57 protein-coding genes and 1 pseudogene (1 of these 58 running past the window's edge) are annotated in these 57,671 nt (G+C 42.0%); 27 read left to right on the forward strand and 31 right to left on the reverse strand.

Features of this window, described 5'->3' with window-relative positions:
* Together Q0X72_RS00260 and Q0X72_RS00265 are read left to right on the forward strand one after the other, a co-directional pair.
* A partial coding sequence (locus Q0X72_RS00260; protein WP_297760291.1) for an alginate lyase family protein occupies positions 1 to 551 on the forward strand: 551 nt, incomplete at its 5' end.
* Between the two features lie 196 nt (positions 552 to 747).
* Positions 748 to 1,215: a hypothetical protein gene (locus tag Q0X72_RS00265; protein WP_297760294.1), complete on the forward strand. Its 468-nt coding sequence runs from the start codon at positions 748 to 750 to the stop codon at positions 1,213 to 1,215.
* Positions 1,216 to 1,217: 2 nt separating this feature from the next.
* Here Q0X72_RS00265 and Q0X72_RS00270 read toward each other — a convergent pair whose 3' ends face one another.
* Positions 1,218 to 2,087 (reverse strand): DUF808 domain-containing protein, encoded by an 870-nt coding sequence (locus Q0X72_RS00270; RefSeq protein ID WP_297760297.1) that lies wholly within the window; start codon positions 2,085 to 2,087, stop codon positions 1,218 to 1,220.
* A gap of 321 nt (positions 2,088 to 2,408) precedes the next feature.
* Between Q0X72_RS00270 and Q0X72_RS00275 the strand changes: the two genes are divergently transcribed.
* Entirely contained in the window at positions 2,409 to 2,831 is a 423-nt protein-coding gene (locus Q0X72_RS00275; RefSeq protein ID WP_297760300.1) for a hypothetical protein, read from the forward strand.
* Positions 2,832 to 2,881: 50 nt separating this feature from the next.
* Here the strand turns inward: Q0X72_RS00275 and Q0X72_RS00280 are convergent, their stop codons facing one another.
* The 8 genes from Q0X72_RS00280 to Q0X72_RS00315 form a co-directional block, all read right to left on the reverse strand.
* A complete protein-coding gene (locus tag Q0X72_RS00280) occupies positions 2,882 to 3,442 on the reverse strand; it encodes a hypothetical protein (RefSeq protein WP_297760303.1) in 561 nt (186 codons plus the stop codon).
* Between the two features lie 84 nt (positions 3,443 to 3,526).
* On the reverse strand, positions 3,527 to 3,949 hold the full coding sequence (locus tag Q0X72_RS00285) for a VOC family protein (RefSeq protein ID WP_297760306.1): 423 nt from the start codon (positions 3,947 to 3,949) through the stop codon (positions 3,527 to 3,529).
* Between the two features lie 658 nt (positions 3,950 to 4,607).
* Positions 4,608 to 5,012, reverse strand: a complete 405-nt coding sequence (mscL, locus tag Q0X72_RS00290; protein WP_297760309.1) for a large conductance mechanosensitive channel protein MscL — start codon at positions 5,010 to 5,012, stop codon at positions 4,608 to 4,610.
* 71 nt (positions 5,013 to 5,083) lie between these two features.
* Entirely contained in the window at positions 5,084 to 6,010 is a 927-nt protein-coding gene (locus Q0X72_RS00295) for a DUF3078 domain-containing protein (protein ID WP_297760312.1), read from the reverse strand.
* A gap of 40 nt (positions 6,011 to 6,050) precedes the next feature.
* On the reverse strand, positions 6,051 to 6,380 hold the full coding sequence (locus tag Q0X72_RS00300) for a YegP family protein (RefSeq protein ID WP_297760315.1): 330 nt from the start codon (positions 6,378 to 6,380) through the stop codon (positions 6,051 to 6,053).
* Between the two features lie 89 nt (positions 6,381 to 6,469).
* On the reverse strand, positions 6,470 to 7,288 hold the full coding sequence (locus Q0X72_RS00305; protein ID WP_297760319.1) for a mechanosensitive ion channel domain-containing protein: 819 nt from the start codon (positions 7,286 to 7,288) through the stop codon (positions 6,470 to 6,472).
* 29 nt (positions 7,289 to 7,317) lie between these two features.
* Positions 7,318 to 7,506, reverse strand: a complete 189-nt coding sequence (locus Q0X72_RS00310; protein WP_297760322.1) for a hypothetical protein — start codon at positions 7,504 to 7,506, stop codon at positions 7,318 to 7,320.
* Complete coding sequence (locus Q0X72_RS00315) at positions 7,506 to 8,135, reverse strand: sigma-70 family RNA polymerase sigma factor (protein WP_297760325.1); 630 nt, start codon at positions 8,133 to 8,135, stop codon at positions 7,506 to 7,508. The genes Q0X72_RS00310 and Q0X72_RS00315 overlap by 1 nt, the downstream gene beginning before the upstream one ends.
* A 622-nt stretch (positions 8,136 to 8,757) precedes the next feature.
* Here Q0X72_RS00315 and Q0X72_RS00320 point away from each other — a divergent pair.
* Positions 8,758 to 11,310, forward strand: coding sequence for an adenosylcobalamin-dependent ribonucleoside-diphosphate reductase (locus Q0X72_RS00320; RefSeq protein ID WP_297760328.1), 2,553 nt, complete (start codon positions 8,758 to 8,760; stop codon positions 11,308 to 11,310).
* A 97-nt stretch (positions 11,311 to 11,407) separates the two neighbouring features.
* Here Q0X72_RS00320 and Q0X72_RS00325 read toward each other — a convergent pair whose 3' ends face one another.
* Positions 11,408 to 13,933: a DUF2339 domain-containing protein gene (locus Q0X72_RS00325; RefSeq protein WP_297760331.1), complete on the reverse strand. Its 2,526-nt coding sequence runs from the start codon at positions 13,931 to 13,933 to the stop codon at positions 11,408 to 11,410.
* A gap of 279 nt (positions 13,934 to 14,212) precedes the next feature.
* On the opposite strand from Q0X72_RS00325, the gene Q0X72_RS00330 reads away from it, so the two are divergent.
* Both Q0X72_RS00330 and Q0X72_RS00335 read left to right on the forward strand, forming a co-directional pair.
* Positions 14,213 to 14,725 (forward strand): nuclear transport factor 2 family protein, encoded by a 513-nt coding sequence (locus tag Q0X72_RS00330; RefSeq protein ID WP_297760334.1) that lies wholly within the window; start codon positions 14,213 to 14,215, stop codon positions 14,723 to 14,725.
* Between the two features lie 131 nt (positions 14,726 to 14,856).
* Positions 14,857 to 17,652 (forward strand): prolyl oligopeptidase family serine peptidase, encoded by a 2,796-nt coding sequence (locus Q0X72_RS00335; RefSeq protein ID WP_297760337.1) that lies wholly within the window; start codon positions 14,857 to 14,859, stop codon positions 17,650 to 17,652.
* Between the two features lie 96 nt (positions 17,653 to 17,748).
* Here the strand turns inward: Q0X72_RS00335 and Q0X72_RS00340 are convergent, their stop codons facing one another.
* The gene (locus tag Q0X72_RS00340; RefSeq protein WP_297760340.1) at positions 17,749 to 17,877 is read right to left on the reverse strand and encodes a hypothetical protein; all 129 of its coding nucleotides are present in this window, start codon (positions 17,875 to 17,877) and stop codon (positions 17,749 to 17,751) included.
* Positions 17,878 to 18,139: 262 nt separating this feature from the next.
* Between Q0X72_RS00340 and Q0X72_RS00345 the strand changes: the two genes are divergently transcribed.
* Positions 18,140 to 18,649 (forward strand): heme-binding domain-containing protein, encoded by a 510-nt coding sequence (locus Q0X72_RS00345; RefSeq protein WP_297760343.1) that lies wholly within the window; start codon positions 18,140 to 18,142, stop codon positions 18,647 to 18,649.
* Between the two features lie 8 nt (positions 18,650 to 18,657).
* Here the strand turns inward: Q0X72_RS00345 and Q0X72_RS00350 are convergent, their stop codons facing one another.
* The 3 genes from Q0X72_RS00350 to Q0X72_RS00360 form a co-directional block, all read right to left on the reverse strand.
* A complete protein-coding gene (locus Q0X72_RS00350) occupies positions 18,658 to 19,080 on the reverse strand; it encodes a DoxX family protein (RefSeq protein ID WP_297760346.1) in 423 nt (140 codons plus the stop codon).
* 73 nt (positions 19,081 to 19,153) lie between these two features.
* Positions 19,154 to 19,669, reverse strand: a complete 516-nt coding sequence (locus tag Q0X72_RS00355) for a peptide-methionine (S)-S-oxide reductase (RefSeq protein ID WP_297760349.1) — start codon at positions 19,667 to 19,669, stop codon at positions 19,154 to 19,156.
* Positions 19,670 to 19,787: 118 nt separating this feature from the next.
* A complete protein-coding gene (locus Q0X72_RS00360) occupies positions 19,788 to 19,964 on the reverse strand; it encodes a hypothetical protein (RefSeq protein WP_297760351.1) in 177 nt (58 codons plus the stop codon).
* Between the two features lie 196 nt (positions 19,965 to 20,160).
* Between Q0X72_RS00360 and Q0X72_RS00365 the strand changes: the two genes are divergently transcribed.
* Positions 20,161 to 21,225, forward strand: coding sequence for a hypothetical protein (locus tag Q0X72_RS00365; RefSeq protein ID WP_297760354.1), 1,065 nt, complete (start codon positions 20,161 to 20,163; stop codon positions 21,223 to 21,225).
* Here Q0X72_RS00365 and Q0X72_RS00370 read toward each other — a convergent pair.
* Both Q0X72_RS00370 and Q0X72_RS00375 read right to left on the reverse strand, forming a co-directional pair.
* Entirely contained in the window at positions 21,211 to 22,674 is a 1,464-nt protein-coding gene (locus Q0X72_RS00370; RefSeq protein ID WP_297760357.1) for a transporter substrate-binding domain-containing protein, read from the reverse strand. The two genes, Q0X72_RS00365 and Q0X72_RS00370, sit on opposite strands and share 15 nt — an antisense overlap.
* 77 nt (positions 22,675 to 22,751) lie before the next feature.
* Entirely contained in the window at positions 22,752 to 23,489 is a 738-nt protein-coding gene (locus Q0X72_RS00375) for a sulfite exporter TauE/SafE family protein (RefSeq protein WP_297760359.1), read from the reverse strand.
* 93 nt (positions 23,490 to 23,582) lie between these two features.
* Between Q0X72_RS00375 and Q0X72_RS00380 the strand changes: the two genes are divergently transcribed.
* Together Q0X72_RS00380 and Q0X72_RS00385 are read left to right on the forward strand one after the other, a co-directional pair.
* Positions 23,583 to 25,394: a sodium:solute symporter family protein gene (locus Q0X72_RS00380; protein ID WP_297760362.1), complete on the forward strand. Its 1,812-nt coding sequence runs from the start codon at positions 23,583 to 23,585 to the stop codon at positions 25,392 to 25,394.
* A 6-nt stretch (positions 25,395 to 25,400) separates the two neighbouring features.
* Positions 25,401 to 26,489: a heparan-alpha-glucosaminide N-acetyltransferase domain-containing protein gene (locus Q0X72_RS00385; protein WP_297760365.1), complete on the forward strand. Its 1,089-nt coding sequence runs from the start codon at positions 25,401 to 25,403 to the stop codon at positions 26,487 to 26,489.
* A 17-nt stretch (positions 26,490 to 26,506) separates the two neighbouring features.
* Here the strand turns inward: Q0X72_RS00385 and Q0X72_RS00390 are convergent, their stop codons facing one another.
* Positions 26,507 to 27,340 (reverse strand): alpha/beta hydrolase-fold protein, encoded by an 834-nt coding sequence (locus Q0X72_RS00390; protein ID WP_297760368.1) that lies wholly within the window; start codon positions 27,338 to 27,340, stop codon positions 26,507 to 26,509.
* 124 nt (positions 27,341 to 27,464) lie between these two features.
* On the opposite strand from Q0X72_RS00390, the gene Q0X72_RS00395 reads away from it, so the two are divergent.
* From Q0X72_RS00395 to Q0X72_RS00415, 5 genes and pseudogenes are all read left to right on the forward strand, one after another.
* Positions 27,465 to 28,175: an alpha/beta hydrolase-fold protein gene (locus Q0X72_RS00395; protein WP_297760371.1), complete on the forward strand. Its 711-nt coding sequence runs from the start codon at positions 27,465 to 27,467 to the stop codon at positions 28,173 to 28,175.
* 19 nt (positions 28,176 to 28,194) lie between these two features.
* A pseudogene (locus Q0X72_RS00400) lies at positions 28,195 to 29,142 on the forward strand (RimK family alpha-L-glutamate ligase); the annotation flags it as partial.
* 296 nt (positions 29,143 to 29,438) lie between these two features.
* Positions 29,439 to 30,536: a carboxylate-amine ligase gene (locus tag Q0X72_RS00405; protein WP_297760378.1), complete on the forward strand. Its 1,098-nt coding sequence runs from the start codon at positions 29,439 to 29,441 to the stop codon at positions 30,534 to 30,536.
* 66 nt (positions 30,537 to 30,602) lie between these two features.
* The gene (locus Q0X72_RS00410) at positions 30,603 to 31,439 is read left to right on the forward strand and encodes a GMP synthase (protein WP_297760381.1); all 837 of its coding nucleotides are present in this window, start codon (positions 30,603 to 30,605) and stop codon (positions 31,437 to 31,439) included.
* On the forward strand, positions 31,436 to 32,632 hold the full coding sequence (locus Q0X72_RS00415; protein WP_297760383.1) for a hypothetical protein: 1,197 nt from the start codon (positions 31,436 to 31,438) through the stop codon (positions 32,630 to 32,632). The genes Q0X72_RS00410 and Q0X72_RS00415 overlap by 4 nt, the downstream gene beginning before the upstream one ends.
* 21 nt (positions 32,633 to 32,653) lie before the next feature.
* Here the strand turns inward: Q0X72_RS00415 and Q0X72_RS00420 are convergent, their stop codons facing one another.
* Entirely contained in the window at positions 32,654 to 33,244 is a 591-nt protein-coding gene (locus Q0X72_RS00420; protein ID WP_297760386.1) for a riboflavin synthase, read from the reverse strand.
* Between the two features lie 175 nt (positions 33,245 to 33,419).
* Between Q0X72_RS00420 and pdxA the strand changes: the two genes are divergently transcribed.
* From pdxA to Q0X72_RS00460, 8 genes are all read left to right on the forward strand, one after another.
* A complete protein-coding gene (pdxA, locus tag Q0X72_RS00425; RefSeq protein WP_297760483.1) occupies positions 33,420 to 34,475 on the forward strand; it encodes a 4-hydroxythreonine-4-phosphate dehydrogenase PdxA in 1,056 nt (351 codons plus the stop codon).
* Between the two features lie 108 nt (positions 34,476 to 34,583).
* Positions 34,584 to 35,117, forward strand: coding sequence for a DUF177 domain-containing protein (locus tag Q0X72_RS00430; RefSeq protein ID WP_297760389.1), 534 nt, complete (start codon positions 34,584 to 34,586; stop codon positions 35,115 to 35,117).
* An 8-nt stretch (positions 35,118 to 35,125) separates the two neighbouring features.
* Positions 35,126 to 35,323 (forward strand): 50S ribosomal protein L32, encoded by a 198-nt coding sequence (rpmF, locus tag Q0X72_RS00435; RefSeq protein ID WP_297760391.1) that lies wholly within the window; start codon positions 35,126 to 35,128, stop codon positions 35,321 to 35,323.
* Between the two features lie 167 nt (positions 35,324 to 35,490).
* A complete protein-coding gene (locus Q0X72_RS00440; protein WP_297760395.1) occupies positions 35,491 to 36,483 on the forward strand; it encodes a beta-ketoacyl-ACP synthase III in 993 nt (330 codons plus the stop codon).
* Positions 36,484 to 36,509: 26 nt separating this feature from the next.
* Positions 36,510 to 36,977 carry an acetyl-CoA carboxylase biotin carboxyl carrier protein gene (gene accB, locus Q0X72_RS00445; RefSeq protein WP_297760398.1) on the forward strand — a complete coding sequence of 156 codons (468 nt, stop codon included), beginning with the start codon at positions 36,510 to 36,512 and terminating at the stop codon, positions 36,975 to 36,977.
* A gap of 81 nt (positions 36,978 to 37,058) precedes the next feature.
* A complete protein-coding gene (accC, locus tag Q0X72_RS00450; RefSeq protein ID WP_297760401.1) occupies positions 37,059 to 38,414 on the forward strand; it encodes an acetyl-CoA carboxylase biotin carboxylase subunit in 1,356 nt (451 codons plus the stop codon).
* Positions 38,415 to 38,451: 37 nt separating this feature from the next.
* Entirely contained in the window at positions 38,452 to 39,564 is a 1,113-nt protein-coding gene (locus Q0X72_RS00455) for an FAD-binding oxidoreductase (RefSeq protein WP_297760404.1), read from the forward strand.
* Between the two features lie 90 nt (positions 39,565 to 39,654).
* The gene (locus tag Q0X72_RS00460) at positions 39,655 to 40,989 is read left to right on the forward strand and encodes a GntP family permease (RefSeq protein WP_297760407.1); all 1,335 of its coding nucleotides are present in this window, start codon (positions 39,655 to 39,657) and stop codon (positions 40,987 to 40,989) included.
* Here Q0X72_RS00460 and Q0X72_RS00465 read toward each other — a convergent pair.
* From Q0X72_RS00465 to Q0X72_RS00490, 6 genes are all read right to left on the reverse strand, one after another.
* Complete coding sequence (locus Q0X72_RS00465; protein WP_297760410.1) at positions 40,986 to 41,966, reverse strand: ABC transporter ATP-binding protein; 981 nt, start codon at positions 41,964 to 41,966, stop codon at positions 40,986 to 40,988. The two genes, Q0X72_RS00460 and Q0X72_RS00465, sit on opposite strands and share 4 nt — an antisense overlap.
* A 74-nt stretch (positions 41,967 to 42,040) precedes the next feature.
* Positions 42,041 to 44,197, reverse strand: coding sequence for a prolyl oligopeptidase family serine peptidase (locus Q0X72_RS00470; protein ID WP_297760413.1), 2,157 nt, complete (start codon positions 44,195 to 44,197; stop codon positions 42,041 to 42,043).
* 93 nt (positions 44,198 to 44,290) lie between these two features.
* Positions 44,291 to 45,280 (reverse strand): aspartate-semialdehyde dehydrogenase, encoded by a 990-nt coding sequence (locus tag Q0X72_RS00475; protein WP_297760416.1) that lies wholly within the window; start codon positions 45,278 to 45,280, stop codon positions 44,291 to 44,293.
* 194 nt (positions 45,281 to 45,474) lie between these two features.
* Positions 45,475 to 45,879 (reverse strand): large conductance mechanosensitive channel protein MscL, encoded by a 405-nt coding sequence (gene mscL / locus Q0X72_RS00480; RefSeq protein WP_297760420.1) that lies wholly within the window; start codon positions 45,877 to 45,879, stop codon positions 45,475 to 45,477.
* Between the two features lie 97 nt (positions 45,880 to 45,976).
* The gene (alr, locus tag Q0X72_RS00485) at positions 45,977 to 47,080 is read right to left on the reverse strand and encodes an alanine racemase (protein ID WP_297760423.1); all 1,104 of its coding nucleotides are present in this window, start codon (positions 47,078 to 47,080) and stop codon (positions 45,977 to 45,979) included.
* 52 nt (positions 47,081 to 47,132) lie between these two features.
* Complete coding sequence (locus Q0X72_RS00490) at positions 47,133 to 47,795, reverse strand: thymidine kinase (RefSeq protein WP_297760425.1); 663 nt, start codon at positions 47,793 to 47,795, stop codon at positions 47,133 to 47,135.
* Positions 47,796 to 47,897: 102 nt separating this feature from the next.
* On the opposite strand from Q0X72_RS00490, the gene Q0X72_RS00495 reads away from it, so the two are divergent.
* Positions 47,898 to 48,584, forward strand: coding sequence for a hypothetical protein (locus tag Q0X72_RS00495; protein ID WP_297760428.1), 687 nt, complete (start codon positions 47,898 to 47,900; stop codon positions 48,582 to 48,584).
* A gap of 85 nt (positions 48,585 to 48,669) precedes the next feature.
* Positions 48,670 to 49,341 (forward strand): 16S rRNA (cytidine(1402)-2'-O)-methyltransferase, encoded by a 672-nt coding sequence (gene rsmI / locus Q0X72_RS00500; RefSeq protein ID WP_297760431.1) that lies wholly within the window; start codon positions 48,670 to 48,672, stop codon positions 49,339 to 49,341.
* Between the two features lie 108 nt (positions 49,342 to 49,449).
* On the opposite strand, the gene Q0X72_RS00505 is transcribed toward rsmI, so the two are convergent.
* Positions 49,450 to 50,040 (reverse strand): carboxymuconolactone decarboxylase family protein, encoded by a 591-nt coding sequence (locus tag Q0X72_RS00505; protein WP_297760434.1) that lies wholly within the window; start codon positions 50,038 to 50,040, stop codon positions 49,450 to 49,452.
* Between the two features lie 60 nt (positions 50,041 to 50,100).
* On the opposite strand from Q0X72_RS00505, the gene Q0X72_RS00510 reads away from it, so the two are divergent.
* Positions 50,101 to 50,523, forward strand: coding sequence for an OsmC family protein (locus Q0X72_RS00510; protein ID WP_297760437.1), 423 nt, complete (start codon positions 50,101 to 50,103; stop codon positions 50,521 to 50,523).
* 107 nt (positions 50,524 to 50,630) lie between these two features.
* Positions 50,631 to 52,325: a single-stranded-DNA-specific exonuclease RecJ gene (gene recJ, locus Q0X72_RS00515; protein WP_297760487.1), complete on the forward strand. Its 1,695-nt coding sequence runs from the start codon at positions 50,631 to 50,633 to the stop codon at positions 52,323 to 52,325.
* Here the strand turns inward: recJ and Q0X72_RS00520 are convergent.
* The 6 genes from Q0X72_RS00520 to Q0X72_RS00545 form a co-directional block, all read right to left on the reverse strand.
* Complete coding sequence (locus Q0X72_RS00520) at positions 52,322 to 53,089, reverse strand: UDP-2,3-diacylglucosamine diphosphatase (protein WP_297760440.1); 768 nt, start codon at positions 53,087 to 53,089, stop codon at positions 52,322 to 52,324. The genes recJ and Q0X72_RS00520 overlap by 4 nt on opposite strands.
* 33 nt (positions 53,090 to 53,122) lie before the next feature.
* Positions 53,123 to 53,575, reverse strand: coding sequence for a 6-carboxytetrahydropterin synthase (locus tag Q0X72_RS00525; RefSeq protein ID WP_297760443.1), 453 nt, complete (start codon positions 53,573 to 53,575; stop codon positions 53,123 to 53,125).
* Positions 53,576 to 53,672: 97 nt separating this feature from the next.
* Positions 53,673 to 54,788, reverse strand: coding sequence for an acyltransferase family protein (locus Q0X72_RS00530; protein ID WP_297760446.1), 1,116 nt, complete (start codon positions 54,786 to 54,788; stop codon positions 53,673 to 53,675).
* Positions 54,789 to 54,884: 96 nt separating this feature from the next.
* Positions 54,885 to 55,739, reverse strand: coding sequence for a LytTR family DNA-binding domain-containing protein (locus Q0X72_RS00535; protein WP_297760449.1), 855 nt, complete (start codon positions 55,737 to 55,739; stop codon positions 54,885 to 54,887).
* Positions 55,740 to 55,784: 45 nt separating this feature from the next.
* On the reverse strand, positions 55,785 to 56,552 hold the full coding sequence (locus tag Q0X72_RS00540; RefSeq protein WP_297760453.1) for an enoyl-CoA hydratase/isomerase family protein: 768 nt from the start codon (positions 56,550 to 56,552) through the stop codon (positions 55,785 to 55,787).
* A gap of 21 nt (positions 56,553 to 56,573) precedes the next feature.
* Positions 56,574 to 57,671: the 3' portion of an MATE family efflux transporter gene (locus Q0X72_RS00545; RefSeq protein WP_297760456.1), read on the reverse strand. Its footprint extends 237 nt past the window's final position; 1,098 of the gene's 1,335 nt are visible here — the last part of the coding sequence; its start codon lies off the right edge, out of view — the gene reads right to left on this strand; its stop codon occupies positions 56,574 to 56,576.

Genomic DNA, 57,671 nt, shown 5'->3' on the forward strand with positions numbered 1-57,671 from the left:
GCCAATTCGCAACTTGGATGGTGGAAAGCCCTACAGGTATCGAAGAGTCTATGCAACCGAACAACCATGGTTCCTGGTATAACGCTCAACTCATTCTTTATGCGCTCTATGGCGAAAACTTCGATCTGGCGCGCAAACAACTTGACGACATGCCTACTCGCATATTTTCCCAGGTCTTCATCGATGGACGCCAACCCCAGGAGCTCATCCGCACTCGGTCGCTAAACTACAGCATTTTCAATGCCCGGGCTCTAATTACTGTGGCCCGTCTTGGTCGCCATCTCAACTACGACCTCTTTGCTTATCGCAGTCTAGAAGGCCGGAGCATAAGGCTTGCAGTAGACTATATGACACCATTTATATTGGGCGAGAAAGAATGGCCTATTATGCAACTTCGGCCCCACAGTAATGAAAGCGCTGCAGAGCTATATTGGAATGCAGCAAAAGGTTTTCAGGATCGCGAATACGCCAATCTGCTACGCAAACTGCCAGAATCCCCTCTTCCATCGTCCATCGTGCAATTACTCGATCCACTGCCTGAAGGCTGGTAAACCCAGCCTGCCCTTCCGTGATTCTCCTCTAAGCGGGTGCGGGTCAATAATCAGATCTCCTTAGAAACCTTACTATCCCTATTTAGAGGTTCACCGCAATCGGGATATATGATTAATTGCTGATTATTTTGAATATCCTATAAATAATTAATACTTTAAAAGTGTGTTTTAATCATATAATAGACATTGGTCTGTGATGAGAAATAAAGACAACTTTGATCGGCTAAAGGCGAAATCGCATATAACATTGATGCTCCTCTTTGTAATAGGAACATGCTGCAGTATGAGGCTTAATGCGCAAACGAATCCATCTATTGATGAATTGCATAATTACTTTAACAACCAGCAGTTACTCCTCACATATAGGGAAGGTGAGGTTTTGTATGGGACCTATTATTTTATAGAAGTTCATTATTGCCCCAATGGGTATTATGGTTTATACGGAAATACGGTAAAGCGAACGGTATTGGGTAATGAGCAAAAATCTAACTGGCAAGAATACGGTACCTGGAAGATCATCAACCAAAACAATATTAACGGTATCTTATATATTCCCACCAATGGCAACCAACAGTTTTATCCCCTCTATAAATTGGCCAATGGAGATCTTTTTATTAATGAAGGGGTAACCATTGTGAATCAAGGATCGGCAATTTGTCAATAAGCCTATAAACTGGCAACTAACTTCCTGCCTCCCTTATACACCAGCAGCACCAGAAAGCCGGTTAGAAGTCCGACAACAAATTCATAGATGAGATCCGGGAGCCATGGAAAGGGGTTGTGCAAAAAAGACAGGTTATGGGCAAAGATGCCGCCCGAGACCAGCAGCAGTGCTATAGTACCAATAACGGCCAGTGATTTGATCACCCAGGGCAGGGCATTCACAAAAAACCGCCCTATGATATCAGAAATACTGTTGTCTTCACCGTTTAATTTTATTAGTCGGGTTCCAAACTCATCCATTCTTACGATCAATGCCACAATACCATACACCCCTACCGTAGCCAGCAGCGCTATAAAGGTCACTACCAGGATCTGAGTGGTTAAGGGCTTGTTGAGAACAGTTCCTAATGCGATGATCACAATTTCGATAGACAAGATAAAATCGGTGAGGATGGCCGACTTTATCTTGGCCTTTTCCATTATAAGGATGTCCTTTTTCTCGATCGGCTTGAGATCGGCAGGAATGCGGGCATGTTCATGTGGCACAAAGAATTCGTAGATCTTTTCGGCCCCTTCATAAGCGAGATACAGGCCGCCAAGTACCAGGATGACGATCACTGCCCAGGGTAAAAAGGCACTTAAAAGAAAGGCAATGGGCAGGATGATTATTTTATTGAGCAGCGAGCCTTTGGTGATGGCCCAAAGCACCGGAAGTTCTCGTTTGGAGGCAAAGCCGGAAGCTTTTTCTGCGTTTACGGCCAGATCATCTCCTAAAATTCCCGCCGTTTTTTCGGTGGCAACTTTGCTCATGGAGGCAACATCATCTAGCAGCGTAGCTACATCATCTAAAATTGCAAAAAATCCTGAGGCCATCTTTTTGTTTAAAGGTCAAAGATAATTCAGGATCTTTAATTAGCTAAATGCATGGAATAAAAGGTGGTAAATGTCAGGTCGAGCGGAGTCGAAGGGATTATTTTTTCGGGGTTTCTATTTACGGTTTCCTCAGTGATTAATAGATTTTAACATGTATGCTGAAATTTCGGTCCAGTTCTCTGTTTTATATTGATAATCAAATAGTTACTAATATATTTTGCATCATAAAATTGCATTGCGTAAGAAAATGAGCATGAGAAGTGTCATATTTTAGGTGAAATTTCGTTTCATATATATATTCTTGGTATTAATAGAACATATATGAAAAAAATTGCATTGTTACTTTTTCTTTTGATCATTAGTTGTGGCAAAGACGATATAGAGACATCCAACATTACATGGGAGGTGAATGGACAAGGATTATCTACTAGAATACAAGGCGGGGGATATGGGAATGAATATCAGGTATTTTTACCCTGGACCTCTAGTTTTAAAACGGCAGAAACGGATAATTTAGGATTATTCGTAAGGCTAAATGATTCTACCCTGGCAAATGATGGCCTGGAAAGCATCATTTTAAAAATAGATGGGGAAGTTATCGTTGAAAAAACGAATTGGATCCATTCTGCCTCTGTTACACCCGGAATGATATTACCAGATGATACGGGTTTATGGTCTTATATAGACGGAGTAGAGGGAAAAAGTTATTCCGCACTTCCTCCAACGTCATACGCTTCAGAGTAGACAAGTTCTTTGTTGAGGTAGATGTAAGGTAAAATGGATAGTAATAATATTCAATTCAAATTCATCTCATGAATCGAAGAGCGTTTAAATAGCATGCTTGATAAATAAAATAGCAGCGCAAAAAATCCACTTAATAGAAAAACTCCAATGACACTGGGTGCCCATGAAATTTCTGATGGTGGCCAAATAATTAATGCCGTGATTGGTACCATCATTTGAACAATAGAAGCAACTAATAGTGTAATGGACATTCCCTTCGCTTTAAAACGCGAAATTAAAGCACCCACTAAACCTACTACGAATACGACACCATATAGAAGGTTAGCATCCTGGTTTTCGCTACCTATTAGTCCCACTGCACCATTTACCCAAAATAACAAAAAGGCTCCCAGCAAGCCTATTATGAAAGCCATTCTATAGGTTGTCTTTTTTGATTTTCCAGCGATAAGTTCGTATGTAATTCCAATTCCGAGCAGTACAATCCCCATTAGTATGAAATCTGTTAAATCCCAGTTTACTTCATCAGTAAATTGCATGGCAACAAATGGAACTAGTAAAGCGCAAACCACGAATACAAGCCAACCAAAAAGTCTTTTTTTGGATAAAATCATACTCTAATTTAATCAATTGAATTTTTTTCACAAAATCCTCAGTGTTCAGTCTACATGTGCCCAATGTTGTATGCTGGCTTTTCACTATTCGTTTTCCGTCCAAGGGTCGTATGAACCAAAGTTCCATATATATTCCTCAGTATCCTTGCATGTATAGCCGCGTCCACCATATTCTTCATCTTTAATTTCTATTAGAATTTTTGCTCCCGCAGCAACGGCCTTTTCATAGTGTTCATCAATTTTCTCGACTACAATATAAGGTGCTTGAGTGTTATTTCCGTGGAGGCTTTGGGGCGTTTTTACAAGTTTTCCATATTCGTTTTCATTTTCAGAACCTAACATAATCATGGAATTACCATATGTCAGTTGTGCGTGCGTAATGGTATTATTCTCTCCTTCCACTATGAGGTGTTTTTCAAATCCGAATGCGATGCATAGCCAATCAATTGCCGTTCGGGCATTTTTGTATCGCATTGTCGGGATAATGCATGCTTTATTTTCTTTCATATTTATTTGATTCGTTTTCTACAAGTACAAGTTACAGCAAAGTGGTTATTTTGTTCCTTATCGATTAAGGAAAGTTCGTTTTATATACGTACTAAAATAGCCTTTATCCCAAAATCATCCACAGATATGAGTTGTTATTTGGAATCTTTACCCCATACACATAATCTAATTATGTAGAATTTATTAAAATGCTGTCCCAACCACCTGTTGGAATGGTTTAAACTCAATAACCACAAGGATTTTAAATGATTTTGCAAGATTCTACTATATATAAACTTGCCATCTTTTATAGGCCTTTTAAGGAACTATGAGATAAGTCATAGATTGCAATATATTGTAGCCTCAACTTTGTAGAAATATTTAAAATCAAGTGTTATGACTTTATTTTTAACCGCAATAATGGGAATGATAGCCATAGTTTTAGTGGTCTCAATCGTAGATAGTATTTCTGACAAATAACATATAAGTAATATTCGGGACAGACACCCTGCTAGCCAGAACGTCACCTTGAGTGTCTGCGATATGTAAACATGCCATTGGTATGGGTGTCGAGATATGACATTATGTTCAGGTAAAATCTTTAAGAGTTTCACAACAAATAACCCCCTGCACTTTATGGCGCAGGGGGTTATCTAATTCTTCTTTTTATGTAAGAGATCTATCTCTTCTTCAAAAGGTCTCGTATATCAGCCAGAAGATCTTCTTGTGAAGGTCCTGCCGGTGCCGGAGGCGGTGGTGGCGTTTTTGTTTTATTGTATGCCTTTACGATCATAAACAACACAAAACCTACTATGATAAGGTTCACGATGGTATTCATCCATGCCCCATAACGAATGGCATTTTCTGCAACAGCACCTGCTTCTCCTGCAACACCAGAGGCCTCGGTTAACACGTACTTCAGACTTGCAAAATCTGCACCGCCGGCAAATTCCCCTACTACGGGCATAACGATGTCGTTTACAAATCCGTTAACCACAAGCCCAACGGCCCCGGCCAAAATAACTGCGACGGCAAATTCAATTACATTGCCGGTCATGATAAAATTTTTAAATTCTTTTAGCATTAGTTCTACTAGTTTAAATGATTAATAAAATATTTAGTTAATAAATGGAATTCTTATTTATTCTGATTTTGCTAGAACGCATAACTCAAGCCTACCGTCCAATAGGTTTGAAGCTCATTGTCTACCGTATCAAAAGTATCTGTGGTATTCCCCAAGGTATTGACGGAATAGTTCAAAGCTTCCTGCTTGTTGTTCCGCAATCCAAAATCGAAACCAACACCTATCATCTTCCATAAGGTATAGGAGAAGGAATTGGTCCACGTCCAGTTGCTGAGATCCCCGCTTTCATAACTTTGAAATAAGGAGAGGTTGCTCTTAAAATTTACGGCCCCTATGCTTCTGGTGTAATCTGCCACTATCTTAGCTCCCAGGGAAGAATTGAAAATGGCGTCTTCTTTGCTAAATACAAAGTTGTAGTTCAATGGGTGGATCACCACCACAAGATCATCGCAAGGAGTCCAGGTACCCCCAACCCCAATATCGAGATATCCGGGATCGTTAAAATTGTTCAGGATAGTTGTTCTGTACTCTCCCAGGGTAGAGATGGCAAACTTCTCGCTGATTTTTCTACCGTAGAGGGAAGTAATATTAAAGACATCGGTGGCTTCCCTAAAACTATCATCGTCCGTAGGATCGTCCTTGTCATCAATTTTTACCCAGTTTAAATTTACGTTAGCGGCATTTCTCCAGAAGAACTTATCTTCCTTTAAATTAGCAAAGGCATTTACAGTAAATCCAATATTACCGGCCGAGTTATTCGGAAAGCCCTGAGAATACCAGTTGTTAAAACTAGACAGGTTTACCCCAATTGTCCCAAAGGCGCCTTTTTTCCATCCCGGGAGGGCATTGATCTGACCTTGAATAGCATCTACCCGCCCCTGAATGGCGTTAATAGAGTCCTTTTTAAGTGCCTGTGTGGCTTTTAATTCAGCTGCTGTTTGGGCGTAGGTAAACACACCTCCCATCACAAAAAGAGCTAACAGTATTAATTTTTTCATCGTTTTTGTTTTAATAGTTATTTTAAATTGTTTTTAATTTCTAGGAGTTATCCTCTATAGGCGCACCAATAGCATTTTTCTTTACTGAAGCGATCCCATTTTCCATTCCGGCAGTGTTGCTATACATTTCACTGGTGCCAATGATCTGTCCGTTAGTTGCCTTTAAAGTGAAATAAGGGCTGCCATCTTTGGCTGTTTTACGATCATACCTTTTATCATCTTTGGCATTTCTTTCTACCGAGCTGATGCCTTTCTTGCAACCCGACATGGATTTGTAAGATTGGCTGCTTAAGATCACCTGTCCGTTCGAAGCTTTAAGGTCGAACTTACACAGACCCGATTTTGTTTTTTTAATTTCAAATTTTCCCATTTTAATTTCTATTATTAATTACACAAATTGTTGATTATAGTTGATCTTAACGAACGTCATGGTCCGGGCCGGCCGCTCGCTATTCCGCACTATTTTATTTCTACTTTATTTTGAACCAGATCCTTAATGGGGATCACTATCCTGGCGGTTTTGGTTTTTACCGTTACCGAGATACCGTCTATAGCTTCTATGGTACCTTCTATTTTCTTTGTTTTGATAGAATCTCCCACGGCATATGTTTTACGGGCGTAGAAGGTGGTGAGCAGGTCTGCCACCACTTCCCTGGATCCCAGACCTAAACCAATGGCAAACGCCAGGAGAAAGGCCCCTATGATCATAGTAATATTGCCGGTGATGATCTCCGTATCTATCCCGGCCTGGTTTAGCGCGGTTACCAATACAAAAATGATGATCATATAGTACACAATGCCGCTAATTATCTTTGACCCGCTCATGCCCATGGATTCGAAAATCCCGATCAATGCTTTCCGGATCAATTTGGCGGCAAACATCCCTATCATAAAAATAACGACGGCACTAAGCAGCACAGGTAAGTAGCGCAACAGGTTTGAGATCTCGGTTGAAATAACCGTTAGGCCCATTATTTCGGCGGCTACTATGATAAAAGTGATCCATAAGATCCCTTTTACAAAGCCTATTAATATCTTGGACACATCTACTTTTACATTGCTTTTCTCTCCAAATAATTTGGCGTCATTGATCTTTTCAGATACGTTATCTATCCGGGCTATTCGCAAGATCTTTCTCAAAATAAACGAGGTGATCTTAATGATGATCCATGCCAGGAGCAGAACAATGATGGCGCCTATGATTCCGGGGAGTGCAGAGACGATATCCTGAAGGATAGATTTGAGGGATTCTGATGCTAAGCTTCCAATTGTTTCCATAATTTTAGTGAGATTAGATAGTTAGTTTGTTAGTTTTTACGACGGGTTTTAAACATGCCAGACAGCACCTCTTTAACGTTAAGGGTGAACAGGGAGGCCAGGTCCATAATAAGTTTGGCTGTGGCAACATCATTCATCACCTTTGTTTTAAGGTTAGGGGGAGCCTCCTTTATTAATTTACCCAGATCTTTAAACGGATTTTGTTTGTTATCTGCCATTATGGGGTTGCATTATAGGTTTCTATTAGTCTTAACTTCGCCCTTTTCAGTCGCATTTTTACAGCACTTTCACCAATATTCAGAATGGCACAAAGTTCTTTGATGGGAACATCATCCTGATATTTCAGCAGCAAAATGGCTTTATCTTCCGGGGCTATTTGTTCCAATACTCTTTTTAGCTTGTCTGTTCGCATATGAAATAAGCTTCTATCCTCTACATTTATGGACAAACTAGCATCGGTATCCTCCAGCTTTTCCCATTTCTCACTCATTTTCCGCTCTTTGTTCCTGTTCACATAGTTGACACAAAAATTATAGGTTAAGGCATACACCCAACTAGAGAATTTAGACGCGCCTCTAAAACTTCCCATTTTAACGTATATCATAAGAAAAACATCCTGTGTGAGATCTGCGGCCTCATCCTCCGACCTTGAAAAACCTGCACATTTAGTATAGACCTTATTTGCATACCTGTCATAAATAATACCGAATAAAAGGGTGTTTTTAGTCTCAATGATCGTTTTAACCAATTCCTCGTCCGTAAGGCTGCGATACGGATTTTCATCTGTTAAATCAGACTTATATCGATCACCGATTAATACAAGAAACAGTTTTTTGAGTATGGTCACCTTCTACTATGGTTTGAATCTGTTATTTGGTAAACGACAGCAATTTAATGAAACATTGAGATAAGGGTCCCCTTCGGAAATTTTTATATTTCCACAGAGACCCAAATCAACCCAACCAACTATCGTAACGTTCATCAAATTCTTTAATCGTTTTCACTGTAAGCATTTAGTAGGTTTTCCCGAGATCTGCATAGTACTTGTAAGGGGATACAGGTACTTGCAGAGAGGGTGCCAAATAAAAAAGGCAAGTTCACGATTGTATGTTTTAAAAAGAACAAGTAATGATTCACATACTTAAGACACCATAATTTTTAAAAGGTCACTATTCGGATCAAAATCTATAAGAAATTATGACAGTTTAGGAGCCGTTTTAAGGAACAAATTTTGTGGTTTAAAAGACATGCCGTCTGCTCTGCCCCCTGCGGACAGGCATCCTATCCATTTAATGGAACTTGTATTTTTTTGTCAACTTTTTTATGTTGATAAATTATTAAATAACTGATAATCAGTAGTTTTAACCTTATTCTTTGTACACTTTATGATTTTTATCATAAAATAGTTCTTTTCTTTTTGTCTAATTTTAGAGCAGAATTACAACCTAATAAATCATACTCTTCTATAAATGCAAACAACTACTTCCTCAAATCCCACTACAACATACACCCAGGATGAAGCTTTTGAAGCTTCGCTGATCTATTTTAAAGGCGATGATCTGGCCGCCCGTGTATGGGTAAACAAATATGCCCTGAAAGATTCTGACGGAAACATCTATGAACGTACGCCAGACGATATGCACCGCAGGATCGCTCGCGAAATTGCGAGGATCGAGGTCAAGTATCCAAATCCGATGAAGGAAGAGGAAGTTTTTGATCTCATAAAGAACTTCAAATACATAGTCCCTCAGGGTAGCCCGATGGCGGGTATTGGCAACCCGTTTCAAATTGCCTCGCTTTCCAATTGCTTTGTGATAGGAACGGATGGGAAATCTGATTCCTATGGCGGTATCCTGAAGATAGACCAGGAACAGGTGCAATTGATGAAACGCAGGGGAGGTGTGGGGCACGATTTATCTCATATTCGACCCAAGGGCTCGCCGGTAAAAAATTCTGCCCTAACCTCTACGGGATTGGTGCCTTTTATGGAACGATATTCAAATTCTACGCGTGAGGTGGCACAAGATGGAAGAAGGGGAGCCTTAATGCTATCCGTATCTATCAACCATCCCGATGCTGAGAATTTTATAGATGCCAAAATGGAACAGGGTAAAGTAACGGGCGCCAATGTTTCCGTTCGCATGGACGATGCTTTTATGAAAGCTGTTGAAAATGATGGCACCTACACCCAAAAATTCCCGATCCATAGTGCTGATCCAAAATTTAAGAAGGAGATAAAAGCGTCTGAACTATGGGGTAAAATTGTCCATAACGCCTGGAAATCGGCTGAACCGGGAATTTTGTTCTGGGACACCATAATCAATGAATCGGTACCAGACTGCTATGCAGATCTGGGCTATAAAACGGTCTCAACCAATCCTTGTGGCGAGATCCCTCTTTGCCCCTATGATTCTTGCCGCTTGCTGGCCATCAATCTTTTGTCTTATGTAGATGCGCCTTTTACAGATAAAGCTGCCTTTAATTTTCCGCTCTTTAAAAAACACGTAGCGGTAGCACAGCGTATTATGGACGATATCATAGACCTGGAGCTCGAAAAAGTGGACGGCATCCTAAAGAAAATTGCCGACGACCCGGAATTGGAAGACACCAAAATGGTGGAATATAACCTTTGGCAGAACATAAAGAAAAAAGCACAGGAAGGCCGCCGTACCGGCATTGGCATCACGGCAGAAGGCGATATGCTGGCGGCATTAGGTATGCGTTATGGCAGTGAAAAAGCAAACAGTTTTTCCATCGAGGTGCATAAGACCCTGGCCATTGAGGCTTACAGGGCATCCGTGCATACGGCACGCGACAGAGGTGCGTTCGAAATATTTAACGCAGAACGGGAGAAGGAAAACCCGTTTATTCTCCGTTTAAAGGAAGCCGATGAAAAGCTGTATTATGAAATGCTGGAATACGGCAGACGAAATATTGCCCTGTTGACCATTGCACCTACAGGGACCACAAGTTTAATGACCCAGACCTCTTCTGGCATTGAACCCGTATTTCTTCCGGTGTATAAACGCAGACGAAAAGTTAACCCTAACGATAAGGAGGCCCGCGTAGACTTTGTAGATGAGGTGGGCGACTCCTGGGAAGAATACCTGGTGTTTCATCATCAGTTTAAGGCCTGGATGAATATCAAAGGCTATGACACCGATAAAAATTACACCCAGAATGAGATCAATGCTATTGTAAAAAAATCTCCTTATTACAAGGCTACTTCCAACGATGTAGATTGGCTGAGCAAGGTGCGATTGCAAGGGGCAGTACAAAAGTGGGTAGATCATTCCATAAGCGTTACTATAAACCTCCCCAACGATGCTACAGAAGAACTGGTAGGAAAATTATATTTGGAAGCCTGGAAGGTGGGATGTAAAGGAGTTACAGTATACAGGGATGGATCCCGTTCTGGTGTACTGATCTCTAATGAGGATAACAAAGAGGACAAACAAGAAACCTTAACCTCAGTTCCTACCAAAAGACCACAGATCCTTGAGGCAGACGTGGTGCGTTTTCAGAACAACAAGGAAAAGTGGATCGCTTTTATAGGTCGTATAGACAGTAAACCCTACGAGATCTTCACTGGTCTGGCAGATGATGACGATGGTATTTTGATACCTCGCTGGGTAGATGAAGGGGTGATCATCAAGAACAGGGACGAAGACGGTAACTCGCGCTATGATTTTCAATACAAGAACACCCGGGGGTACAAGACCACTATTGAGGGTCTTTCCCATAAGTTTGATCCCGAATATTGGAACTATGCAAAACTGATATCGAGTACGCTGCGTCATGGGATGCCGATTGATAAAATTGTGGACCTCATCAACAGTCTGCACCTGGATAGCGAACAGATTAACACCTGGAAAAATGGCGTTGTACGTGCGTTAAAAAGATATGTGGCTGATGGTGTGGCCGCCAAAGGTCAGAAATGCAGCAATTGCAAATCTACCAATTTGATCTACCAGGAAGGTTGCCTAACCTGCACGGACTGTGGTTCGTCTAAATGTGGTTAAGGAGGGCCTATGTTCTCCGATTCTCAGTAGAACCTGGAAGGTCTTTACCTAGCTATTGTTTGTTCTTTATTTCCGTTTGTGACGATGGCTATCGCTACTATCGGGATGATATATGTGATCTAAACTTGTTGTACAAAAAGGAAATTAGCAACAACAAGATGCCCAGAGAGACAAAGACCACCGTTTTTGACAGTGTGGAAAGGTCTACCAGATCGTAGAAGAACAGTTTTAAAAGCGTGATACCAAACAGTACTATAGCCGCTACCCTAAGGTGTTTTTTGCCCTTCCAGATCCCAAATGCGCTAAGGCCAAGGGCATAGACACCCCAGAAAATAGTAAGCCCCAATTTATAGGAATCCTGTGCCCCGGACAGATCTAACCAGTGGATGAGTTCACTGCTGGCTGTCCATAGAATAACTACACTTAGGATCAGATCGAAGGGGATGGCATACTGCACTTTTGTATAGTGTTGTTTTAGATGTCTGGATGCCACTACAAGCAAGGCAGTTACAAAGGCATAAGCCAGATAACGGATGCCCAGATAGAACCAGCCGCCGGTAAAACCTTCTGTCAAATATTTATCCCGCAGTTCACTGAGTTCATACAGCCCTACGGTTAAGAAGAACAGCAGGCCAAGAGCTCCCAGGCACAAACTTAGGATACCTATTATCTTGCTTTTTATCTTGCCATCATTGACCATCAAAAGCAGGGTGGTATAACCCACAAAATACAACATACCCCATACGGTTTTAAAGGAGAGGAAGTCGTAGTTATACTCTTTGCCATACGAACCCGGAGTGATCTCCGTAGCAGAATCCTGAAACAGACCATCCCAGTAATAAGAAATTTCATGGGCGAAGGTAAAATAAAGTACAAGTAATAGCATGCCCGAAAGGCCCACCGATACAGCGGAAGCTGCAGTTTTATCATTCGCAAAGGCGACAGCATACTTTTTGTCATAGTGCAGGTAATTGATACCACCCAAGACCCCGCTAAAGAGAAGGGAGCTTAAAAAAGTAACATTAAGAAGCGATGGGAAGCGAGTTACTTCCTCCAAAAGGTACACATCATAATAGGTCTCGCTCCAATCCTGGAGGATGCTGAAAAAGGCAAGCACGAGCACAGGATAGGCAATTTTTTCATAAATGGGCACCTGTTTGGTTCTCCCAATCCAGAACAGCAAAGCCGCTTCCCCAAGCCATAACAGCGTTACCCAATTCCCGTCTAATTGCACAGGAATAGTGAGCGTAACAAAGACAAGGAACATCCCTGAAACCAGGTAGAAAATAGGCTTATCTACCCCCTTTTGTTGATAGATCACCAAGCCCACCACTCCATGCACCAGCGCATGGAAAAGGGTATATAATCCAAGATAGGATTCCCATTCCGGCATATCTTTTATGAGGCTATAGCCCAGGCCATAGAACACAAAGGAATTAGCCAGGACCAGGACAATATCGAGCACCTCATAGGGCTCTTTTTTTATGAGTTTATAGCCTAGAAAAGTGAGATAGAAGAGGACAAAAAAGACAAAGCCAAAGCCTAACAGTATGCTGAAATGCTCAGGAGCCTCATAGCTGGTCTCATACCAGCTAAGGACGATGAGCCAGGTGACAAAGAACGCGACCAGGTACAGGGGCTTCCAGTATTTTTTGAACGCCACTACCAAAATACCCACATTGATGATTGTCATATAGCTAAAAAGCACCAGAACCTGCCCTTTCCCCTCACTCAATAAAAATGGGATACAATAGGCACCTACCAGCCCAATATGAGCTATAAACTGTTTGTTGTAATTAAGGGCCGCCCCTACTGCGGCAATGGTAACGAGCACCATCAAGGCAAAGGCAGTGACGGGAGAAAGCATGTCATAAAAAGAGTAGGCGGCAAAGGTCATAAAATAGAAGATGGCCATGGCCCCACTGACGAGAACGGCACTAAAATTCTCATATTTTTGCTTTAGCCTTTGGCTTAATACCAACAGGGCTGCGCCTATGGTATAGCCCATGATAATGCGTACAACCGGACTGATCAGATCATTGTCTATGGAGTATTTGGCGCCAATTCCTACACCAATGACCAGCACCGCAATACCGATCTTACTGATAAGGTTTTCCCCTATGTATTTTTCTAAGTCGACCACCGGTTTTTTAGGGGCTGTTGGCTGAGGCGCTGAGGTGCTTTGCATGGCGGGGGCTGCCATTTCCGGAGCGGATGTTTCATAAAACCCTTCCCCTATTGGGAGTGTGGCCCAAAGGAGCACATAGACCAATACGCCAATGCAGAATAGCAGGGCAAAAAGTACCCAAAGCAGTCGCATTAACGCAAGGTTCATCCCATATTTTTGGGCCATCCCGGAACAGACACCCCCTATAATCTTATTGTCCTGAACGCGGACTAATTTGGAAGGAGCAGGGGCGGTCTTAACAGCCTTAGTTTCCTGTTTTACTTCACTTGGCGCCTGGGGAGTTTCCTGTACAGGGGCTGGGGCATGGGGAGCATTTTTAAGTTGGTTGATCTCCTCCCGCAGCTGGGTTATCTCCTCGGCAAAATGCCCGTGTACCTTTTCAAGGACGGCTAATTTTTCTAAGAGTTGATCTATTTTTTGTTGGTTGTCCTCCATGGATTTGAATCAAAAACTTCCGGAGTTTGTACAGGCCTGCGGAATTTTTATTTTACCTAAAGATAGGCCTTACCGAAACATTAGAAGGCTTATATTTTTTTGAAATACTTTTTATGGAAAAAAGAAAGGGTAAATATCACTAGCTTAAATACCATCCCGATCCCGATAGCTCCCCATATTTATCGGGAAGAGACGGGACATGATAGATATTTGTTGTTTTGATTTCCTAATTTAATTCGTAATTTATTGACTGTATACTAACCAAATAAAAATACCAGTATGAAAACAAAAATGATAGTTGCACTGATTATGGTTTTTTCGATTGTGATCACTGCATGCAAACAAAAAGAGGAAGAAGTTGAAGTAGTAAAAATTGATCTTTTAAACGATGAATTTCCAGAGGCCCAGCAAGCCGTTAAAATGACCATAGATAGCATTTCACAAAGTGTGCTGGATGGAGATATAGACAAGCTGATCTCTTTTCATGCTTATAATGAAAAGTTCACTGAATTTAAAAATGGAGAAGTACGAAACAATGGAGCGGAAAATGAAGAATTTGAAAGAAATACATTTGGCTCAGTTACTGAAGTGTTGAAGTTTGATATGAATGATATGAAAATTGCTGTTTTTGGTGATGTGGCCAATGTTACGCTGCACTCAGATTTTCATTTGCAATTTGGTGAAGATCTTGCCGTGGTGAACGAGCAAATGTCGTTGTTATTTCTCAAGACCAAGAATGGATGGAGGATAGTCCATGAACATCATTCACCTTTAGTAAAAATGGAAGAGTAAAGTGCACACAAAAGGAACTTTTAAAAAATCCAATCTAATCCTAGATTGGATTTTTAAATTCACATGCTATCTAGTTATTTCACATAACCCTCAGAAATAGTATATTTAGAACTTACATCAAAACCTCTTTTATGAAGCCATTATACTGTTTCCTCTTAGTCTTACTTAGCTTTTCTGTAAGTGCCCAAAAAAAAGTATTAGATCATCCCGATCTGGCACTTTGGAATTCTATAGAGACACCGGCGATTGCGCCCAACGGGGCCTATGTGTTATACAGTCTGGAACAAGGGGAGAAAGATCAGTTCCTTCACTTGAAAGACGCTTCAGGGAAGGAGTTGTTATCCTATGAGCGGGCCTCCAAAGGGGCCTTTACCTATGATTCCAAACATGCCGTTTTTACCATCTCCGCCTGGAAAGACAGTGTGCTGGCTATGAAACGCAAAAAGGTAAAAAAAAAGGACATGCCTAAGGATAGCCTGGGGATCTATCATCTTACCACCGGTCAACTGGAGAGAATTGGCAATATAAAGAGCTACAAGATCCCGGAAAAATGGAGTGGCTACCTAGCGTACCAATTAGAAGAGATTGAAGCTAAAAAAGACACTACTCAAGATAGTTCGGACACTAAAAAGACCAAGAAAAAGAAAGAAAAAAAGGTCAGCAAAAAGAACGGCTATCACCTCCTGGTAAGAGACATTGCCACTGAACAACAAGACACCTTTAAGTTTGTCACAGACTATACCTTCGCCAAAAGAGGAAAATCCCTGGCTTGGGCCACCACAGGGGAAAATGACTCGGCCAACGCCGCCGTCTACGTCCTTAATTTTGAGAAGGGCTCCCTTACCAAAGTACACGAGGCTAAAAAGGCTACCTATGCCCAACTCAGCCTTAGCGAGACCGGGCAACATTTAGGATTTGTGGTAGATGCAGATACTACCAAGGTACAGCTTCGGCCCAGGGAACTCTATCACTGGCAACAAGGCATGGCCACCGCCGAAAAATTGGTGGATGGGCAAAGTCTTGGCAATGACCTACGGCCTTCAGCCACCGAGGAAGTGCACTTTTCCAAAGATGAAACCAAGCTCTATTTTGGCCTGGCCAAACCACCCATCATTAAAGATACCCTGCTAACCGAAGAAGAGATCGTTAACGTGGAGGTCTGGACCTATGACGAACCCCGTCTCTATACCGTACAGGAACTGCAATTAAAGAATGATACGGTACAAGCATATACCACCGTCATCCATTTAAACAAAAAGAAGACGTTAACTCAACTGGCAAATGCCACCTACCCGGATTTTCAACTTACAGATAAAGGCAATGCCAACACAGTCCTGTTGAGCAACCCAACCCCCTATGCGCTGGAAAGCCAATGGACGGGAGAACGTGCGCGCGACTATGCCCTGGTGGATCTCACCACCGGATCCCGTAAAAAAGTACTTACCAAATTGGCAGGGCGGGTAACCCTCAGCCCTAAAGGTGCCTATGTCTTTGGCTATAACAATGCGGATAGTCTCTGGTTTACCTACAACATCTCAAAGGACCAATACAGAGCCCTTACCAAAGGCGAACAATTTTACGATGAGCTGCACGATTCCCCCTCATTTCCGTCCCCTTACGGTTTTGCGGGCTGGACAGAAAAGGACGGATCTTTATTGCTGTACGACCGCTATGATATTTGGAAATTCGATCCTGCAACCGGCTCTTCAACCCGACTCACAAAAGGCCGGGAGACCAGAACCGTGTACCGCTATATACGACTAGACTGGGAAAAAGAGTACATAGATACCTCAGAAAAAGCTTTGCTCGAAACCTTTAACGAAACAGACAAAAGTAGTGGGTTTGCGGCCTTTGATTTTAAGAGCAATACCGTACAACCCCTCCTCAATGGTCCCTACCGATATGGGTATCCTATAAAGTCGGCTCTGGCCAACAAACTCCTATTTACCCGCCAATCTTTTACGGAATTCCCGGATCTCTGGGTAGCCGATATGGATCTAAAATCCCCTGCCAGGATCAGTACCGCTAATCCGCAGCAGGCAGATTATAACTGGGGTAGTATTGAATTGATAACCTGGACATCCCTGGATGGAATTGAACTGACAGGGTTGCTGGTAAAGCCGGAGGATTTTGACCCGTCTAAAAAGTATCCTATGCTGGTGAATTTCTATGAAAAAAGTGCGGATGGGCTGCACCGCCATCGGGCACCCACGGCAGGCAGGTCAACCATCAACTACAGTTTTTACGCCAGCAGGGGGTACCTTATTTTTAACCCGGATATACACTACCGTATAGGCTATCCCGGGGAAAGCGCCTATAACTGTGTGATCCCGGGCGTTACCTCTCTTATAGAAAAGGGGTTTGTAGACAAGGAGAATATTGGAGTACAAGGGCATAGCTGGGGCGGCTATCAGATCGCCTACCTGGTGACCAGGACAGACATTTTTAAGGCGGCCGAGGCCGGTGCTCCGGTTCCTAACATGATCAGTGCCTATGGGGGCATCAGATGGTGGACAGGCCTGAGCCGCCAATTTCAATATGAGCATACCCAGAGCCGTATAGGGGGCACCCCCTGGGAATACCCTACGCGATACCTGGAGAACTCGCCTATCTTTACTATGGATAAGATCAATACGCCCCTGCTCATTATGCATAACGATGCGGATGGACATGTGCCATGGTACCAGGGGATAGAATTCTTTGTGAGCCTGCGACGACTTGGAAAACCTTCCTGGTTCCTGAATTACAACGGGGAACCACACTGGCCCTTAAAACTGCAGAACCGAAAAGACTTTACTATTAGAATGGCCCAGTTCTTTGACCATTATCTAAAAGGAGATCCCAAACCTCAATGGATGGAACGTGGGGTTCCGGCCATGGAAAAGGGGATCAACCAGGGATATGAATTGGTAGAGGAGGATAAGTAGAACGTATAAAGTACGAGATCATAAAAAAATCCGACCTGTAGAAAGATCGGATTTTACTGTGTTGTAAATATTACAATGGTACTCAAAATTAACCTCTTAGTTTAAGATGCCATAAAGGCCAATGATGAATCCCAAAGCGATTAGGGCAAGGACTACTTCTAGACTTACGTTTAAAACAGAAAGAATAGTATTCAAGATCGGGTGTTTGTTCGTGTATTTTTCCATAACATAGAATTTAAGATTTTCGTCTATATAAGATACAAAACATAAGAATGCTCCTACCGCCATTTGTTGTGAAAGTGCCAAAATATGTGGTGTAGACCGAAGTTATGTGCATTTAATCGATGTTTTAACAGTTTTGGGTTTTTGAGGAAAGAGGTTTATTTCTGAAATAAAAGGTAGAACGAATGTTAATTTGAAGTTATATTCATAACCAAATCCCAAAGAATAATTTTACTTTAGCGTAACAAACCTAATTCAATATATCATGATCAAAAAGATCCTTCTTGCCCTTCTGGTTATACTTGTCATAATTCAATTCTTCAGACCGGAAAGAAATGAAAGCAATGACCTTACCTATGCTATAACTAAGAAATACGAAGTGCCTGCAGAAGTAGATGAGATCCTCAGGGTATCTTGTAATGACTGCCACTCCAACAAGACGGTCTATCCCTGGTATGCCAATGTACAGCCGGTAGCCTGGTGGCTTAATGACCACATAGAGCACGGGAAAGGTCATCTTAATTTCTCTGAGTTCACCAACAGACCAATAGCCATCCAAAACCATAAGTGGGAAGAGGTAGCGGAAATGGTTGAAAAAAAGGAAATGCCTTTAAAAGATTACACTTATTTGGGGTTGCATTCCGAGGCTAACTTATCGGACGAGCAAAGAGAGCTGCTTATTTCCTGGGCGAAATCTCAAATGAGCTATTTAAAGGAGAATTATCCCGCAGACAGTTTGGTGATGCCCAAAAGAAAACCAGCTCCAGCGCAATAAATATTCACTTATTTCTGCATTTTAAGATAGTAGTCCAGGGAGTGTTTTCCGGATCCGTACAGCAGGAAGAAGATCAATACCAGAAATACCACGCACGCCTGTATAAGGTTAGCTACGACCATTACGCCCAAAAAATTGGTAAGTATGGCTCCTATAATGATAGGTATTTGTAAAACTACACACCAACGGGTCAGGAGGCCAACGATGATAAAGAATCCCCCCACAAAGTGAGCGGCTGCCACGTAATGCATGATCATCATGCTGCCGGGCAGCTCCCTGAAGGGATCCATGACCAGGGCCATGGCCTGGGCATCCGACATAAAATCGACCCCTTTTAAAATCAGAAAGAGACCAAGTGCAGCTCTTACTATGTCTATGAGGTAATAGGTATGGGCATTGGCCCATTTGTTTAGTGCCTTAATTCTTCCCATAACAGTAAAATTATGATGAATACCATGTATAAGGTACTCATAGTAAGGGAGATAACAAAATAAAGTAGCCTTATTATACTTCCCCGCAAGGAAGGCGGATCTTAGTATGATCTACCCGGGAGCTATAGTTTGCAAGTAAAATACGGAGCTTTGGCGAAATCACATTTCTGCAAAAAGCCTTGTTGGGATCTCGCTGGTAATAGGACAGGTACTCCTCCGCATTCCCCTTGAATTCTTTTAAAAAAAGGACTTTGGTTATGAGGGGTTTCTCAAATGCAGGTTGTAAGTGGACCAACATGGTTTCTACCTCTTTTTTTTGCTGTTTTGAGAACACATAGACGGCCGATCGATATTTTAAACGCATAGAATGATCCGAGGTGCAGCTATGTGTCTGTAGGTGGATCTCAACAAGGACTTTCAAGGGGATGACCTCCGCTTCATAATGCACGATGATGGCTTCTGAAAAGGTGTCTGCTTCCCTGGCGGAGATCCAACCCTGTTCAACTTTAGTTACCCCAAGGAGGGATTGAAAGATGGCCTCGGTACACCAATGGCAGCCACCGCCAAGCCCAATTTTATGGAGCGTCATAATTTTTATTACAAATTAAAAAATCCGGCTTAGAAACAAGCCGGATTTTAAAGGTCTAATAGTGAATGATCTGTAAATCATGATTTCCGGGAGGTACTCATGACAAGATTGCCGGCTTTTATTTGACAGCCAATGAGGTGTCAAAACTTTGTAAAGAAGAAGCCATGTATAGTTCCGCATTCTTGGCTAATTCAGCAGAATACTCTTGATACATAAGAATTACTAGGGTTACTAAAGTGATCAGTAATAACCCAGTAATCACCCTTGCTCCTAATAATTTTTCAGATTTCTCCATTAGCTCATTTTACTGGTCCCCATAATTCCCAATAACTATTGGGAGGGGATTTCTTGAAGATATAAAAAAAAGAATAATTTAACAAATCCTTAACAAAAATTATTAGTAACATTTACAGCAAATTTTGGGGTGAATAAAATTTCCTGATGGCAAATATTTCACATTTAATTGTACATTTAAGGAAGAGAAGAAGACAATGAAACACCATTGGATAAAGGGGATTCTACTCATTTGGATGCTGTATCTGATGCCCCACTCTTATGCTCAGGAAAGCGATATAACAGTCATTGAAGAAGGGGTACAGCCCCTTTTCGGCAGCGAGGTTCCTTTACTTCTTCAGCTGCGGTATTCTAACAAAGCCATGAAAAGGGAAACCAATGACAGCACTTACTTACAGTCAATGATCTGGTTTAAGGAGGCCCATACTTCCTGGGATTCCCTCCCGGTAGATCTGAGGGCCCGGGGAAATTTTAGGCGGGCCAACTGTTACTTTGCCCCCCTCAAACTCAAATTTAAAAAAAAGTACACCAAAGGCAGCTTGTTCCATGGGAGTGAAAAGATAAAATTGGTCCTTCCTTGTCTTATAGACAGGAACAGTAGTGATTATGTGCTAAAAGAATACCTGGCCTACAAACTCTACGAATGCGTAGGGACCTATCACTTTAAAACCAGGCTCACAAGGATAGAACTCTTTGAGGAAAGAGGAAAGAGAAAGGTAGAACACAATCTTCTTGGCTTTATGATAGAGGATATAGACCAGGTAGCAGAAAGATACGATGGGAAGGAAATTAAACGGATCATACATCCCCTGCAGCACGACGCTGCCGCCTCTATTCAAAATGCCTTTTTTGAATATATGATCGCCAACACAGATTATTCCACCAAGCAACAGCACAACCAAAAGATATTGTTTGCAGAAAAGAGGATCATCCCGGTGCCATTCGATTTTGATATGTGTGGCCTGGTAAATGCCCCTTACGCGGCGGTTACCAACATACAGAACCTGTCTGGTTCTATCACTCAGGTCACAGATCGTATCTACAAAGGATATGAACGCGAGGAAGCACAGCTATACGAGGTGCGGAAATTATTCCTTGAAAAAAAGGAAGAAATGCTGAAGGAGGTTACTGTATTAGAAGACCTATTTAAGGACCAAGATCATTATAAGCAGGCTCATAACTTTATCAACACTTTCTTCAATATCCTTGAGGATGATAAAAAATTTAGTAAGAATATTCTCAACCGACTAAGAACCCGCTAGAACTCCTTTCTTGGAGTCATCCAGATCAATAAACTTACAGTAATGATCATATCTTTTAAAGATCTGATCTACGTATTCAAAAGGCTCCAGTCCCCGCACATAACCATATTTCACCACCTCATGGTTGTAGTTATTAGGGTAGCTCAAAGCCAGGATCATCTTTTCTACATGATCATCCCAAATGGTATCGTTCAGGCCTTTGATATGGGCAAGATTTTGGGCATCCAATACATGGCTATAGCCACAATTGTAAGAGGCCATGGTAAATTTCATACGCTGTACAGAATCGGTGATATGTTCAAACCTATCATAAAGCGTTTTTAGGTATTTGGAACCACCCCTGATCACATCTGTTGGGTCTAAGGAGGCCGTTACCCCCATTTCTTTGGCGGTTTCCGGCATCATTTGCATAAGGCCTTTTGCTCCAGACCAGGACTCTGCCTCCGGATCGAAACGCGATTCCTGATAGATCAATGACGCCAATAAACGCCAATCCCACCCAATATGCTTAGAATTTTCCTTTATAATAAGATCGTACTTACTGATCTGCCGTTGGTTAAGACTGTAAAAAGGACTGTTCACCCGCCTTCTGAAACTTCTTTTGTTCTTAAAGTACTTGTTGTAGATAACGTAGTAGTCTGTTTGTTTCTTTTCTTTCTTTATCCATTTATTGGTGGCGTTTAAAAGCTTCTTGGACTCTGGCCTCAGGGCCCAGGCAATACGCTGTGAAAAGCTAAGCGGCACCCCCACATCCAGGTTTGGAAAATAAGAGGCGTTAATGGAGGCCAGGTTCTTATCCGCCAGGGTGTATTTGATAGTCCCATCCGCCACCATTTTAATAATCTCATCGGTGGCTAAATTTCCCAATAGGGTATCAATATAGATCTCTCCCCCTATTTCTTTAGACAGGTTCTTTATTCGCTTAAAATAGGAGGAGTTCTTCCGTACGGAAATGGTATCACCAATAAGTTGGATGGGATCTGTTATGATGGAATTTTGGATCTGATCAAGGGTCATTTGTCGCCACCCAGCAGGTTTTCTTTGCACCAGTACCTGTTCCGTGATATAAAGATAGTCGGCAAAGGCCACCTCTTTTTTTCGTTCGGAGGTGATTGCAAGCCCATGGGCCACAATATCTACATTTCCTTTCTTTAGTTCGGTAAGAAGGTCATCCAGATTCCGGGATACAGTAAGTTCTAATTCAACTCCAAGATCGTCTGCCAAACGCTTAAGTAGTTCGTATTCATAGCCCATAGGCTGCCCTCTGTACAGGAAATAACTGGTGGCACTGTAAGCTATCAGGGCTTTGAGTTTGCCATCTTCTTTGATGTCTGCCAGGTCTCGCTTAATATTCTTAGAAGTAGCTGCAACATCCCGGCGCTGCTTAAATTCATTGCAAGAACCAAGCAGTAGCAAGAACAACAACAATGATGTAAATGATTGGCGCATAACTAGGCGGTTCTAAGAAGAAACAGCTCCATGATATATTCAAAGAACGGAGTAAATTAGTAAAATTAAATGAATGCTTATCTAAACAGCAGGATTAAAGCACCCAGAGCGGTGAGGATAAGGATCATTTTTCGATAGAACTGGTCCTTGATGATCTTTACTAGTCGAACCCCGCAAAACAATCCCAGGGCCACCCCGGGTAGCAATTTCGCATTAATGAGCAATGTATCCAGGGTGATGGTTTCCCATACAAAGATGTGAAAGGGCAGTTTAAAAATATTGATGATAAAAAATAACCAGGCGGCTGTGCCAATAAACTCATTCTTAGGGATACGCATTGCCAAAAAGAAAATGTTGGAAAAGGCACCGGCAAGGTTTCCTATCATGGTAGTAATCCCCGCCATGATCCCCATAAAACCGGCAAAGGTCCAATGGGTAGGCACCACCTTGGATTTTCGCATATCCCACCAGGCCATCATCACCACACTACCCAGGATCACGATGACCATACAGACCTTAAAGGTCTTTTCCGGGAGGTCGTTCCCAATGAGGACCCCCAGAACCACCCCACTCATCATCCAGGGTAAAAAACGGCGAATGTATTTCCATTGGGCGTGTTTGTTGTAGTACAGGACGGCAAAGATATCGCCTACTATAAACAAGGGAACCAGCAAGCCGGTGGAGGCTCTGGCACCAAAGGAAAGAGCCATCAGGGTAATAATTATGACGGCGATGCCTTTGATCCCGGATTTTGAAATACCCAAAACAAAAGAGGCAACAAAGGCAAGGATCCAGGAAGTGATGGAAATTTCCACTGGCGTCGGAGGATTGTTTCTAGGTCAAAGAAGACGATACTCAAAGGTATCCCAAAAAATAATATCTTTAACCACCAACCAATAGATGTATCCATGGAATTAAGCACGCTCGATTATAGTTTTATCATTGTTTTCTTTTCTATAGTTCTTGCTATAGGGGTCATCGTCTCCAAAAAATCCGGGAAAAACACATCCGAATTCTTTTTATCTGGTCGTACCATGCCCTGGTGGTTATTAGGACTTTCCATGGTTGCCACTACCTTTTCAACGGATACACCCAATTTAGTAACAGATATTGTTCGGACCAATGGGGTTTCGGGGAACTGGGTCTGGTGGGCTTTTCTTATTACCGGTCTGCTTACCGTTTTTGTTTACGCAAAGCTTTGGCGGAAGTCCAATGTGAATACAGATCTGGAATTCTATGAACTTCGTTATGGAGGTCCTGCAGCCAAGTTCTTACGGAAGTTTCGGGCAATATATCTGGGGGTTATCTTTAATGTGATCACCATGTCTGCCGTAACCCTCGCAGCCATTAAGATCGGTGGAATTATGCTGGGATTAGAACCCTGGCAAACAGTGATAAGTGCCGGATTAATAACGGTGACCTTCAGCGCCCTCGGAGGATTTAAAGGAGTTGTATATACGGATTTTCTGTTGTTCTTTGTGGCCATGGCCGGGGCAATAGGAGCAGCCTACTACCTGGTGAACATCCCGGAAGTAGGGGGTATTCAAGCCTTGATGGCTAACGAACATGTGTCAGACAAACTATCCATCTTACCAGATTTTAGTAATAAACAAGCCCTGATCACCTTATTTGTGATTCCCCTGGCGGTGCAGTGGTGGAGTTCCTGGTACCCGGGAGCTGAACCCGGTGGTGGGGGATATATCGCCCAACGGATGCTGGCCGCTAAAAATGAAAATCACGCTATAGGCGCCACCTTCTTTTTTAACATCATGCACTATGCTTTACGCCCTTGGCCATGGATCTTAGTGGCTTTGGCTTCTTTGGTTGTATATCCCGATATTGCGAGCATACAAGAGGCATTTCCAACTATTGCCAATGACAAATTGGGACACGATCTGGCCTATTCTGCCATGTTGACCAAATTGCCCAGCGGGCTCTTGGGTCTTGTGTTGGCTTCCCTGATTGCCGCCTATATGTCTACTATTTCTACCCAGCTTAACTGGGGCTCATCTTATATAGTATATGATTTCTATAAGCAACAGATAAACCCAGATGCCTCAGAGAAAAGACTAGTGGCCGTGGGCAGGATCTCAACGGTGGTCCTTATGGTATTTAGCGCCGCTCTGGCCCTGTTTTTACAGAATGCGCTACAACTCTTTGAAGTGCTCCTGGTATTTGGCGCAGGAACGGGATTAATTTTTATTCTGCGATGGTTTTGGTGGCGTATTAATGCCTGGAGTGAGATCACAGCCATGTTTGCCTCCGGGATCATTTCTATTCTCTTAAAATTCACTTCAATTGGCGCCTATTTTTTTGCAACGGATACGGGTATTTTTCCGGATTGGTCCGAGTATATTTTTGTGGTACTAATAACCACTTCTATTTGGATGGTAGCTACCTTTTTAACACAACCGGAGTCTAAAGAGGTATTGCGTTCTTTTTATATGAAAATTCAGCCGGGTGGTCCGGGTTGGTCGAAGGTGGTTAGAGACGCAGAGAAGGATAAGCAAAGGATCATCACAACCGACGAGAAATGGAGTGTCCCCGCCGGCATCTCCGCTATGCTTTTAGGCTGTGTCCTCATCTACACCTGTATGTTCGCCACCGGGTATTGGATCTATGGCTATACCTTAAAAGCAAGTATACTTACGGGAGTTGCAATTATTTCTGGTATGTTGCTGGCCAGGGTCTGGAATAAAATGAAAGGAACCTTATTATAAGAAGGTATGAAAGAAAGAATTGTTTCTGTTGATATTTTTAGGGGCCTGACCATCGCCCTGATGATACTAGTGAATACTCCCGGGACCTGGGAGTTTGTATACCCACCTCTGCGCCACGCAGATTGGCATGGATATACACCAACAGACCTGGTATTCCCATTTTTCCTTTTTATAGTGGGAACCTCTATTGTCTTTGCATACAGGAACAAAGTAGCAAATGCCGCTACCTATAAAAAAATTAGTATTCGTACCTTGAAGCTGATAGGCCTTGGCCTTTTCCTGGGGGCATTTACAATATCGTTTCCTTTTATTAATGAATTCGATCAGATCCGCTTCCCCGGAGTCTTACAACGAATTGGAGTGGTCTTCTTCTTTGCCGCGGTGCTCTTTCTCAACTTTAACTGGAAAGCACTTATAGGGATCTGCCTTGCTATTTTGGTAGGCTACTGGGTGTGGCTTGGCTTTATTCCTTTGCTGGGTGAAGTCCCAACCTTTGACAGGGCCCCGAACAACTGGGCAAATTATTTGGATGTACAGGTTTTTGGAAGTCATAACTATAAAGAAGATTACGATCCCGAAGGCTTGTTAAGCACCTTGCCATCTATTGCCTCTTCCCTGCTGGGAATTTTTACGGGGCTTATCCTTGTTTCCAAGCGGGCAAAAAAAGAGATGGTATTGGTTGGCCTGGGAGTTATAATGCTAGTCATAGGATATCTGTGGGACATGGCCTTCCCAATCAACAAAGCAATATGGAGCAGTAGTTTTGTGTTGGTCACTGCAGGATGGGCTAATATCTTCCTGGCTCTGATCTATTTTTTAACCGATGTAAAGGGTATACAGTTTGGCAGTATTTTCCGCTATATGGGGTCTAATGCGATCACGCTTTACTTCCTTTCCAGCTTTGTGTCCAAGCTTTTTAATTCCATAAAAGTGAACAATGATAGTTCTGTACACCAATGGTTGTTTGAGAATATTTATAGACACGACTTCCTTTCGGGCGAATTCTCATCCTTATTATATGGCCTAACGGTGGTTGGGTTTTATTTGCTCATGGCCCTTGTTATGTATAGAAAGAAGATCTTTATTAAGGTGTAGCCAAACAAGCAGTGGTCTTATTTGCGAACAGTTTCTGATACAACCGGTGTCCCAAAGGCCCATTGTAAAAATGAAGGAAAAATCCTGGCCCAGGTGGGAAGATCGTGTTTTCCACCTTCCATCTCCACATAGGTTATCTTTTCAGGGGAGTATCCTTTTAACTGCAGTTCATTAATCAGGTCGGTAGTGTCCTCAATGGCATCTATGATCCCGCTGTGGTTCCTGTCTGCTTTTTCATCAAGGGTACCACATTGAAACCAAAAGGAAAGATGAGGTGAATAGGTTCCATTCTTTACCATGTCTAGCACAATACGGCTTCGGTCTTTCGGATCCTTTTTGGTGTAGGCCTTCTTACGCCACCAGAAAGAACCACTAAAAACAGCGGCTTTGGCAAAAAGATGTGGATGATTAAATACAGTGTCGAAAGCGGAAAGTCCGCCCAGGGACATACCGCAATAGACCCAGGCCTCTTTTTGATGAGCTACTTTGAATTCCTTTTTTAAGAAGGGGATAAATTCTTCGGTAATAAATTTTGCATAGAGGTTGGCTTTTTCGCCTCTTCCCTTGTAATCCGCGGTACAGGCAGTGCCGTATTCGTGCATTCTGTTTTCATTGGTTTCCAGGGCCACATAGATAAATGGGGTTATGCTATTGTCTGTAAAGGCAGTGCTAAGAATACCTTCTAATCCCATTTTCTTGTAATCTTGTCCGTCATTCATTAATAGAACAGGGAAGGGCATATCACTGGTTCTGTAGTTAGGCGGGGCTACCAGCCTGAAGCTTACTTTTCGCCCCAGAAAACGAGACGCAAAGCTTCCTTTTAGACTAATGAATTCAATATCAAAAACCATCAAAATTATTTAAAAGCGCAAGTATAAGGATTCCGCTGATTTTAAGCGAGATGTATGCAAAAATAAATATCTTTGCCCGTTAAATTTTTGTTTGTAAATAAAGAAAATTAGCATACATTATAACATGGCATCTATTAAACATATTCAATACTATTCTAACATCTTAGGACGCAATATAAATCTCGAGATCACCGGGGACTGGGGATACCCTATTCTTATGTTTCCTTCTTCCTTCGGTAGCTTTACTCAAAACAATGATTTTGGGCTAAATGGATCCGTTATGAATTTTATAAATGAGGGGCGAATTAAATTGTATAATGTTGAGACCATAGACGGACTTTCCTTCTATGCGGAGAATATGTCTTCTGAGGCAAAGATCCACAATTATGAGATGTATATGCAGTTTCTTAAGAACGAACTGATCCCTTTTATTCAGAATGAATGTAATACACACAGGATAGGTGTGGCAGGAGTGAGCTTCGGAGGATACCATGCCGGGAATACCGCTTTTAGGTTCCCAGATCTGGTTTCGCATTTGTTTGCACTTTCTGGTGTATTTACTATTCGTAACTTTGTGCCACTTTCCGATGATATTCGGATCTATTACAATTGTCCAGATGAATTTATGCAAAACGAAGAAGCCTGGCGATATCAGCACATGAACATTGTCTTAAGCACTTCAGATTGGGATAGTTGTAAGCCTAAGAACGAATATATGGCAGGGATACTTCAATCCAAAGGTATTCCCTATTGGTACGATGAAAAAAAATGGATAGAACACGATTGGCCTTTATGGAAAATGGCATTTCCGGAATATATAGGCAAGTATTTTTAAACCTAAAAAGTAAACAAACATGATAAAAAAAGTAGGAATTTTATTTGGAATGGAAGATACCTTTCCTTGGGCCTTTATTGACAAGGTAAATGAATTAGGGAACGGGCAGGTAATAGCAGAGCCTGTTTTAATTGATAAAGTACAGCAGGGAATAGATTACGGCTACCATGTGATCATAGATCGTATCTCACAAGAGGTGCCATTTTACAGATCCTATCTGAAAAATGCGGCACTAATGGGTACTGCGGTGATCAATAACCCATTTTGGTGGAGTGCAGATGAGAAGTTCTTTAACAACTGCCTTTCGCTACAGGTGGGGGTTCCTGTGCCCAAAACCATCTTATTGCCTTCTAAAGAAAGGCCGGATGATACTACAGAAAAGTCATTTCGGAATTTAAAAGGTCCTTTAGATTGGGACTATATCTTTAACTATATCGGCTTTCCTGCCTATATGAAACCACATTCTGGTGGGGGTTGGAAAAGCGTTTATAAGGTAGAATCTCCGGAAGATCTTTTTGCAAAGCATGAAGAGACAGGTCAGCTTGTGATGATGTTACAAGAAGAGATCGTATTCGATGATTATTACAGAGTGTACTGTCTGGGTCGGAAGTATGTGCATATCATGCCATATGAACCAAGGAACGAATTTCATCTGCGCTATGTTACAGAACCTAAGACAACAGGTGCCGAGCATCAGAAGTTGATGAAGACCATCCATGATTATACCATTAAACTAAACGAGGCGCTGGGATATGATTTTAATACAGTAGAATTCGCGGTTAGAAATGGCATTCCATACGCTATAGATTTTTGTAATCCTGCTCCGGATGCAGATATTCACTCTGTAGGAGAAGGGAATTTTAAATGGATCGTAGAGCACGCAGCAAAATTTGCAATTGAAAAGGCGAATGCTTATTCTGAGAAGCAAAATAATAGTTCCTGGGGTACTTTCCTTAGGGAAGCGGTTGCTCCAACCAAGGCAAAAGCGCCAAAGATCTCATTGAAATCGGCTGCGCAAGTAAAGAGAACTAAGGTTAAGAAGGCCGCTGTAAAGGCAACACCTAAAAAGAAGACAACAACGAAAGCCACTGCAAAGGCAGCTCCAAAAAAAGCTGCTCCGGCCCGTAAGACCGCAGTAAAGCCAGCTCCTAAAAAAGCTGCTCCTGCTCGTAAGACCACAGCAAAGGCAGCTCCAAAAAAGGCGTCTCCGGCTCGCAAGACTACCCCTAAGAAGAAAAAGTAAGCTAACACAAAGCAAACGTTATGCACAAGTTCACCCTGGGTATTGAAGAGGAGTTCCAGATCCTGGATAGTGAGAGCCTTACATTGGTTTCACAAATGTCTAAAATATTAGAAGACGGTAAAGTGTTCTTAAAGGAACGGATCAAGGAAGAAATGCACCTGTCCGTAGTGGAGATGGGGACCAATATTTGTGAAAATATCAATGAGGCCAGGGATGAGGTATCTTATCTCAGGCAACAAGTGATAGAATTGGCCGGGAAAGAAGGATTGAAGGTTGCTGCCGCAGGGACGCATCCTTTTTCTATCTGGAGTGAACAACCCATTACGCCTAACCCCCGCTACGATCAGCTTATTGCAGAAATGAAGGATGTAGCCAGGTCTAACCTTATTTTTGGATTGCACGTTCACGTGGGGATCCCAAGCAGGGAAGAAGGACTGCAGATCATGAATGTGGCTCGTTATTTTCTGCCGCATTTGTATGCGCTTTCTACCAACTCCCCATTCTGGGAAGGAAGAGATACCGGGTTTAAATCATTTCGATCAAAGATCTTTGATAAATTCCCGCGTACGGGCATCCCTCCTTATTTTGCAAGTGTTGCAGAGTATGACAAATTTGTGGATATACTTGTAAAGACAAATTGCATAGATAATGGGAAGAAGATCTGGTGGGATATTCGTTTACATCCATTTTATCCAACTGTAGAATTCAGAGTATGCGACATGGTCATGACCGTGGATGAGGTTACCTGTATTGCTGCTTTGATGCAATGTATCATTGCTAAATTGCACAGACTTCATCAGAAGAACCAGAGCTTTAGATCGTACAGACGCGTCCTTATCAATGAAAATAAATGGCGTGCAGCCCGTTGGGGTATAGAAGCAAAGCTGATCGATTTTGGTAAGGAAGAAGAAGTGCCCTTTAAGGTCTTGATCGCTGAACTACTCGACTTTGTAGAAGATGTAGTGGATGAATTGGGATGCCGAAATGAAGTTAATTACGTGTATCAAATGTTAGAACAAGGCTCTGGAGCAGACAGGCAACTCCAGGTGTATAATGATACCAATGACCTGAAAGAAGTTGTAAAATATATTGTGGAACAAACCTCCAAAGGGTTATAATTGAGATAACAAGGCCCTTACCGGGGTACCATCACAATGCTTCCTAGTACGAAAAGAGAATAATACATGTACCCTACCTATAAGATAGCCATCCTTGATATGAACGCAGGCCAGCCCAATGAAGGCATGCGCTGTATAAAAATGCTGGTGGAACAGTTTTTTGAGAATGAAGATGTAAAAGGCGATTATGAGATCTTTGATGTTCGCGTTAACTATCAACTTCCTGATCTGTTAGACTATGATATTTTTATTTCTTCCGGTGGTCCGGATTCCCCAAAACCTACCGGGGAAAAATGGGAGAATAAGTACTTTAAATTCCTAGACGAGATCTACGATCACAATCTATTGGAAGAGCGAAAAAAATACCTTTTCCTGATTTGTCATTCGTTCCAATTGGCGTGTTTGCACTGGAAACTGGCAAAAATTAAAAGAAGAAAGTCGACCGCTTTCGGGATCATGCCGGTACACAAGACAAAGCGTGGAAAGAAGGAGTACCTTCTCGAAGGCTTGCAGAATCCTTTTTATGCGGTAGACTCAAGGGATTATCAGGTGGTTAAACCTAAAAAGAAGCGATTAAAAAGTTTGGGCTGTACCATTTTATGTAAGGAGAAAAAGCGCCCACATGTTCCATTGGAACGCGCTGTTATGGCTATTCGTTTTTCGAAGGAGATCTTTGGGGTACAATTTCATCCCGAAGCAGATTCGGAAGGGATGATGCGCTACTTTAAAAGAGCAGACAAGCGAGACCATATCATAAGACATCATGGAAAAAGAAAGTACCATGATATGATGATCCATTTAGACGATGATGACAAGATCCTGAAGACAAACAGGACCATCATTCCCAGATTTTTGCAACAGGCAGCAGATGCCATTGACCATCAAACACCAATTTCTGTATGATACCCAACATTAGGGACCAGTTTAACAAAGGATTTGAGCAGACGTATTACGAAAAACTTCAAAAAGAGGTAGCAGATACCTATGGTGAGCCCTGTGCCTTCAGGATCTCTGAATCGCCCGTTTTCTTTGATAAGGCGATGAAGAAAAAGGTGTTCGACGCCTGCGATGCCATCCTGGAGCAATTAGATGCCATCGAATATGAAACGGTAAAGCACCGTTTTATGCCCAAGCATTTGCATTCGCCATCCCATTCCGGGAACCCTCATTTTTTAGGGATCGATTTTGGCTTGTGTGAAGATGAAGCCGGTAATCTAAGCCCCCAGCTGATAGAACTTCAGGCCTTTCCTTCCCTTTTCTGCTATCAGCCATTTTTAGCAAAAGCCTATTTAAAACATTACCCCAACCTTCCAAAAGAAGGGTTCCATTACTTTTTTGACGGACATACAGAAGATAGTTATCTGAAAATACTCAAGGAAGTAATTCTTGGGAAGGAAGATCCTGAGAATGTCATTTTAATGGAGATCTTTCCTGAGAAACAAAAGACGCGGATCGACTTTTGGGCTACAAAACACGCGCTGGGAATTGAAGTTGTTTGTATGACAAAGGTCATTAAGGAAGGGAAACAGTTATTTTACGAAAAGGACGGCCGCAAGATCAGGATACATCGCATTTATAATCGTGTAATTTTTGATGACCTGTACCAGTTTCAGGACCTGAAGACCAATTTTAATATTTTTGACGACCTGGAGGTTACCTGGATCACCAATCCGGATTGGTTCTTTATGATCTCTAAGTGTATTATGCCCATGCTGTCTCATGAGAGCGTTCCGGAGTCCTATTATTTAGATGAGATCCCCGAAGACATCGATCTTCATCAATATGTGCTAAAGCCTTTGTTCTCCTTTGCGGGGAAAGGTGTAAACCTGGAACCTACCTGGGAGATGCTCAATGAGATAAAGGACCGCAAGAACTATATGCTTCAAAAAAAGGTAACCTATGCCTCGCTTATTAAGACCAATACAGACAAGAATTCTAAGGTAGAGTTACGGATCCTTTATGTTTGGAACGAAGAAGCCGGAAAACTAAGACCGGTCATTAACCTTACCAGGATGGGGAAAGGCGGACTTATAAATGTATCGCACCTCACCAATGATACATGGATAGGGTCTTCAATCAGTTTTTTTGAGAATTAAACCTGGCTCCTGAAGAATACCTTATTGGATGTTAGCCACAAGCTTGGCAACATACTTCCCAATAACGTCAAACTCCAGATTTACCCTGCTTCCTTTGGTGTATTCCTTAAAACGGGTGTGTTCATAGGTATAGGGGATAATGGCTACGCTAAAGGAATGCTGAAGAGAATTCACCACCGTTAAGCTCACTCCATCTATGGTGATAGAACCTTTTTCAATGGTCACATGCTGCTCGTTGGGAGTATATGTAAAAGTAAAATACCAACTGCCGTCTTTTTCTTCTATATGGCTGCATGTTGCAGTTGTATCTACATGTCCCTGCACTATATGGCCATCTAAGCGTGAGCCAAGGATCATGGCCCGCTCCAGGTTTACCAAGGCTCCTTCTTTAAGGTCATTCAGCGTAGTTTTTAATAGGGTTTCTTCAACAGCGGTAACCGTATATTCATCATTTTGAATATTCACCACAGTAAGGCACACCCCATTGTGAGCCACACTTTGATCTACCTTTAATTCAGGGGTAAGCTTGGAGGAGATGCTTAGGTGTAGATTGCCTCCATCTTTTTTAAGTCGGGTAATTTTTCCAAGGGTTTCAATGATTCCTGTAAACATGCATCGGAAGTTTTAAGAAAAGCGATAATTTCGCAATGAATACGCGCTTTATAGCTTATTTTTGAACAACAATTCGCGTGGAAAGTGGCAGCGTAAAGAGCAATATGCAGGCACTTTTACTGCGATTATGTGCGTTCCCACCCGGGAACACAAAGTTAGTGCAAAGCACAGTTATATGAGGAATGAAAATTCAAAAATAAAAGTAGGGATCTCCGTAGGGGATTTAAACGGTATTGGTTGCGAAGTGATCTTAAAGACCTTTGAAGATGTTAGGATGATGGAGTTGTGTACGCCGGTCATTTTCGCCTCTACAAGGACAATTTCTCAACAAAAGAACAATCTTGGTATGGAGCTTACTTTTCACGGAATTGATAGTGCTTCCCGTGCCATAGATGGAAAGATCAATGTGGTGAATGTCTGGAAGGAAACACCGAATATAAGCTATGGAAAGGAAACGGATGAAGCCGGCTTGTATGCCATTCGCTCCTTAAAAGCAGCCGTTGGGGCTTTAAAGAAAGGCGAGGTAGACATTTTGGTAACCGCACCGATCAATAAAAAGAACATACAGGCAGAAGATTTTAATTTCCCCGGGCATACAGATTATTTAGCTAAAGAATTGGAAGGGGAGAGTTTGATGTTTATGGTGACAGACAGTTTAAAAGTTGGACTGTTAACAGATCATGTTGCCGTAAAGGATGTGGCCCATTCTATTACCAAAAAGTTGATCCAAAACAAGGTTGGGATCATAGAGAAAAGCCTGAAGATGGATTTTGGAATTCGGAAACCAAAGATCGCCCTCTTAGGGATCAACCCCCATAGTGGAGATAATGGGGTAATTGGGAAAGAAGATGATGAGGTGCTGAAACCTACTATTACGGAAATATCCAATACAGGAAAGCTTGTTTATGGGCCATATGCGGCCGATAGTTTTTTTGGCTCGGACAACTATCGGCAGTTCGATGCCATTTTAGCGGCCTATCATGACCAGGGTCTTATCCCCTTTAAAACCCTTTCCTTTGGGCAAGGGGTGAACTACACCGCAGGTTTATCAAAAGTTAGAACCTCTCCAGATCATGGTACGGCATACGAAATAGCAGGGAAGGGAGTAGCAGATCCCGGTTCCTTTAAGGAAGCTATCTTTACGGGAATAAAGATCTTTAAGAATAGGGAAGAGTATGAGGATTTGACGAAGAACCCTCTTAGGAAGCAAAAAGTAAGAGCCTCAAGGTAAGCGCATTTTTCCTTTTGCTTATCCTAAATCAAAGCCGAAATAAATAGGAAATTGGTTTGCAATTGATAAAAATAAATTATCTTTGCACGCCTTAAACGATTGTAAAAGATGGTGACGCATAAGGAATTTGGTATTCCTTTTTCAGGATTAAAACTAGGTGCGCATTCGTTTGAGTATCAAATTAACAATAAGTTCTTTGAATCTTTTGGGTATCATGAGTTTAATGAAGCTGACATTTTGGTGCAGGTTCAATTTAACAAAATGACGACAGTGATGGAGTTAGACATGAGTGCCAATGGCACTGTAAATGTCGCTTGCGATCTCACAAACGAACCTTTCGATCTGGCGGTAAAAGCCTCCCTGGAGTTAGTAATAAAGTTTGGAGAAGAGTACAATGATGAGGATGATGAAGTATTGGTCATTCCCCATGCAGAGCATCAGATCAATATAGCACAATACATTTACGAAATGCTTGTGCTGGCTGTTCCTTCTAAACGAATTCACCCCGGAGTGGAGGATGGAACATTAGAATCTGAAGCATTGCGCAAACTTGAAGAATTGCAACCAAAAGAGACACAGAAAAACGACGATAAGACGGATCCCAGATGGGATGCATTAAAAGATTTACTAACGGATAAATAAGTTTCAAAATGGCACATCCTAAAAGGAAGATTTCCAAAACCAGAAGAGACAAAAGAAGAACACACTATAAAGCAGTGGCACCTACCCTTGCCAAAGATCCAACTACTGGTGAGATGCACTTGTATCACAGAGCTCACTGGCATGAAGGGAAACTTTATTACAGAGGCCAGGTTCTAATTGACAAGGCGGAAGAAGCAACAGCTTAAGTTGAAGAATATCATGAGACTCCCATCATAATAGATGGGAGTTTTTTTATGGGGTAAGCACAAAACTCTAAAAACCATGAAATTGAGCAAAAAGTCCCAAAAAATCACTATTTTTCACAACTTTTGGAGCATTTTTGAAGGTTTCCGCTTAAAAAACCGATGTTAGTATGACCAAAATTACAGCAGCAATTACAGCTGTGGGGGCCTACGTACCCGAGTTCAGGTTAACCAATAAAATTTTGGAAACCATGATGGATACGAATGATGAATGGATTACCACTCGTACCGGTATCAAGGAGAGAAGAATTCTCAAAGACAAGGATAAGGGGACCTCTTATTTGGCTATTAAAGCCGTTGAGGATCTTTTAAAGAAAGGCAATATAGACCCAAAAGAGATAGACCTGGTCTTATTAGGAACAGCCACACCAGATTTACCCGTTGCTTCAACCGCCGTTTACGTAGCCACAAAGATTGGAGCCGTAAATGCGTTTGCGTATGACATTCAGGCTGCATGTTGTAACTTCCTCTATGGAATGTCTACTGCTGCTCGCTATATAGAATCGGGGAAATATAAAAAGGTGCTTCTTATTGGAGCAGATAAAATGTCTTCTATCCTGGATTATACAGACAGAACTACTTGTATCATTTTTGGAGACGGTGCCGGAGCAGTACTTTTTGAACCCAATACTGACGGATTTGGATTGCAGGATGAGTATCTTAGATCTGATGGAACAGGAAGAGAGTTCCTAAAAATAGAAGCGGGAGGATCCCTTTTACCCCCATCAGAAGAGACCGTAAAAAATAAACAGCATTACGTGTACCAGGATGGAAAATCAGTATTTAAATTTGCGGTGACCAATATGGCAGACGCAGCTGCTTTGATCATGGAAAGGAATGATCTAACCCATGATGATGTGCAATGGCTTGTGCCACATCAGGCAAACAAGAGAATTATTGATGCGACCTCTAACAGGATGAGGCTTGAACCGTCCAAGGTAATGATGAACATTCAGAAATACGGAAATACAACATCTGCTACATTGCCACTTTTATTGAGTGACTATGAGAAGCAATTAAAAAAAGGAGACAACTTGGTATTCGCAGCCTTTGGTGGCGGATTTACCTGGGGGTCAATATATTTAAAATGGGCATATAACTAAGCAAGAACTAATCAAAAACGAATTCCATGGATATTAAAGAGATTCAAAGCTTAATTAAGTTTGTGGCAAAATCAGGAGCCAGTGAAGTTAAATTGGAAACTGATGATATTAAAATCACCATTAGAACAGGACCTGCTGATTCTGGAGGGGAGACCACATATATTCAGCAACTTCCTGCAGCACCAGCTCCGGCCCCTGTGGCCGTCGCGGCACCTGTTGAAACAGCACCGGCGAAAAAAGAAGAGGATTCCAAATTGATCACCATCAAATCCCCGATCATCGGAACCTTTTACAGGAAACCATCACCAGATAAACCCGCTTTTGTTGAAGTAGGTGATACTATTGGCGTAGGCGATGTCTTATGTGTTATTGAGGCCATGAAGCTTTTCAATGATATAGAATCTGAAGTATCCGGGAAAATTGTAAAAGTATTGGTAGAGGATTCATCTCCGGTAGAATTCGATCAGCCTTTATTCCTGGTAGATCCTTCCTAAGAAGAAAATAACACAGCCGGGATTATAGTTGCTCCAATGCAGAGCAAAAATAACTTCCGCGGCCAAGAAACCCATGTAATTATGTTTAAAAAAATACTCATAGCGAATAGAGGAGAAATTGCCCTTAGAATTATTCGTACTTGCAAGGAAATGGGCATCAAGACGGTAGCTGTGTACTCCAAAGCCGATGAAGAAAGTCTTCATGTGCGTTTTGCGGATGAAGCCGTTTGTATTGGACCTGCACCCAGCAGTGAATCTTACCTAAAGATCCCGAACATTATTGCGGCAGCTGAGATCACTAATGCAGATGCTATTCATCCCGGATATGGTTTTCTATCCGAGAACTCAAAGTTTTCCAGAATTTGCGCGGAACACGACATTAAGTTTATAGGCGCAACAGGGGAACAGATAGATAGGATGGGAGATAAGGCAACAGCCAAAGAAACCATGAAGAAAGCGGGCGTTCCTATTGTACCCGGCTCAGAAGGCTTGTTAAAGGATGTGCCAGATGCTATAAAAACGGCCAAAAAAGTTGGCTATCCCGTTATGATAAAAGCCACTGCCGGTGGTGGAGGTAAAGGGATGCGTGCCGTTTGGAAGGAAGAGGATATGGAAGCTGCTTTTAACAGCGCTGTGAAAGAAGCTACCGCTGCTTTTGGCAACGGGGGCATGTACATGGAAAAGCTAATTGAAGAACCAAGACATATTGAGATACAGGTGGTAGGTGATCAATACGGAAAGGCATGTCATCTATCGGAACGCGATTGTTCCATTCAAAGAAGACATCAGAAACTAACGGAAGAGACCCCTTCTCCATTTATGACAGATAAGCTAAGGGAGGATATGGGAATTGCCGCTATAAAAGCTGCAGAATTTATAAAATACGAAGGAGCCGGTACCATAGAATTTTTAGTTGACAAACACAGAAAATTCTATTTTATGGAAATGAATACCCGGATCCAGGTGGAGCATCCTATTACGGAACAGGTAGTAGATTATGACCTTATCAGAGAACAGATCCTTGTTGCAGGAGGGGTACCCATTTCCGGCAAGAATTATTACCCCAAATTACACGCCATAGAATGTAGGATAAATGCTGAAGATCCATATCATGGATTTAGGCCCTCACCTGGCAAGATCACAACATTACATACGCCCGGGGGACATGGCATTAGACTAGATACACATGTATATAGTGGTTACACCATTCCGCCTAACTATGATTCAATGATCGCCAAGCTTATTACCACAGCACAAACCAGGGAAGAAGCTATCAATAAAATGAAAAGGGCCCTGGATGAGTTTGTGATTGAAGGGATCAAAACAACTATTCCGTTTCACAGACAACTAATGGATCATCCGGATTATTTGGCTGGAAATTATACCACTAAATTTATGGAAGGATTTAAAATGGATCCGGAACCCGAACATAACTAAAACATACTCCGGCATTGTCCGGAGTTTTTTATACGCTATGAATCTTAGTTACTGGGAATACAAAACGTGGTTTGAAAATGTCGACTTTACTATCATTGGGAGCGGCATTGTAGGCCTTTCTTGTGTCCTTGCACTTCGCGAAAAACATCCAAAGGCAAAGATATTGCTACTGGAAAAGGGTAGTATGCCGCAGGGAGCTAGTACCAAGAATGCCGGGTTTGCTTGTTTCGGCAGTATTTCGGAGATACTGGATGATCTGGATCATCACAGTCCGGATGAGGTTGTAGAGTTAGTACAAAAACGCTGGAATGGCATTGAACTGCTGCGGGCTACTCTGGGAGATAAGGTCATAGATTACCAAAGAAGAGGAGGACACGAACTTTTCTTTAAAAAGAATCAAAAACTTTTTAATAAATGCCAGGAGCGGCTAGATGAGGTGAATACTTTATTAAAGCCTGTTTTTGGAAAACCTGCCTTTCGTATACAACCAAATACATTCGGGTTTAAAAAGATCATAGATACCTATATTATTAATCCCTTTGAAGCCCAGATCAACACCGGATTCATGATGGAGGCATTATTGACAAAAGTAAAGGCGGCCGGGATACAAATACTGAATGGGATGGAGGTAGCATCCTATGAGGAAGATGCATCCGGAGTGTCTATTAGTACAAATAATTTTGAATTTCGTTCTGGAAAAATGTTGGTGGCAACCAACGGTTTTGCTGCCGAGTGGCTGCGGGAAGATATAGTGCCTGCAAGGGCACAGGTTTTGATCACAAAGCCAATACCGGGACTTAAGATCAAAGGAACTTTTCATCTAGATAAAGGCTATTATTATTTTAGGAATGTTGAGGATCGGATCATGTTTGGTGGTGCCCGAAACGTAGATTTTAAGACAGAAGAAACCACTTCATTTGGACTTACCTCAAATATTCAGGATAAATTAGAGGAAGTATTGCGGGAAACCATACTACCCAATACACCATTTGAGATAGATAGGCGCTGGAGTGGCATTATGGGAACAGGTTCGCAGAAAAGACCCATTGTGATGCGCCTCACAGATAGAGTAGCCTTTGGGGTCCGCCTGGGCGGAATGGGGATCGCCATTGGCAGCCATGTTGGTAAAGAGTTGGCCCATATTGCATAACTCCTTTTTCAACTTTTTTACTCTTTAGGCTGTATCCGCAGAAATATGTAATTTCCCATAGTTCTTGAAGAACCATTGAGGGAACATCAAATGGAAATTATTTATTTAATAGTTGCGGTTCTATTCATAGTGGTCCTAACCACCAAGCTTAAGGTCCATCCTTTTCTCGCCCTCTTAATTATCTCAATTGCCTATGGAATTTTTGCCGGTATGCCTTTCCAGGACATTACGACGGCAATAAATGATGGCTTTGGAGGCACCCTGGGTAAAATAGGGCTGATCATCGTTCTTGGAGTCATTATTGGAGCATTTCTGGAACACACAGGAGGAGCCCAAACCATCGCAAAAAGCGTACTGAAACTTATTGGAAAGAAGCGAATCCCCCTGGCCATGGGGCTCATTGGGTATATTGTTTCCATCCCGGTATTTGCAGATAGTGGATTTATGCTCTTGCATCCTTTAAGTAAGGGACTGAGCAGGAAAGCGGGAGTTTCACTGGCTGGAGCCGCCATTGCCCTTGGACTGGGTCTTATGGCATCGCATACCATGGTGCCTCCTACTCCCGGACCCATTGCGGCAGCCGGCATCCTGGAAGCCAACCTGGGATTGGTTATTGCCTTTGGTATTCCTGTAAGTTTAATTGCCCTTAGTGCGGCAGTGATCTTCGCCACTAAATTTGCTGCCAAAACCTATATTGCTCCGGATCAGGGAAATGAAGCTGTCACTGAGGAGGTGGCTGAGGCTGTTGAAGATCCTGGAATTGTACGATCTTCCATCCCCATTGTGATCCCAATAGTCCTTATTGTCCTAAAATCTGTATTCATTAAAGGAAAGGCGACCGAACTAGGACCCTTGCAAAGTCTGATCACCTTTTTGGGCGATCCTGTCATAGCGCTTCTTATTGGCGTATTCCTCTGTTTACTTCTCCCTAAAAAACTTCATTTGGAGATGCTGTCATCCTCAGGATGGGTAGGGAAGGCTATTAAAGATGCCGCCTCCATTCTGATGATCACAGGAGCCGGGGGTATTTTTGGAACTGTATTGCAAATGTCTGGGATAGCTGAAGTTCTTGGAAATTCCTTAAAAGACCTCAACATTGGTATTTTTCTGCCATTTTTGCTTGCGGCCGCATTAAAAACTGCACAGGGTTCTTCCACTGTTGCCCTTGTTACCACAGCCTCAATTTTGGCTCCTATGATGACATCGCTCGGTTATGAATCAGAGATACAAAAGGCCTTGGTGGTTGTAGCTATAGGAGCAGGTTCTGCCATGATCTCTCATGCCAATGACAGCTTCTTTTGGGTTGTAACTCAAATGAGTGGAATGAATGTAAAAACAGGGTACAAATTGTTTGGATTGGGAACTGTGGTCCTGGGCACAACGGCTGCTATTGCAGTATTCATCGCCTCCTTACTTTGGACTTAGGGAAGATCCTTAAGTCGCTTATTGATGGTTTCAATGGAGACGTTGAGGTATACTTTGGAGTCTATTTTCAGATCCTTCTCCGAATGAAAGAAAACCTTGCCATCATCAGATTCCCCTTCTACCAAATAATAGCTTCCCATAGGGAACGATTTCTTTACTTTGGTCCTTAATCCGGAAGAGTTGGCAACCTTAAACTCATGGGCATAGACAATGATATTTCTCTTGGTATCTGCATAAGACTTCAACAAAGTGATAGGCAAAATATTGGCTTCCCCAAACAGACTGGCAACATAAAAATTTGGGGGTGATTCATATACTCTCCTGGTAATGCCCTCAATGAGAATTTCTTTGTCTTTTAGGACCAGGATACGATCTGCGAAGGGGAGCACGTCCAGGTGATCATGAGTAGCTGTAAGACAGGTTATTTTTTCTTCTTTCAGGTATTGAAACAGGTTTCTTCGTAAACTACTCTTTCGAAAATTGTCAATATGGCTAAATGGCTCATCTAACAGAAGAACATCGGGTTTTTGAGCCAGTACTCTTGCCAGTGCTACTCTTTGTTGTTGACCTCCACTAAGATTCTTCACCTTTGTATGCGCAACCGATGACATTTCTATCATTTCCAACAGCTCATCTGTTCTTGTTTTCATTTCCTCGGGGTAGAATACAGAAAGGTGTTCACTGATATTTTCAGCCACTGTGGTGAAAGGCATCAGATCGAACTCCTGTGACAAGTATTTCATATAAGATTCGCCGGGGACTAACTTGTACAGAGGGCCTTTTATTTCTTCTTTCCCCCACAAGATATTTCCTTCTCCAGGGCTTAGGAGGCCATAAATAAGTTTTAACAAGGTGCTCTTACCACAGCCACTTTCTCCCATAACAGCAACATGTTGACCTTTCTCCACTTCAAAGGAGAGTCCTTCCAGGACATTGGAGGTTTCATAAGCAAAAGAAAGCTTATTTACTTGTAGCATTGGGTTTTATCTTGCTGTTATTGAATGCAAAAATCCGCTTCTAAGAAACGGATTTTGCACTACTTTATTGATAGTTAGTCTTTAAATTCTTTTAATACCCCTTGGTTAGGTAATTTTTCATACCCCATATTGTAGAAAGTAAATGCAAAAATATCTGCATACTGTTCTATGGTTTTACTAATGGGGGTTCCGGCTCCATGTCCTGCATTTGTTTCAATGCGTATTAGGGTTGGGTTAGTACCGGTTTGCTTCTCTTGTAATGCCGCCGCAAATTTAAAACTATGAGCTGGCACTACTCTGTCATCATGATCTCCGGTGGTTACCAGGGTGGCTGGGTAAGACACTCCTTCTTTTACATTATGAACAGGGGAATATGCTTTTAAATATTCAAACATTTCCGGACTGTCATCTGCCGTACCATAATCATATGACCAACCTGCTCCGGCCGTAAAAGTATGATACCTAAGCATGTCCATAACACCAACAGCCGGTAAGGCAACCTTTATAAGTTCTGGTCTTTGCGTCATAGTGGCCCCAACCAATAATCCTCCGTTAGATCCGCCTCGGATGGCTAAATATTCCGGAGAGGTATACTTTTCTGCGATCAAAAATTCTGCAGCTGCAATAAAATCGTCAAAGACATTTTGTTTCTTTAGTTGCGTACCGGCATCGTGCCATTTTTTTCCATACTCTCCGCCACCTCTCAAATTTGGTACAGCATAGACCCCTCCCTGTTCCATCCATATGGCATTTACAGAGCTGAATGAGGGTGTTAGACTAATATTAAATCCTCCATACCCATATAAAATGGTCGGGTTCTTGCCATTGAGAGCAATACCTTTCTTATAGGTAATGATCATAGGTACTTTGGTTCCATCCTTTGAGGTATAAAAAACCTGTTTAGATTCATATGCGTTAGGATCAAAGTCGATCTCAGGCTTCCAATAGCTGCTATATTCTCCCGTTTTTGGTTCTAATTTATATATGGAACCTGGGGTATTGTAATTGGTAAAGGAGAAATAAAGGGTCTTAGCTTCCGGCTTACCACTAAATCCACCGGCGGTTCCGATCCCTGGTAAGTTTACTTCGCGAATTAGTTTCCCATCGTAGTTGTACTGAATCACTTTAGAGATGGCATCTACCATATATTCGGCAAAAATATAGCCACCACCGGTACTTGTGCTGAGCACATTTTCCGTTTCAGGGATAAAATCCTTCCAATTTTCAGGACTCGGCTTTAAAGCACTTACGGTGACTACTTTTTTATTTGGAGTATCCCTGTTGGTTTGAATGTATAGCGTTGCACCTTTATTGTCAATAACATAACTGTCCGAATCTGTATCGTTGAGGACCGTAATTAAAAGTCCATTAGGATCTGTGAGATCCTGTATCAACAGTTTATTTCCGGAGGTAGTGGTTGCAGGATATAAGACAAGATAACGTTCATCTTCTGTGACACTTGCAGAAATATACCGGTGTTTTTCAGCTAGCGAACCTCCATAAACAAGTTGGTCTTTGGACTGTGCTTCTCCTAAAGTGTGATAATATACTTTATGCTGATCTGTTTTGGCAGAAAGCTCACTACCCTTGGGCTTATCATAACTTGAATAATAAAAGCCTTCATTACCCTTCCATGCAATTCCACTGAACTTAATGTCGGTAAGGGTATCCTCTACGACGGTCATAGATGCTACATTTAGTACAATGGCCTTTCGCCAATCGCTTCCACCTTCAGATATAAGATAGGCAGCCAGAGAACCGTCCTTGCTAAAACTAAGTCCGGCCAGGGAAGTAGTGGCATCTTCAGAAAAAGTGTTTGGATCCAGAAAGATCTCTTCTTTACCACCCTCTTTTTTTCTGTAGACCACGCTTTGATTCTGTAGACCATCATTTTTATAATAATAAGTATACGCTCCTTCCTTAAATGGGGCACTTACTTTTTCATAGTTCCATAATTTCTCCATTCGGTTTTTCAGATCTTCCCTGAAGGGAATTTGTTCCAAATAACCGAAAGTAACTTTGTTCTGTTCGGTAACCCATGCTTCAGTTTCAGAACTGCGATCATCCTCCAGCCAGCGAAATGGATCCTGGACCTCTGTGTTAAAATAAGTGTCTACGGTATCTACTTTTTCAGTAACAGGATAGTTCACGGTTAAGAGTTCTGAGGTTGATTCGTTTTTACACGCCAGAAAGGCGATACATGCGGTAAGGACAATGACAATTTTTTTCATATATAGTGTTTCTTGATTGCCCTAAAAATACCTTAAAATATTCTGGTTAAGAAAGATGGATTGCCTTTTTAACAGAGTTTTAAACCTCCATTGTCAGACCAGATTTTTACGTACAAGATACTCGGCAATTTGTATTGCATTCGTAGCAGCTCCTTTTCTCAAATTATCGGCCACGATCCACATGTTTAGCGTATTGGGATGCGACGCATCACGGCGGATCCTTCCTACAAAGACATCGTCCTTGTCATGGGCGTATAGGGGCATGGGGTAGGTGTTGGTATCCGGATTGTCTTGTACCACTACTCCCGGCGTGTCTCTTAAGAGTTGCCGTACAGCCTCCAGGGTAAAGTCTTTACCAAAGGTCACATTCACAGATTCTGAATGCCCACCGGCTGTTGGGATGCGCACTGCTGTTGCAGTAATGGCGAAACTGGAGTCATCTAATATCTTTTGAGGCTCCATCGCCAATTTCATTTCCTCTTTGGTGTAGCCATTTTCCAGGAAAACGTCACAATGCGGTAATGCGTTTCTATGGATAGGGTAGGGATAGGCCATTTCTGTTTTGGCACCTACCATTTCATTTTCCATTTGTTGCACAGCCTTTATCCCGGTGCCACTCACGGATTGATAAGTAGAAACCACTACGCGCTTCATAACATATGCCTTGTGAAGAGGCGCCAGTACCATAACTAGTTGTATGGTAGAGCAGTTGGGGTTCGCTATTATCTTATCTTCTTTACTTAATATATTGGCATTTATCTCCGGCACTACTAATTTGATCTCCGGATTCATTCTCCAGGCAGATGAATTATCTATCACTGTTGTACCCACCTCGGCAAACCTTGGTGCCCACTCCAAAGAGGTGTCGCCTCCTGCAGAAAATATAGCAATATCTGGTTTGGCTTCAACGGCTTCTTGTAAACCAATAACGGTATATGGACGCTCTTTATATTGGAGTATCTTTCCTTTCGACCTTTCTGAGGCTACCAACAATAGCTCTGTTACGGGGAAATTTCGTTCCGCCAACACTTTGAGCATCACCTCACCTACCATGCCTGTAGCACCTACGACCGCTAGTTTCATATCGATAATTTATTATGAGGCCAAAGGTAATCGAATGAGAATGATGCCGCAAACTCTGAATAAAGTTTTATAAAAATATAACAACTTGTTATTTTTATAACAAAAAGAACCCCTTGTTTAGTTTTTATACCAAACAAGGGGTTTAGATTGCTATTCAGTGTAGCGGCTTTCCTGACTATGCAGGAAACAACTTCTTATTTCTTCTTTAAAAGATCTCTGATCTCTCCTAATAGGTCTTCCTGACTAGGTCCTGAAGGTGCCGGTGGAGGTGGAGGTGTTTTAGTTTTGTTATAAGCCTTGATGATCATAAACAACACAAATCCTACAATAATAAGATTCACAATAGTATTGATCCATGCCCCATAGCGAATGGCATTTTCTGCAATGGCCCCTGCCTCGCCTGCTACTCCCGATGCTTCGGTTAGTACATATTTGAGATTCGCAAAGTCAACTCCACCAGAAAATTCGCCAACAATTGGCATTATGATGTCATTGACAAATCCATTGACCACCTGGCCAACGGCCCCAGCCAAAATTACGGCAACTGCAAATTCTATGACGTTGCCGGTCATAATAAAATTCTTAAATTCTTTAAACATTGATTGTCTGTTTTAATTAGTTAATGTTAGTGTTTGTAGTACTTGCAAGATAAGTATTTTCAACGCACCTAAAAGGGTAGAAATGAAGTAATTGGCATTACTTATAAACACGTTTTACACGCGAAGAGATACTGGTAATAAGCTCATAAGAGATCGTATTTGCGTAGGCGGCAAAGACCTCTGCCGATTGCTCCTTTCCAAAAATGGTAACTTCATCTCCTTCCCTGCATTCAATGCCCGTAACATCTACCATAAGCATATCCATACATACATTGCCAATGATGGGAGCTTTTTTACCATGTATGATGACGGAAGCTCTGCCGTTCCCGTAGTGTCTGCCAATTCCATCGGCATGGCCAAGGGGAAGAGTAGCCGTGGTCCTGGATCCTTGTGAACGATAGGCCCTGTTATAACCTACACTTTCATTTGGTTCTATGGCATGTAATTGCGAAATGATAGTTCTTAAAGAAACCACTGGCTTTAATAAGGGATCAATGGCAGGGTCATTTCCATAGCCATAGAGTCCAATACCACTCCGTACCATATCCCATTGGGCCTCAGGATAGTTTAAGATCCCTGAGGTGTTAAGCAAATGTTTTATAGGGATAGGTCCGAAAGCTGCTTCGGCATCTTTTACGATCTTTTCAAATCCTGCAATTTGGCGTTGGGTAAATTCCTTTTCCGCGGCATCTTCCGATGCTGCCAAATGGGAAAATATCCCTTTGATCATTACAGCTTTAGAGCTTTTGATCTCCTTGGCGATATACTCAACATCGTTCTCGCAAAAGCCAAGTCTGTTTAATCCTGTATTAAACTTTAGATGAATAGGATATTCATTTTGCCCCGAATTTTTCGCGGCTTGGCAGAAGGCCTTTAATATTCTTGGACTGTAAATACTCGGTTCCAGACAATACTCTATCAGCAGCTCAACATTAGCTACTTGTGGATGTAAAACAAGAATGGGTAATTGTATCCCGGCTTTACGCAATTGAACACCCTCGGCTGCATAGGCCACTGCAAGGGCATCGACCTTTAGAGCCGCTAATTTTTTTGCAATTATCAATGGATCGCTGCCGTAACCGGAGGCTTTTACTATCCCCATGAATTTGGTGGAGGAGTTGAGCTTGGAGCGAAGGAAATAGTAATTATGCTCCAGCGCACTTAGATCAATTTCCAGGACTGTCTCGTTCAACTTAGACATAGAAACAATTTAAACCTGGGATAAACCTCCATAGTATTAGGGATATATGTTTTTATTTCTTTTTTGATTTCGTTTGTTTTTTAGCTGTAGTAATTTCAACGACTTCTGCTGCCTTTACATTCATCATACTTACTTTTTCCTTCAACATGGCCTTATAAAAAGCAGCCCTGCTCAATGGTTCATATTCTTCGGTTTCTCCCAGTAAGACAAGATTGTCATTATCGGATTTTCTAAAGCTGTAGTTCGCCAAATTCCCGGTGCGTGTACAAACTGCATGTACCTTGGTGACGTATTCTGCAGTAGCCATCAAAGCCGGCATAGGGCCAAAAGGATTTCCTTTAAAATCCATGTCGAGTCCCGCCACCACTACCCTAACTCCCATATTGGCCAGATCATTACAAACTGTGACGATCTCATCATCGAAGAACTGGGCTTCATCTATCCCCACCACATCGCAGCTATCTGCCAATAGCCTAATATTGGCCGCCGCCGGCACAGGGGTAGATCTGATCTCATTTTCATCGTGCGACACAACACGTTCATCATGATACCTTGTATCTACGATGGGCTTAAAGATCTCAACTTTTTGTTTTGCAAATTGAGCGCGTTTTAATCTTCGGATAAGCTCCTCCGTTTTCCCTGAAAACATGGACCCGCTGATCACTTCTATCCACCCAAATTGTTCTTTATGATTAACAGTATTTTCGAGAAACATTTTGTAATTTTAGACGAAATATGCGATTTCCTCCGTTAGTAATATAGAAGTATAAAAGTATTAAAAAAGATAGACCTTTACAGGGCAGAAAAATAAAAAGAAATGAAGCGTAAATTGAAAGAGGAATTAGTGAAGTTATCCACGGAGATCATTACTTCTCATGACATGGGTGATATTCCTGAATTGTATGAGGCTGCGAAGAATTTATATGAAAAATTGGCGGTCTTAAAATTTATTGAAGAGAAATTGAACGATGTTGAAATAGATGTTTCCAAGAATGTGATCGCCGCAAAATTTGAGAAGATGGCTACAGCCGTTATGGATGGAAATAAAACCGTTCCCGAGAGCAACCCTCATGATGAGGATATTATTACACCAGGGATGGACACTATAAAACATATGATCTCTGAAATGCCAAATGATGCCAATATTGAACAGCTTTTTGCAGAATTTGTCGCTAAGACCGAAGTACTAAAAAATGACATGGAAGATGTTACTCCAGATAAGGAAACACTTTCAGAAAATACCAAAGGCAGATCTTTGAACGATAGCCATAGCGCAAAGGAGATGGTTGTAGGACTAAATGACCGCCTGGCATTTGTTAAACACCTCTTCAATGATAGTACAGAAGAGTTTAACAGGGTTTTATCTCAGTTAAATACCATTGAAAGCCAGGATAGATCTACCGCATTTATCGAAAACATGGTAAAACCAGAATACAATAACTGGAAAGGCAAAGAGGAGTATGCTACTCGTTTTATGGCCTTGGTTGAGCGCAGGTTTTCGTAAGTAGAAAAGACATTTAAAAAAGTATTGGCCGAAAGTTGAGAATCTAACTTTCGGCTTCTTATTTTTAACAAACAGCAATTCGTACATGGGAACATTATATCTGGTACCCACCCCAATAGGAAATTTGGAGGACATTACGCTAAGGGCAATTAAAGTACTTCAAGAAGCAGACCTTATTCTGGCAGAAGATACCCGTACCAGCGGGAAATTATTAAAGCACTATGAGATCGGCACGCCTATGCAGTCGCATCATATGCATAACGAGCACAAGATAGTTGGTAAAATAGTAGATAGATTAAAAGGAGGAGATACCATTGCATTGATCTCAGATGCGGGTACCCCGGGAATTTCTGATCCGGGATTTCTACTTACACGTGCATGCATTGAAGAAGGAATATCTGTTGAATGTCTGCCCGGTGCCACCGCCCTTATTCCGGCTTTAGTGAATAGTGGTCTTCCTGCAGACCGTTTTGTTTTCGAAGGCTTCCTCCCCATAAAGAAGGGAAGGCAAACCAAATTACAGCATTTGGCAGAGGAAACTCGCACCATGATCTTCTATGAATCTCCCCACAAAATACTTAAAACCCTGGAGCAGTTCATTACTTATTTTGGGCCAGACAGGCCTGCGGCGGTGTCTAGAGAGCTTACTAAATTGTATGAGGAGACTATACGTGGTACCTTATCTGAAGTACTCGCGTATTACACCACCCATACTGTGAAGGGCGAATTTGTGTTGGTAGTTGGAGGGAAGAAATAGTTGCCTTTGCTGTTGTACTTGTATTCTAAATATGGCCACAGGCACCTTTTGTGGCATGCTCGCCATATATTTACCGGGGCACTTTCTATTTATTTAAATTAGATATTGCTAAAGGTGTTTCCCCTTTTCCCATCCATGTTTTCCAAGATATTGCTCCCCGCTTTCAACGGCGCCCTGTTCTATTGAGGTTCCCATGGAATCGTTCCATCTGTTGAGATAGCCAAAAAGTGAGATCACCCCTAACATCTCCACGATCTCACCTTCATTCCAATACTTGTACAAGGTGGTTTTGATGTTCTCATCAACCATATTAGGCACTTGAGATGCTGCCAATGAGAAATTGAGTGCAGCGCGTTCTGCTTCTGAAAAGGCAGGATGAGTTCTATAGTCCCAAATATTATCTAATTGTTCCTGTTCCGCTCCGTAGCGTTCAGCCGCCCTGATGGCGTGGGCCTGACAATACCTGCAACCTGTCGCATTGCTGCTTACCCAGGCGATCATTCTCTTTAAGGCCGAAGTAACCCTTCCCTGATTTTCCATCACAGCCTTGTTCAAATTAATAAAGGCCTTGGAGATCGCTGGCCTGTGCTGCATGGTAAGGACAGAATTAGGACAGAACCCAAGCGTTTCATTAAAAAATGTAGCTAATTCTTTAGTTTCAGCATTGTGTTCAGGAGAAAGCGGATTGACCAGTGGCATAGGATCTTTTTTGTAGTTATTGTTGTAATTTTGAGCTAGCAAGAAACAAAAAAAAACAGTATGACAAATCAGATCACTACCAAATGGATAGGCAACATGGCTTTTGAGAGCAATAATCCATCGGGCCATGAATTTATTATGGATGCAGACGTTGAAGATGGGGGTGAAGGAAAAGGGTTTAGACCAAAAGCTTTGATGTTGTCCTCTCTGGCCGGATGTTCTGGTTTAGATGTGGCGTCACTTATCAGGAAAATGAAACTACAGGTAGATAAATTTCATATTGAGACCATTGCAGAACTCACGGAAGAGCATCCTAAATACTACAATGAAGTAAAAGTAGAGTACCATTTTTACGGAGCCAATCTGGATCAGAAAAAACTTCAACGCGCGGTAGACCTGTCTGTAGAAAAGTACTGCGGGGTAATGGAGATGTTTCGAAAATTTGCTTCGGTCTCTACGCAAACTATTTTCCATAAGGCCTAAATCAATAGTACAGTTAGGCCTTAATTCAATTTCTAACAATGAAACCAGCGCTGCATAGAATATGCATCTTCTAATAGTACCTTATGAGCCCCATTGAAATTTCACAGATGCGTTGGACGTTACGACCCAAACCAGAAGAAGTTGCCGTCAAGGAATTAAGCAAGGCAATAAAAGTTAGCCCACTGGTGGCTACTCTTTTATTACAAAGAGGGATAAGCACCTATGAAGAAGCACTTCATTTTTTTCGACCTGAACTAGAAGACCTTCACGATCCCTTTCTGATGAAGGATATGGACAAAGCAGTGGATCGCATAGAACAGGCCATTAAAAAGGAACAAAACATATTGGTATACGGGGATTATGATGTTGATGGCACCACGGCGGTGGCACTGTTATCCTCCTATCTACTGGAATCTTATCCCAGGGTTGCTACCTATATTCCGGATCGGTACGCTGAAGGTTATGGTATCTCTTACGCCGGGATCGATTTTGCAGATGATAATGAGATAGACCTTATAATTGCTCTGGATTGTGGTATTAAGGCCATTGATAAGGTGTCTTATGCGAAGGAAAAAGGGATCGATTTTATAATATGTGATCACCATAGGCCCGGAGAGCAATTGCCCGAAGCAGTGGCGGTGCTTGATCCGAAACGAGAAGATTGTACCTATCCCTATGACGAATTGTGCGGTTGTGGTATAGGTTTTAAATTGATTCAGGCCATAGAATTTAGCAAGGGCAGATCAATAGATGGTCTGATCCCATACCTCGATCTGGTGGCGACAGCAATTGCTGCAGACATTGTTCCTATGACAGGGGAGAACAGGGTTTTGGCACATTTTGGCCTAAAGGTCATTAACGCATCTCATCGTCCAGGATTTAAAGCCATCCTTAAGGCGCTGAAAAAGACCCTGTTAACCATCACCGATGTGGTCTTTGTCATTGCGCCAAGGATCAATGCCGCCGGAAGAATGGAACATGGACGTTATGCCGTTGCACTTTTAACAGAGACCAATCCGGCTAAGGCCGAAGAAATGGCCAGGGAAATAGAAGTCTTTAATACAGATCGTCGTGGTTTAGATCAGGAGATAACCGCCGAAGCCTTGGTACAGATTCAGGAAAATAAAGAAGAAGAAAGATTTACTTCTGTGGTTTACAGGGAATCCTGGCATAAAGGAGTTATAGGGATAGTTGCTTCACGCCTAACGGAGACCTATTACAGACCCACGCTGGTGTTTACAAAAAGTGGAGATAAATTAGCCGCTTCCGCACGTTCGGTGAGGGGTTTTGATGTGTATAATGCCTTGGAATTGTGCCAGGATCACCTGGAGCAATTTGGAGGTCATAAATATGCGGCAGGTCTAACACTTCTTGAGAACCAATACGACGATTTTAAGGCCCAATTTGAAAAAGTAGTAGCCAGCACAATTGACCCAATGCTGCTTACCCCTGAGATCAATATAGATGCAGAGATCATGCTATCGGAGATAACCCCAAAACTAATGCGTATCCTTAGTCAGTTTGCTCCCTTTGGCCCGGGGAATATGAAGCCTGTATTTTTATCGCATCACCTTCAGGATACTGGCTACGCTAAAGGAGTAGGGGAAGAGAACAAGCATTTAAAACTTGCCGTTAAACAACATACCCCACAACCCATAGGAGCCATCGGTTTTGGCCTTGGGAGTAAATTAGCTGTAGTAGCAAATGGGAGTGAATTCAGTGCGGTCTATACGCTGGAGGAGAATGTCTGGAATGGCACCGTAAATTTACAATTGAAACTCAAGGACCTTAGGGCATCCTAAGGGTTATAGTGCTCGAGCTTAAAGCTGGTTCCGTCGAGAACGCCATAGGTATAATGGCTTATCCAATCGCCTAAATTGATATAGGTGGAATTCTCATTTAAGGCTATTTCCAGAGGTAGATGACGATGTCCAAAGACAAAGAAATCGAAATGGTCCTGGGATAATTTCCGCTTTGCATACTGAACCAGCCATTCATTTTCCTCTCCCAGGAATTCCTGGTCTTCCTCGCCTGAGATCAACTTGTTTTTTACCGAAAAATACTGGGCCACCCGTACGCCCCAATCGGGGTGTAACCAACGAAAGAACCATTTCGCAACAGGGTTGGTAAATACCTTTTTCATTCTTTTATATCCCTTATCATGTGGGCCTAACCCATCCCCATGCCCAATAAAGAATCGTTTTGAATTGATCTCAAATTGTTCCGGTTGATGAAATACAGGGATCCCGAGTTCTTCCTGAAAATATCCGTTCATCCACAGATCGTGGTTGCCGGTAAAAAAAAATACAGGTATACCACTATCAGTGATCTCTGCCAGGGTGCCCAGAGTACGCACAAATCCTTTGGGGACTACGGTTTTATACTCAAACCAAAAATCAAAAAGATCTCCTAATAAAAAAATAGCTGCGGCATCTTTTTTTACGTGCCTTAGCCAAGAGACGAAGATACGCTCTCTTTCAGCACTTTTATCCCTGGTTGGAGCCCCCAGATGGTTATCGCTGGCAAAATAGATCTTCTTTCCTGGCGGTACGAGAATTTGCTTCATTTGGTTATAAAGATAGGAAAAACGGCTAGGGGTTTATTTATTGTCTTCTGAGAACCATTCTGCATAGGCCGTCTCAGTTTCCCTTAGTTTTAAGGAATGAAGTTGCAGATGTTGAGGCAACCGATCTTTGATCTTATCTGCAAAATCGATCACCATATTTTCACTGGTGGGCTGATAATCAGCAAATATAACTTTGTGACCTCTTGTTTCCAGCTCTCTGGCCAATTCCAGATGCGGTGTATTTTTGTTGAATACCGTAGCATGATCGAACAGATCAACTACCTCCTCTTTTACTATTTTTTTAAGATCCCCAAAATCGATCACCATTCCCAGTTTTACCGCTTCTTTTTCAGAAACCGGAGTTCCGATGACCGTAACAGCTAACTTATAGCTATGCCCATGGACATTTTTACATTTCCCATCGTAACCATACAAGGCGTGGCCCGTTTCAAATCTAAACTCCTTGGTTACACGTATCTTACTCATTTGCACTTTCCTTAAAGGACAAAGGTAGGAATTCTTTAAAAGGAAGGCACTTTTAAATCTATCTGGCTTTTTAAGATTTTAAATGGGTTATGGGCAATTATTTAGGTTTTTTCAATCCAAAGAAAGGCCTAATGAGTCTCCATCTTCTTATACAGGTTTCATAAATGATATAGGAACCACCAAAAGTAGCGATCGTCAGGATCAGGAATTTTGGCAGGAGCCCCCAGGGCAAGTCCATAATGAAATAAGCTGTGATAATAGTAATCGTCTGATGCAGAATATAGAATGGATATACTGCTTCGTTGGAATAAGCCAATGCTTTGCTTTGCTTGTTCAAATATCGCGCAGCATAGCCAAAGAGTGCAAGGATCCATGACCATAGATTAAAGACCTTCAGAAAGGCTTCAACAAAATGCTCCCAAATAGAATCTTCAAAAGTCATTATCAGACCAAGGAATAGGGTAAACCCAACTATTCCGCAAATAAGATAAAATCTGCGATGCTCAGTTACCGTTTTCCAGAACTGTTCTTTTACAGAGATCAGCAGAAAGCCATAGAAAAATAGGGTAGCGTAATTTACTATCGCAAACCAATCGCCAATCAGGGCATGGGTGATGTTAAAAAATGGCTCTAGCAAAGATTCGAAGAAATACAGCGGAATTATGAGCCAGAAAAGGCCATACTTACTGGCAACCTTATTTTTTATCCTCAAAAGGAATCTGTTTCCAGGATGCTTACGCAGGTAAAGAAACACAGGGAGCAAGGCCAGCGAAAAAAGTAACAAATACGGTAAGAACCAGAGGTGGTGCCAGCTCATATTCCCTTCCGGATATACACCGATAAATGCCTTCGATGGCCAAAAGTCAAAATAGGACCCAAGAAATTGCCCGGCGGAAAACTTTTCTATATATACCTGCGGAGGAACAATTATAAGCATGCCCACCACTAAAGGAAGGAATAACCTTTTAATACGTTCCATACTGAATTGCGGTCCCGTTCTTTTGTTTAAAGCGTAATAAGTGCCCATTCCGGAGATAACGAACAGGATGGGTAGTCGCCATTGATTAAGGAACAGCATTGGGTACCGCAGCCAAGAATATTCCACATTATTTTTAATATGCCAACCCCATGGAACAAAGAACATACCTACGTGATAAAAGATAAGCAGTCCAAAAACCAGCACCCTTAACCAATCCAGATCATACCGTCGCATACTATTTCCTTTTACCCAAAGATATTCTTAAACCAAATGCGTTGTGATCCTTTGTGTTGAATGACAAGGATTTGTGGTGAATGACAAGGTATATTGCTATTGTTGTAACCTGGACTCAAATGTAGGGATCATATTTCTTGAAACCGGGATGGTACTATTCCCATGTTGTAGTGTAAGTTGGTATCCTTGGGCATTGCCTTTAACATGTTCAAGGAAAGAAAGATTAACAATATAAGACCGATGTGTTCTAACGATCTGGTCTATGACGCCTAGTTGTTTTTCAAATTCTTTGATAGTGATCCTTTTTAATACTTGGATCAGATCATTCCCGGTATACATGTATAACATGAGGTAATTTCCTTCTGCTTTGGCAAATAGAAATTGATCTATTTCCAGATCGAACCTGTCCATTTTAACCTGTGTTTCTATGGGAACAATGCTGACACTTTTGGGTGTGTTGAATACCCTCCGTGAATGCTCCAGAATATTTGCCTCTCTCATAAAACGGGCATTTAGCCTGTTAGAATTTACGGATACAATTATGCCAACCAGAAGGATACCCACTAAAAATGTATTGCCAACCTCTTCTCTAAAATACCCCCAGGACCAATTATTGGGATTATCGTAAATAAGGTCTCTTATAAGGAATTGGCCTATGCCGATAAGCAAAAGATAAATACTGAGAAAAATGATATCCTTTCCAATGGTCCAATGCTCATCAATAGAAGGTGATAAATGGATAAATGGATATATAAGAAGCAGAATCACCATGGGCATAAACGCATGTATAAAACTGATCCAGAAATAATCCATCCTATGTTCAGCTGTATTTACATTAAATGGGGTGAAGAAGTAATTGAAAAAAAAGGCTAGTAAGAAGATGGCAAGACCAAATTGCAAAAGGGACCTGCCCCGGAAATAAAAGGGATAGGGTGTACTTAAATATTTCATGATGGATAAATTCACGGCCATGCTATCACCATATAAGAAACGATTTTATTTTTTAAAGGCCTCTAATGCTTTCTTGGTATGAGGCGATAGGGCCAAGCTACCTGTAATAGCCGCTCTATCTGTTAACAATTGGGCCCAATTGTCAGTGCCTTTCCACAACACTTTTTTAAGTTCTCGAAGTGCTTGTGGGTTAATCCCTCCCAATTGGGAAGTAAAATAATCAATTTCTTTATCCATCTCCTTTATAGTGTTAAAGACTTTGGAGTACAGACCTTTATCCTTCGCCCAATATGCGTTCTTCCATTCAGTGGGGGCTAAAGACATTTCTGCCAAACCAGATACGCCTATTTTTCGTTCCACTGCAGGGGCAATAACAAGTGGGGCAATACCAATGGTCAGTTCTGAAAGTCGGACTGCGGCATCCTCAACAGCAAATACATAGTCGCAAGCTGCAATAAGTCCTACTCCCCCGCCGACGGCTTTTCCCTGAACTCTGCCTACAATTGGTTGGGAACAGCGCCGCATGGCATTCAGGACATGGGCAAACCCGCTAAAAAATCGGGTGCCTTCCTCCTCCGTAGAAACGGCCATTAGTTCATTAAAAGAGGCCCCTGCACAAAAGGCGCCATCTCCTTCAGATCGCAAAACAATAAGCGAGACCTCCTTGTTTTGTGAAAGCTCATCCAGGGTCTTGGTAAGGCGTTGAAGTAATTCAGCAACAAAAGAATTACTGGCCGGATGGCCAAATTCTACAGATGCAACAGTATTTTGAATATTGGTGTAAAGGCTACCATTTGTTCTGGAAGTTCCCATGGATCATAGATTTTCTCAAAATTACACCTTTTGCAATAGCGGACGAAATTTTGCCCTGAACTTCCAGACCAGTGCTCCTCCTCGGATCATCATCCAAACCGTGATGGCTATCCAAATACCATACAGACCTAAATTAAAGAGATTTCCCAAATATAGCATTGGGATAAATCCCAGGAAGGTAGCCACAAGCAGCACGTTTCTTAAGTATTTCATTTCGCCAAGGCCCTTAAACAGACCATCAAATACAAATGCCACGGTGTTTATAGGTAGGGCCAGAATAACTATAAAGAAAATGGAGTAAAAGGTTTGCAGCACAGCTGTATCATTTGAAAACAGTGCACCAAGGGGCCGGTAAAGTAGTACGCCTATTCCCATTAACACCAAACTTACGGCAACACCATAAAGAATTATTTTTTTGGCTAGTTTCCATAAGTTGGGATAGTCCTTGGCGCCAAGGAGACGCCCGCCCATAATATTGCCAGCGGCCCCATAGCCATCAATAAAAAATGCGGCAAATAACCATAAATTGATGGCAATGGTGTGGGCTCCAATAAATCGATCCCCTAAAGCGGTAGCCTCCCTTACAGCAAGGACCAAGGTTATATTAAGGGCAACGGTCCGTACAAATAGATTCAGACTCATCCCTATCAATCTACCTAACTCAGGATGTAATGACATTGTTGGTATAAGAGAAATATTTGTTTTGGTGATTAAAAGGTACAATGCCATTACAGCCATAACACCCTGCGCAATAAGACTGGCCCAGGCAGCTCCTTCTAAATACATTGGGGCTATTATTCCCTTAATGCCATACACCAGGGCAAAATCGAGGCCAATATTAAGTACAGATCCTACGATGGCTATCATCATGGGCCAGTAAGTATTCTGCAGCCCTCTGAAAATACCCATGATAGCAAATACGAACAGTGTGAGGGGAAATCCCCAGACCCTGATAGAATAATAAGACACACAGAATTCCAGGATCTTGCCTTTGGCATTTAACAACATAAATATCTCTTCTACCACAAAGATGGTGGCAACCAGGATCAAAACACTTAGAAGCAAATTCAGGCATATGGCCTGAGCCGGAAGGTTGGCTACCTGTTGTAGCTTTCCTGC

Source organism: uncultured Muriicola sp. (genome assembly GCF_947258935.1).
In the GTDB taxonomy this organism is placed as follows: Bacteria; Bacteroidota; Bacteroidia; order Flavobacteriales; family Flavobacteriaceae; genus Muriicola.

Excerpts from the sequence above, each read along its gene's own strand:
- pdxA (WP_297760483.1), top strand. The coding sequence starts at position 33,420 with ATGAGGAATGAAAATTCAAAAATAAAAGTAGGGATCTCCGTAGGGGAT.
- Q0X72_RS00380 (WP_297760362.1), top strand. The coding sequence starts at position 23,583 with ATGGAATTAAGCACGCTCGATTATAGTTTTATCATTGTTTTCTTTTCT.
- Q0X72_RS00475 (WP_297760416.1), bottom strand. The coding sequence starts at position 45,280 with ATGAAACTAGCGGTCGTAGGTGCTACAGGCATGGTAGGTGAGGTGATG.
- Q0X72_RS00280 (WP_297760303.1), bottom strand. The coding sequence starts at position 3,442 with ATGATTTTATCCAAAAAAAGACTTTTTGGTTGGCTTGTATTCGTGGTT.
- rpmF (WP_297760391.1), top strand. The coding sequence starts at position 35,126 with ATGGCACATCCTAAAAGGAAGATTTCCAAAACCAGAAGAGACAAAAGA.
- Q0X72_RS00535 (WP_297760449.1), bottom strand. The coding sequence starts at position 55,739 with ATGAAATATTTAAGTACACCCTATCCCTTTTATTTCCGGGGCAGGTCC.
- Q0X72_RS00520 (WP_297760440.1), bottom strand. The coding sequence starts at position 53,089 with ATGAAGCAAATTCTCGTACCGCCAGGAAAGAAGATCTATTTTGCCAGC.
- Q0X72_RS00460 (WP_297760407.1), top strand. The coding sequence starts at position 39,655 with ATGGAAATTATTTATTTAATAGTTGCGGTTCTATTCATAGTGGTCCTA.
- Q0X72_RS00410 (WP_297760381.1), top strand. The coding sequence starts at position 30,603 with ATGTACCCTACCTATAAGATAGCCATCCTTGATATGAACGCAGGCCAG.
- Q0X72_RS00490 (WP_297760425.1), bottom strand. The coding sequence starts at position 47,795 with ATGTTTCTCGAAAATACTGTTAATCATAAAGAACAATTTGGGTGGATA.
- mscL (WP_297760309.1), bottom strand. The coding sequence starts at position 5,012 with ATGCTAAAAGAATTTAAAAATTTTATCATGACCGGCAATGTAATTGAA.
- Q0X72_RS00465 (WP_297760410.1), bottom strand. The coding sequence starts at position 41,966 with ATGCTACAAGTAAATAAGCTTTCTTTTGCTTATGAAACCTCCAATGTC.
- Q0X72_RS00300 (WP_297760315.1), bottom strand. The coding sequence starts at position 6,380 with ATGGGAAAATTTGAAATTAAAAAAACAAAATCGGGTCTGTGTAAGTTC.
- Q0X72_RS00265 (WP_297760294.1), top strand. The coding sequence starts at position 748 with ATGAGAAATAAAGACAACTTTGATCGGCTAAAGGCGAAATCGCATATA.
- Q0X72_RS00310 (WP_297760322.1), bottom strand. The coding sequence starts at position 7,506 with ATGGCAGATAACAAACAAAATCCGTTTAAAGATCTGGGTAAATTAATA.
- Q0X72_RS00365 (WP_297760354.1), top strand. The coding sequence starts at position 20,161 with ATGAAACACCATTGGATAAAGGGGATTCTACTCATTTGGATGCTGTAT.
- mscL (WP_297760420.1), bottom strand. The coding sequence starts at position 45,879 with ATGTTTAAAGAATTTAAGAATTTTATTATGACCGGCAACGTCATAGAA.
- Q0X72_RS00335 (WP_297760337.1), top strand. The coding sequence starts at position 14,857 with ATGAAGCCATTATACTGTTTCCTCTTAGTCTTACTTAGCTTTTCTGTA.
- Q0X72_RS00420 (WP_297760386.1), bottom strand. The coding sequence starts at position 33,244 with ATGTTTACAGGAATCATTGAAACCCTTGGAAAAATTACCCGACTTAAA.
- alr (WP_297760423.1), bottom strand. The coding sequence starts at position 47,080 with ATGTCTAAGTTGAACGAGACAGTCCTGGAAATTGATCTAAGTGCGCTG.
- Q0X72_RS00540 (WP_297760453.1), bottom strand. The coding sequence starts at position 56,552 with ATGGGAACTTCCAGAACAAATGGTAGCCTTTACACCAATATTCAAAAT.
- Q0X72_RS00370 (WP_297760357.1), bottom strand. The coding sequence starts at position 22,674 with ATGCGCCAATCATTTACATCATTGTTGTTGTTCTTGCTACTGCTTGGT.
- Q0X72_RS00505 (WP_297760434.1), bottom strand. The coding sequence starts at position 50,040 with ATGCCACTGGTCAATCCGCTTTCTCCTGAACACAATGCTGAAACTAAA.
- Q0X72_RS00360 (WP_297760351.1), bottom strand. The coding sequence starts at position 19,964 with ATGGAGAAATCTGAAAAATTATTAGGAGCAAGGGTGATTACTGGGTTA.
- Q0X72_RS00345 (WP_297760343.1), top strand. The coding sequence starts at position 18,140 with ATGATCAAAAAGATCCTTCTTGCCCTTCTGGTTATACTTGTCATAATT.
- Q0X72_RS00390 (WP_297760368.1), bottom strand. The coding sequence starts at position 27,340 with ATGGTTTTTGATATTGAATTCATTAGTCTAAAAGGAAGCTTTGCGTCT.
- Q0X72_RS00525 (WP_297760443.1), bottom strand. The coding sequence starts at position 53,575 with ATGAGTAAGATACGTGTAACCAAGGAGTTTAGATTTGAAACGGGCCAC.
- Q0X72_RS00510 (WP_297760437.1), top strand. The coding sequence starts at position 50,101 with ATGACAAATCAGATCACTACCAAATGGATAGGCAACATGGCTTTTGAG.
- Q0X72_RS00325 (WP_297760331.1), bottom strand. The coding sequence starts at position 13,933 with ATGGAGGACAACCAACAAAAAATAGATCAACTCTTAGAAAAATTAGCC.
- Q0X72_RS00495 (WP_297760428.1), top strand. The coding sequence starts at position 47,898 with ATGAAGCGTAAATTGAAAGAGGAATTAGTGAAGTTATCCACGGAGATC.
- Q0X72_RS00285 (WP_297760306.1), bottom strand. The coding sequence starts at position 3,949 with ATGAAAGAAAATAAAGCATGCATTATCCCGACAATGCGATACAAAAAT.
- Q0X72_RS00275 (WP_297760300.1), top strand. The coding sequence starts at position 2,409 with ATGAAAAAAATTGCATTGTTACTTTTTCTTTTGATCATTAGTTGTGGC.
- Q0X72_RS00440 (WP_297760395.1), top strand. The coding sequence starts at position 35,491 with ATGACCAAAATTACAGCAGCAATTACAGCTGTGGGGGCCTACGTACCC.
- Q0X72_RS00455 (WP_297760404.1), top strand. The coding sequence starts at position 38,452 with ATGAATCTTAGTTACTGGGAATACAAAACGTGGTTTGAAAATGTCGAC.
- Q0X72_RS00395 (WP_297760371.1), top strand. The coding sequence starts at position 27,465 with ATGGCATCTATTAAACATATTCAATACTATTCTAACATCTTAGGACGC.
- Q0X72_RS00270 (WP_297760297.1), bottom strand. The coding sequence starts at position 2,087 with ATGGCCTCAGGATTTTTTGCAATTTTAGATGATGTAGCTACGCTGCTA.
- Q0X72_RS00385 (WP_297760365.1), top strand. The coding sequence starts at position 25,401 with ATGAAAGAAAGAATTGTTTCTGTTGATATTTTTAGGGGCCTGACCATC.
- Q0X72_RS00430 (WP_297760389.1), top strand. The coding sequence starts at position 34,584 with ATGGTGACGCATAAGGAATTTGGTATTCCTTTTTCAGGATTAAAACTA.
- accB (WP_297760398.1), top strand. The coding sequence starts at position 36,510 with ATGGATATTAAAGAGATTCAAAGCTTAATTAAGTTTGTGGCAAAATCA.
- Q0X72_RS00355 (WP_297760349.1), bottom strand. The coding sequence starts at position 19,669 with ATGACGCTCCATAAAATTGGGCTTGGCGGTGGCTGCCATTGGTGTACC.
- Q0X72_RS00330 (WP_297760334.1), top strand. The coding sequence starts at position 14,213 with ATGAAAACAAAAATGATAGTTGCACTGATTATGGTTTTTTCGATTGTG.
- Q0X72_RS00320 (WP_297760328.1), top strand. The coding sequence starts at position 8,758 with ATGCAAACAACTACTTCCTCAAATCCCACTACAACATACACCCAGGAT.
- Q0X72_RS00340 (WP_297760340.1), bottom strand. The coding sequence starts at position 17,877 with ATGGAAAAATACACGAACAAACACCCGATCTTGAATACTATTCTTTCT.
- Q0X72_RS00305 (WP_297760319.1), bottom strand. The coding sequence starts at position 7,288 with ATGGAAACAATTGGAAGCTTAGCATCAGAATCCCTCAAATCTATCCTT.
- Q0X72_RS00415 (WP_297760383.1), top strand. The coding sequence starts at position 31,436 with ATGATACCCAACATTAGGGACCAGTTTAACAAAGGATTTGAGCAGACG.
- Q0X72_RS00405 (WP_297760378.1), top strand. The coding sequence starts at position 29,439 with ATGCACAAGTTCACCCTGGGTATTGAAGAGGAGTTCCAGATCCTGGAT.
- rsmI (WP_297760431.1), top strand. The coding sequence starts at position 48,670 with ATGGGAACATTATATCTGGTACCCACCCCAATAGGAAATTTGGAGGAC.
- Q0X72_RS00530 (WP_297760446.1), bottom strand. The coding sequence starts at position 54,788 with ATGCGACGGTATGATCTGGATTGGTTAAGGGTGCTGGTTTTTGGACTG.
- recJ (WP_297760487.1), top strand. The coding sequence starts at position 50,631 with ATGCGTTGGACGTTACGACCCAAACCAGAAGAAGTTGCCGTCAAGGAA.
- Q0X72_RS00295 (WP_297760312.1), bottom strand. The coding sequence starts at position 6,010 with ATGAAAAAATTAATACTGTTAGCTCTTTTTGTGATGGGAGGTGTGTTT.
- Q0X72_RS00350 (WP_297760346.1), bottom strand. The coding sequence starts at position 19,080 with ATGGGAAGAATTAAGGCACTAAACAAATGGGCCAATGCCCATACCTAT.
- accC (WP_297760401.1), top strand. The coding sequence starts at position 37,059 with ATGTTTAAAAAAATACTCATAGCGAATAGAGGAGAAATTGCCCTTAGA.
- Q0X72_RS00470 (WP_297760413.1), bottom strand. The coding sequence starts at position 44,197 with ATGAAAAAAATTGTCATTGTCCTTACCGCATGTATCGCCTTTCTGGCG.